This is a genomic window from Corallibacter vietnamensis, assembly GCF_039537875.1.
In the GTDB taxonomy this organism is placed as follows: domain Bacteria; phylum Bacteroidota; class Bacteroidia; order Flavobacteriales; family Flavobacteriaceae; genus Corallibacter; species Corallibacter vietnamensis.
Genome location: NZ_BAABBI010000002.1, coordinates 1 through 57,671, shown reverse-complemented (window position 1 = coordinate 57,671; position 57,671 = coordinate 1). Strand labels below are relative to the sequence as shown.

51 protein-coding genes and 1 tRNA gene (1 of these 52 running past the window's edge) are annotated in these 57,671 nt (G+C 32.6%); 20 read left to right on the top strand and 32 right to left on the bottom strand.

Going from position 1 to position 57,671, the window contains the following annotated elements:
• Together ABD690_RS08655 and ABD690_RS08650 are read right to left on the bottom strand one after the other, a co-directional pair.
• Positions 1 to 349 carry the beginning of a methyl-accepting chemotaxis protein gene (locus ABD690_RS08655; RefSeq protein WP_344729449.1) on the bottom strand. The gene continues 1,196 nt to the left of window position 1, outside the view, so 349 of the gene's 1,545 nt are visible here — the first part of the coding sequence; its start codon is at positions 347 to 349; the stop codon falls past the left edge of the window.
• A gap of 28 nt (positions 350 to 377) precedes the next feature.
• Positions 378 to 1,031: a uracil-DNA glycosylase family protein gene (locus tag ABD690_RS08650; protein WP_344729447.1), complete on the bottom strand. Its 654-nt coding sequence runs from the start codon at positions 1,029 to 1,031 to the stop codon at positions 378 to 380.
• A gap of 68 nt (positions 1,032 to 1,099) precedes the next feature.
• Here ABD690_RS08650 and ABD690_RS08645 point away from each other — a divergent pair, with 68 nt between their 5' ends.
• Entirely contained in the window at positions 1,100 to 1,234 is a 135-nt protein-coding gene (locus ABD690_RS08645; protein ID WP_344729445.1) for a 30S ribosomal protein THX, read from the top strand.
• 2 nt (positions 1,235 to 1,236) lie between these two features.
• Here ABD690_RS08645 and yaaA read toward each other — a convergent pair whose 3' ends face one another.
• The 3 genes from yaaA to ABD690_RS08630 all read right to left on the bottom strand — a co-directional run bounded on the left by yaaA (position 1,237) and on the right by ABD690_RS08630 (position 3,725).
• Positions 1,237 to 1,995: a peroxide stress protein YaaA gene (gene yaaA, locus ABD690_RS08640; protein WP_344729443.1), complete on the bottom strand. Its 759-nt coding sequence runs from the start codon at positions 1,993 to 1,995 to the stop codon at positions 1,237 to 1,239.
• Between the two features lie 126 nt (positions 1,996 to 2,121).
• On the bottom strand, positions 2,122 to 3,165 hold the full coding sequence (locus ABD690_RS08635; RefSeq protein ID WP_344729441.1) for an RluA family pseudouridine synthase: 1,044 nt from the start codon (positions 3,163 to 3,165) through the stop codon (positions 2,122 to 2,124).
• 2 nt (positions 3,166 to 3,167) lie between these two features.
• Positions 3,168 to 3,725, bottom strand: a complete 558-nt coding sequence (locus ABD690_RS08630) for a PASTA domain-containing protein (RefSeq protein WP_344729439.1) — start codon at positions 3,723 to 3,725, stop codon at positions 3,168 to 3,170.
• A 163-nt stretch (positions 3,726 to 3,888) separates the two neighbouring features.
• Here ABD690_RS08630 and ABD690_RS08625 point away from each other — a divergent pair, with 163 nt between their 5' ends.
• Positions 3,889 to 4,863 (top strand): D-alanine--D-alanine ligase, encoded by a 975-nt coding sequence (locus ABD690_RS08625; protein ID WP_344729437.1) that lies wholly within the window; start codon positions 3,889 to 3,891, stop codon positions 4,861 to 4,863.
• A gap of 18 nt (positions 4,864 to 4,881) precedes the next feature.
• Complete coding sequence (gene coaD / locus ABD690_RS08620) at positions 4,882 to 5,337, top strand: pantetheine-phosphate adenylyltransferase (protein ID WP_344729435.1); 456 nt, start codon at positions 4,882 to 4,884, stop codon at positions 5,335 to 5,337.
• A gap of 24 nt (positions 5,338 to 5,361) precedes the next feature.
• Here the strand turns inward: coaD and ABD690_RS08615 are convergent, their stop codons facing one another.
• The gene (locus tag ABD690_RS08615; RefSeq protein ID WP_344729433.1) at positions 5,362 to 7,023 is read right to left on the bottom strand and encodes a SulP family inorganic anion transporter; all 1,662 of its coding nucleotides are present in this window, start codon (positions 7,021 to 7,023) and stop codon (positions 5,362 to 5,364) included.
• A 98-nt stretch (positions 7,024 to 7,121) separates the two neighbouring features.
• Here ABD690_RS08615 and ABD690_RS08610 point away from each other — a divergent pair, with 98 nt between their 5' ends.
• Positions 7,122 to 8,855, top strand: a complete 1,734-nt coding sequence (locus tag ABD690_RS08610) for a M14 family metallopeptidase (protein WP_344729431.1) — start codon at positions 7,122 to 7,124, stop codon at positions 8,853 to 8,855.
• A 1-nt stretch (position 8,856) separates the two neighbouring features.
• Here the strand turns inward: ABD690_RS08610 and ABD690_RS08605 are convergent, their stop codons facing one another.
• A complete protein-coding gene (locus ABD690_RS08605) occupies positions 8,857 to 9,441 on the bottom strand; it encodes an NUDIX hydrolase (RefSeq protein WP_344729429.1) in 585 nt (194 codons plus the stop codon).
• A 130-nt stretch (positions 9,442 to 9,571) separates the two neighbouring features.
• Here ABD690_RS08605 and pyrE point away from each other — a divergent pair, with 130 nt between their 5' ends.
• Positions 9,572 to 10,216: an orotate phosphoribosyltransferase gene (gene pyrE / locus ABD690_RS08600; protein WP_344729427.1), complete on the top strand. Its 645-nt coding sequence runs from the start codon at positions 9,572 to 9,574 to the stop codon at positions 10,214 to 10,216.
• 30 nt (positions 10,217 to 10,246) lie between these two features.
• On the top strand, positions 10,247 to 10,642 hold the full coding sequence (locus ABD690_RS08595; RefSeq protein ID WP_344729425.1) for an SRPBCC family protein: 396 nt from the start codon (positions 10,247 to 10,249) through the stop codon (positions 10,640 to 10,642).
• Here ABD690_RS08595 and ABD690_RS08590 read toward each other — a convergent pair.
• A complete protein-coding gene (locus ABD690_RS08590) occupies positions 10,639 to 11,370 on the bottom strand; it encodes a biotin--[acetyl-CoA-carboxylase] ligase (RefSeq protein WP_344729423.1) in 732 nt (243 codons plus the stop codon). The two genes, ABD690_RS08595 and ABD690_RS08590, sit on opposite strands and share 4 nt — an antisense overlap.
• A 96-nt stretch (positions 11,371 to 11,466) precedes the next feature.
• Here ABD690_RS08590 and rsfS point away from each other — a divergent pair, with 96 nt between their 5' ends.
• The 6 genes from rsfS (at position 11,467) to ABD690_RS08560 (ending at position 16,261) form a co-directional block, all read left to right on the top strand.
• A complete protein-coding gene (rsfS, locus tag ABD690_RS08585) occupies positions 11,467 to 11,838 on the top strand; it encodes a ribosome silencing factor (protein ID WP_344729421.1) in 372 nt (123 codons plus the stop codon).
• Between the two features lie 8 nt (positions 11,839 to 11,846).
• On the top strand, positions 11,847 to 13,793 hold the full coding sequence (gene ftsH / locus ABD690_RS08580) for an ATP-dependent zinc metalloprotease FtsH (RefSeq protein WP_344729419.1): 1,947 nt from the start codon (positions 11,847 to 11,849) through the stop codon (positions 13,791 to 13,793).
• 118 nt (positions 13,794 to 13,911) lie between these two features.
• On the top strand, positions 13,912 to 14,532 hold the full coding sequence (locus tag ABD690_RS08575) for an LUD domain-containing protein (protein ID WP_344729417.1): 621 nt from the start codon (positions 13,912 to 13,914) through the stop codon (positions 14,530 to 14,532).
• A gap of 1 nt (position 14,533) precedes the next feature.
• Complete coding sequence (locus ABD690_RS08570) at positions 14,534 to 15,355, top strand: phosphatidate cytidylyltransferase (protein WP_344729415.1); 822 nt, start codon at positions 14,534 to 14,536, stop codon at positions 15,353 to 15,355.
• A complete protein-coding gene (locus ABD690_RS08565; protein ID WP_344729413.1) occupies positions 15,345 to 15,995 on the top strand; it encodes a phosphatidylserine decarboxylase family protein in 651 nt (216 codons plus the stop codon). The genes ABD690_RS08570 and ABD690_RS08565 overlap by 11 nt, the downstream gene beginning before the upstream one ends.
• Positions 15,995 to 16,261 (top strand): acyl-CoA-binding protein, encoded by a 267-nt coding sequence (locus tag ABD690_RS08560; protein ID WP_344729411.1) that lies wholly within the window; start codon positions 15,995 to 15,997, stop codon positions 16,259 to 16,261. The genes ABD690_RS08565 and ABD690_RS08560 overlap by 1 nt, the downstream gene beginning before the upstream one ends.
• Before the next feature lie 19 nt (positions 16,262 to 16,280).
• On the opposite strand, the gene pafA is transcribed toward ABD690_RS08560, so the two are convergent.
• Positions 16,281 to 17,927, bottom strand: a complete 1,647-nt coding sequence (pafA, locus tag ABD690_RS08555; RefSeq protein ID WP_344729409.1) for an alkaline phosphatase PafA — start codon at positions 17,925 to 17,927, stop codon at positions 16,281 to 16,283.
• Between the two features lie 111 nt (positions 17,928 to 18,038).
• On the opposite strand from pafA, the gene ABD690_RS08550 reads away from it, so the two are divergent.
• Positions 18,039 to 18,776: an MlaE family ABC transporter permease gene (locus ABD690_RS08550; protein WP_344729407.1), complete on the top strand. Its 738-nt coding sequence runs from the start codon at positions 18,039 to 18,041 to the stop codon at positions 18,774 to 18,776.
• Positions 18,776 to 19,543, top strand: coding sequence for an ABC transporter ATP-binding protein (locus ABD690_RS08545; RefSeq protein WP_344729405.1), 768 nt, complete (start codon positions 18,776 to 18,778; stop codon positions 19,541 to 19,543). Before ABD690_RS08550 ends, ABD690_RS08545 begins: the two co-directional genes overlap by 1 nt.
• A gap of 3 nt (positions 19,544 to 19,546) precedes the next feature.
• Here the strand turns inward: ABD690_RS08545 and ABD690_RS08540 are convergent, their stop codons facing one another.
• The 5 genes from ABD690_RS08540 to argS all read right to left on the bottom strand — a co-directional run bounded on the left by ABD690_RS08540 (position 19,547) and on the right by argS (position 25,486).
• A complete protein-coding gene (locus ABD690_RS08540; RefSeq protein ID WP_344729403.1) occupies positions 19,547 to 21,019 on the bottom strand; it encodes a DUF389 domain-containing protein in 1,473 nt (490 codons plus the stop codon).
• A 2-nt stretch (positions 21,020 to 21,021) separates the two neighbouring features.
• Positions 21,022 to 22,101: a mannose-1-phosphate guanylyltransferase gene (locus tag ABD690_RS08535; protein ID WP_344729401.1), complete on the bottom strand. Its 1,080-nt coding sequence runs from the start codon at positions 22,099 to 22,101 to the stop codon at positions 21,022 to 21,024.
• Positions 22,102 to 22,121: 20 nt separating this feature from the next.
• Positions 22,122 to 22,718 (bottom strand): SprT-like domain-containing protein, encoded by a 597-nt coding sequence (locus ABD690_RS08530; RefSeq protein ID WP_344729399.1) that lies wholly within the window; start codon positions 22,716 to 22,718, stop codon positions 22,122 to 22,124.
• Positions 22,719 to 22,849: 131 nt separating this feature from the next.
• Positions 22,850 to 23,620: a membrane metalloprotease gene (locus ABD690_RS08525; RefSeq protein ID WP_344729397.1), complete on the bottom strand. Its 771-nt coding sequence runs from the start codon at positions 23,618 to 23,620 to the stop codon at positions 22,850 to 22,852.
• Positions 23,621 to 23,707: 87 nt separating this feature from the next.
• The gene (argS, locus tag ABD690_RS08520) at positions 23,708 to 25,486 is read right to left on the bottom strand and encodes an arginine--tRNA ligase (protein ID WP_344729395.1); all 1,779 of its coding nucleotides are present in this window, start codon (positions 25,484 to 25,486) and stop codon (positions 23,708 to 23,710) included.
• 380 nt (positions 25,487 to 25,866) lie between these two features.
• On the opposite strand from argS, the gene ABD690_RS08515 reads away from it, so the two are divergent.
• The gene (locus tag ABD690_RS08515) at positions 25,867 to 27,936 is read left to right on the top strand and encodes a tetratricopeptide repeat-containing sensor histidine kinase (protein WP_344729393.1); all 2,070 of its coding nucleotides are present in this window, start codon (positions 25,867 to 25,869) and stop codon (positions 27,934 to 27,936) included.
• Positions 27,937 to 27,939: 3 nt separating this feature from the next.
• Here the strand turns inward: ABD690_RS08515 and ctlX are convergent, their stop codons facing one another.
• Complete coding sequence (ctlX, locus tag ABD690_RS08510; RefSeq protein ID WP_344729391.1) at positions 27,940 to 28,875, bottom strand: citrulline utilization hydrolase CtlX; 936 nt, start codon at positions 28,873 to 28,875, stop codon at positions 27,940 to 27,942.
• A 100-nt stretch (positions 28,876 to 28,975) separates the two neighbouring features.
• Here ctlX and ABD690_RS08505 point away from each other — a divergent pair, with 100 nt between their 5' ends.
• On the top strand, positions 28,976 to 29,482 hold the full coding sequence (locus ABD690_RS08505) for a DUF3124 domain-containing protein (RefSeq protein WP_344729389.1): 507 nt from the start codon (positions 28,976 to 28,978) through the stop codon (positions 29,480 to 29,482).
• A 6-nt stretch (positions 29,483 to 29,488) separates the two neighbouring features.
• A complete protein-coding gene (locus tag ABD690_RS08500) occupies positions 29,489 to 30,187 on the top strand; it encodes a class I SAM-dependent methyltransferase (RefSeq protein WP_344729387.1) in 699 nt (232 codons plus the stop codon).
• 49 nt (positions 30,188 to 30,236) lie between these two features.
• Here the strand turns inward: ABD690_RS08500 and ABD690_RS08495 are convergent, their stop codons facing one another.
• From ABD690_RS08495 to porU, 8 genes are all read right to left on the bottom strand, one after another.
• A complete protein-coding gene (locus tag ABD690_RS08495; protein WP_344729384.1) occupies positions 30,237 to 34,313 on the bottom strand; it encodes an FG-GAP-like repeat-containing protein in 4,077 nt (1,358 codons plus the stop codon).
• 149 nt (positions 34,314 to 34,462) lie between these two features.
• Entirely contained in the window at positions 34,463 to 35,146 is a 684-nt protein-coding gene (locus tag ABD690_RS08490; protein ID WP_344729382.1) for an SDR family oxidoreductase, read from the bottom strand.
• Positions 35,139 to 36,089, bottom strand: coding sequence for a M28 family peptidase (locus ABD690_RS08485; protein ID WP_344729380.1), 951 nt, complete (start codon positions 36,087 to 36,089; stop codon positions 35,139 to 35,141). Before ABD690_RS08485 ends, ABD690_RS08490 begins: the two co-directional genes overlap by 8 nt.
• 102 nt (positions 36,090 to 36,191) lie before the next feature.
• Positions 36,192 to 37,811, bottom strand: coding sequence for a pyruvate dehydrogenase complex dihydrolipoamide acetyltransferase (locus ABD690_RS08480; RefSeq protein ID WP_344729378.1), 1,620 nt, complete (start codon positions 37,809 to 37,811; stop codon positions 36,192 to 36,194).
• Positions 37,812 to 37,817: 6 nt separating this feature from the next.
• Positions 37,818 to 38,816, bottom strand: coding sequence for a pyruvate dehydrogenase (acetyl-transferring) E1 component subunit alpha (pdhA, locus tag ABD690_RS08475; protein WP_131508049.1), 999 nt, complete (start codon positions 38,814 to 38,816; stop codon positions 37,818 to 37,820).
• 123 nt (positions 38,817 to 38,939) lie between these two features.
• On the bottom strand, positions 38,940 to 39,422 hold the full coding sequence (gene cdd / locus ABD690_RS08470; protein ID WP_344729375.1) for a cytidine deaminase: 483 nt from the start codon (positions 39,420 to 39,422) through the stop codon (positions 38,940 to 38,942).
• Positions 39,423 to 39,531: 109 nt separating this feature from the next.
• Positions 39,532 to 40,773, bottom strand: a complete 1,242-nt coding sequence (porV, locus tag ABD690_RS08465) for a type IX secretion system outer membrane channel protein PorV (RefSeq protein ID WP_344729373.1) — start codon at positions 40,771 to 40,773, stop codon at positions 39,532 to 39,534.
• Between the two features lie 124 nt (positions 40,774 to 40,897).
• Positions 40,898 to 44,788 carry a type IX secretion system sortase PorU gene (porU, locus tag ABD690_RS08460; RefSeq protein WP_344729371.1) on the bottom strand — a complete coding sequence of 1,297 codons (3,891 nt, stop codon included), beginning with the start codon at positions 44,786 to 44,788 and terminating at the stop codon, positions 40,898 to 40,900.
• Positions 44,789 to 45,062: 274 nt separating this feature from the next.
• Here porU and gldJ point away from each other — a divergent pair, with 274 nt between their 5' ends.
• On the top strand, positions 45,063 to 46,751 hold the full coding sequence (gene gldJ, locus ABD690_RS08455) for a gliding motility lipoprotein GldJ (protein ID WP_344729369.1): 1,689 nt from the start codon (positions 45,063 to 45,065) through the stop codon (positions 46,749 to 46,751).
• Positions 46,752 to 46,815: 64 nt separating this feature from the next.
• Positions 46,816 to 48,084, top strand: a complete 1,269-nt coding sequence (locus ABD690_RS08450; RefSeq protein WP_344729367.1) for a UDP-N-acetylmuramoyl-tripeptide--D-alanyl-D-alanine ligase — start codon at positions 46,816 to 46,818, stop codon at positions 48,082 to 48,084.
• A 127-nt stretch (positions 48,085 to 48,211) separates the two neighbouring features.
• On the opposite strand, the gene ABD690_RS08445 is transcribed toward ABD690_RS08450, so the two are convergent.
• The 9 genes from ABD690_RS08445 to ABD690_RS08405 all read right to left on the bottom strand — a co-directional run bounded on the left by ABD690_RS08445 (position 48,212) and on the right by ABD690_RS08405 (position 56,256).
• Positions 48,212 to 48,982 carry a response regulator transcription factor gene (locus ABD690_RS08445; RefSeq protein ID WP_344729365.1) on the bottom strand — a complete coding sequence of 257 codons (771 nt, stop codon included), beginning with the start codon at positions 48,980 to 48,982 and terminating at the stop codon, positions 48,212 to 48,214.
• A gap of 73 nt (positions 48,983 to 49,055) precedes the next feature.
• Positions 49,056 to 49,130, bottom strand: a tRNA-Val gene (locus ABD690_RS08440).
• A gap of 64 nt (positions 49,131 to 49,194) precedes the next feature.
• Positions 49,195 to 50,415 (bottom strand): bifunctional folylpolyglutamate synthase/dihydrofolate synthase, encoded by a 1,221-nt coding sequence (locus ABD690_RS08435; protein WP_344729363.1) that lies wholly within the window; start codon positions 50,413 to 50,415, stop codon positions 49,195 to 49,197.
• Between the two features lie 2 nt (positions 50,416 to 50,417).
• Positions 50,418 to 51,308 carry an energy transducer TonB gene (locus ABD690_RS08430; RefSeq protein WP_344729361.1) on the bottom strand — a complete coding sequence of 297 codons (891 nt, stop codon included), beginning with the start codon at positions 51,306 to 51,308 and terminating at the stop codon, positions 50,418 to 50,420.
• A gap of 2 nt (positions 51,309 to 51,310) precedes the next feature.
• Positions 51,311 to 51,703 carry an ExbD/TolR family protein gene (locus ABD690_RS08425; RefSeq protein ID WP_344729359.1) on the bottom strand — a complete coding sequence of 131 codons (393 nt, stop codon included), beginning with the start codon at positions 51,701 to 51,703 and terminating at the stop codon, positions 51,311 to 51,313.
• Positions 51,703 to 52,395, bottom strand: a complete 693-nt coding sequence (locus ABD690_RS08420) for a MotA/TolQ/ExbB proton channel family protein (RefSeq protein ID WP_344729357.1) — start codon at positions 52,393 to 52,395, stop codon at positions 51,703 to 51,705. The genes ABD690_RS08425 and ABD690_RS08420 overlap by 1 nt, the downstream gene beginning before the upstream one ends.
• 57 nt (positions 52,396 to 52,452) lie before the next feature.
• Positions 52,453 to 53,850 carry a sodium:proton antiporter NhaD gene (nhaD, locus tag ABD690_RS08415; RefSeq protein ID WP_344729354.1) on the bottom strand — a complete coding sequence of 466 codons (1,398 nt, stop codon included), beginning with the start codon at positions 53,848 to 53,850 and terminating at the stop codon, positions 52,453 to 52,455.
• Between the two features lie 7 nt (positions 53,851 to 53,857).
• The gene (locus ABD690_RS08410; protein ID WP_344729352.1) at positions 53,858 to 55,084 is read right to left on the bottom strand and encodes a Glu/Leu/Phe/Val dehydrogenase dimerization domain-containing protein; all 1,227 of its coding nucleotides are present in this window, start codon (positions 55,082 to 55,084) and stop codon (positions 53,858 to 53,860) included.
• A 68-nt stretch (positions 55,085 to 55,152) separates the two neighbouring features.
• Complete coding sequence (locus ABD690_RS08405) at positions 55,153 to 56,256, bottom strand: anhydro-N-acetylmuramic acid kinase (protein WP_344729351.1); 1,104 nt, start codon at positions 56,254 to 56,256, stop codon at positions 55,153 to 55,155.
• Positions 56,257 to 56,306: 50 nt separating this feature from the next.
• On the opposite strand from ABD690_RS08405, the gene ABD690_RS08400 reads away from it, so the two are divergent.
• The gene (locus ABD690_RS08400; RefSeq protein WP_344729349.1) at positions 56,307 to 57,449 is read left to right on the top strand and encodes an acyl-CoA dehydrogenase; all 1,143 of its coding nucleotides are present in this window, start codon (positions 56,307 to 56,309) and stop codon (positions 57,447 to 57,449) included.
• The last annotated feature ends 222 nt before the right edge of the window (positions 57,450 to 57,671 follow it).

The following is a 57,671-nucleotide window of genomic DNA, read 5'->3' as shown; positions in this document are numbered from 1 at the left end:
TCTGATTGACTAGTACAAAGTTCTGATTAGGTGGTACAAAGTTCTGATTAACCACCACAAAGTTCTGATTAGGTGGTACAAAGTTCTGATTAACCACCACAAAGTTCTGATTGACCACCACAAAGTTCTGATTGACTGGTACAAAGTTCTGATTGACCACCACAAAGTTCTGATTGCTCACCACAAAGTTCTGATTGACCACCGCAAAGTTCTGATTGACCACCACAAAGTTCTGATTGACCACCGCAAAGTTCTGATTGACCACCGCAAAGTTCTGATTGACTACCGCAAAGTTCTGATTGACTACCACAAAGTTCTGATTAGCCATTCCAGTTCTGTAATTGGTCATTCCAGCTACACATTAGCTGCCATCACACCTAAAAAAACTCTTGGTATTGCATCACCCTAAAATCAAATGTATTAAAATCTGGGTTTTTAGCTTTAAGTTGCTTGTACAAAGGCAACCTACTTATTGAGATATTCGCAGCACCAGAACTTGAGGTTAAAGACACCGTTTTAATAAGTCTTCCATTCAAAAAAAACTTATGAATTCTAGGCACCTCATCATGAACCAGCTCTAGCTTTAAGCCATACGTCCTTAAGTGTTTTCTAAAAAAATACTCCGGGCCATTTTTACTATTACCACCAGTAAATAACAAGGTATCAATATTAGGATACTGCTTAAGATAGCCTATAATATCGCGCAACTGTATTTGTGTCATTCCCAAATCTGAAGCATCTATTTTCTCTCTTTTAGCACTTGCCACAATATCACAAACACCTATCTTGTTTTCAATAAGAAATTGTTTGCGTTGCGCTACCGCTTCTTCAGAATTATCATATCGCAAACCTAAATTATGAATACTATCAATAAACAACCATAAACTATTATAGTAGCTTCCGTAGCAAAAATCAACATCCTTTTCCAATAAATCGCCTGTTGAAAAACGCGGTGGTGGCAAAGTACCAACAATAAGTTTTTTAGTATCTGTTTGAATAAAAGGCTTATATGGGTGTTTATGAAAGAACATTGATAAGATTTTCTATAAGTGGTATTTTTTCATTATATTATTATTTCACTTAAAACTAAATAAAAACCATGGGAAAAGGCGACAAAAAAACAAAACGAGGTAAAATACATCGAGGTACATCTGGCGCTAGGCGAAAAAAAATAAAGAAAAAGACAAGACCAGAAGAAAAAATTAATATCGATAAAAAGGTAAAAACTAAATAGCCTTATCTAATAAATACTAATTCATTGTCTTTTGACAATGCTTCACTAAACCCGTAACCTTCATAATTAAACCCTTTTACATCGTCTATTGTTTGGGCATTGGTCTCTAGCACGTAGCGTGCCATATAGCCTCTAGCAAGTTTAGAAAAAATAGCTATGGTTTTGTAAGCACCGTTTTTTAACTCCTGAAATTTAACATGAGTTACAGGAACTTTCAGGGCTTTTTCGTCTACGGCCTTAAAGTATTCATTACTTGCTAGGTTTAGAAAAAGCTCATCATCTTTTAACTCGTCATTCAAGGCTTGAGTCACTTTCTTTTTCCAGAATTCATACAAGTTTTTGTTTTTTCCTACTGGAAATTTAGTACCCATTTCTAATCGGTAAGGCTGAATTAAATCTAGTGGCTTTAACACACCATACAAACCTGATAAAATTCTAACGGTGTGCTGTAACGCTTCTATTTTTTCAAGTGAAATGCTATAAGCATCTAACCCTCTATATACATCACCGCTAAACGCATAGACAGCTTGTCTAGAATTCTCTGGAGTAAATGGTAATTGCCAATCTTGATTACGCTCATAATTAAGTTGCCCTAAACTATCAGAAATGTGCATTAACTTTGATAAGCTTTTGGCAGATTTCTTTTTAAGAAGTTTATTTACACGTTCTGCCTCTTTTAAAAAAGATGCTTCAGTATATTGTGCTGTTGGTAATTTACTTTCGTAATCAAGTGATTTTGCAGGTGATAAAACGAGTTTCATTGAAAATTTATTTTTCATTTCCGAGCAATCGGAAAACTATTATTTGAATTAATCTCAAAATTACAATTACCTAATAATAAAATCAATTTTAGGTAATATTCTTTTCTATAAAACTATTGAATAAATTTATTCTAAATCCTGATGTTTTGAATAGTTACGCCATTTATCAATACACTGTTGCATATCTTCTGGAATTTCAGAATTAAATCTCATAAATTCGCCTGTAATTGGGTGTTCAAAACCTAACGTTTTAGCATGAAGTGCTTGCCTTGGCAAAACTTTAAAGCAATTGTCTACAAACTGTTTGTACTTACTAAACGTGGTTCCTTTTAAAATTTTCTCACCACCATAGCGTTCGTCATTAAACAACGTATGCCCTATATGTTTCATATGCACACGTATTTGATGCGTACGTCCTGTTTCTAATTTACAAGACACGAGAGTAACATAGCCTAAACGCTCTATAACCTTGTAATGTGTTACAGCCGGTTTTCCTTTATCTGCTTCATCGCCTTCAAAAACAGTGTTTTGTAATCTGTTTTTAGGATGACGACCTATGTTTCCTTCAACAGTTCCTGAATCTGCTTCTACATTGCCCCAAACAATGGCAACATACTCGCGCTCACTTGTTTTATCAAAAAACTGTTTAGATAAATGTGTCATAGCCTCTTCAGTTTTAGCTATAACCAGTAAACCACTAGTATCTTTATCTATTCTATGCACCAACCCAGGGCGATTGCTTGAGTTGTTCGGTAAGTTATCAAAGTGATATGTTAAGGCATTTATTAACGTTCCAGAATAATTACCATGACCAGGATGCACAACCATTCCAGCGGGTTTGTTTACTACTAGAAGCACGTCGTCTTCATAAACAATATCTAAAGGTATATTCTCTGGCGTTAATAAATACTCATACGGCGGATGCTCAAAAAGCACACGTATTTTATCAAAAGGCTTGACTTTGTAGTTTTGTTTTACAGGTATATCGTTTACATAAATACTACCGTTTTTTGCTGCCGTTTGAATTTTATTACGCGTAGCGTTTTCTATAAAATTCATTAAGTATTTATCTATTCTTAATGGTTGCTGACCTTTCTCTGCTGTAAATGCATAGTGCTCGTAAAGCTCATCGTCATTATTATCGTCTATCTCTAGAGGTGCTTGTGTCATAATTATTCAGGTCTATTTCCGTTTCCTAATACCAAATCTATTGTTGCTGTTTTTGACAACGCTTCATCTTTTTGAATTTCAGAACCTTTATGTGTAAGTTTTACAACCTCATCTTTACCTAAATAATCTACATAGGTAAGTGTTCCTATTTTAAAACCTAGTGCTTCTAAAGTTGGTTTTGCTTGTCTAAATGTTTTCCCTTTTAAGTTAGGTACTCTTACTTTTCTGTATCCCGAAGGGTTTAGTGTTAAATATATTTTTCTGCTTTCTTTTACCTTGGCTCCAGCAGCAGGATCTTGCTCTATCACAGAAAATTTAGGATAATCAGGATTATAATTAGAAGAATCTTGAATCTCCATGACCAGTTTATTTTCTTTTAGCTCAATTTCGGCTACCTCTATAGACTTACCTTTTAAATCTGGAACGGTTTCAAATTTTCCATGATTTGTAGAAATATTTAACCATTTCAACAAGATAAAACTCAATACAACAATAACGACAACCGCAATAATAATCTGCTTTAAAAAGATTCTACTTTTCAGAAATTTTATAAGACTCATGTATTTTTATTTGAAAACAAAGATATAAAAACAGAACTGTTTTTACTTTTGATTTATTAGTGATATTTTAGCTTAACAATAATTACTTACGTTTTATTGTACGTTTTTAGATTACATTAAAGAAGAAAATAATTTATCGTCTTGTTTTACAAGATTAACATCTATGAAAAAAAACATTGCCATAATAATGGGCGGATATTCTAGCGAATATGAAATATCCCTTAAAAGCGGAAACGTGGTTTATGAAACCCTTGATAAGCAAAAATATAACGCTTACCGCATTCACATTTTTGAAAACAAATGGATATATGTTAATGACGATAACATAGAATTCCCTGTAGATAAAAACGATTTTTCTATAATTATTCATGATAAAAAAATCACTTTTGACTGTGTTTTTAATGCCATACATGGTACGCCTGGAGAAGATGGTTTTATGCAAGCATACCTAGAGTTGCTTAATATACCTCATACCAGCTGCGGTATGTATCAAGCAGCCTTAACTTTTAATAAAAGAGACTGCCTAAGCGTATTAAAACCTTACGGAATAAAAACTGCGGAATCTTATTATTTAAATTTAGGTGATGCTATTGATGAAGATGCTATTATAAAAAAAGTTGGATTACCGTGTTTTGTAAAAGCCAATAAAGCAGGAAGCAGCTTCGGAATTTCTAAAGTTTATGAAAAAGAAAAGCTACAACAAGCTATTGATTTTGCCTTTAAAGAAGATGATGAAATTATCATAGAATCATTTCTAGATGGCACCGAAGTATCGGTTGGCGTTATCTCTTACCAAGGCGAAACCAAAGTACTACCTATTACCGAAATTGTAAGTAATAATGACTTTTTTAATTATGAAGCCAAATACCTAGGCGAATCTCAAGAAATTACTCCTGCAAGAATAAGTGACTCAGACGCTAATAAAGTACGAGAAATTGCAAAAAAGGTTTACGAAGTTTTAAAAATGAAAGGGTTTTCTAGAAGTGAATATATTTTTAAAAATGGAGAACCACACTTATTAGAAATAAACACCGTTCCTGGTCTTACACATGCAAGTATTTTACCTCAACAAGCAGCAGCAGCTGGAATTTCATTATCAGAGTTGTTTGAAAACGCCATTGAAGAGGCTTTGAAATAATTATTGTAATTTTACATTATGAAACGAGCTATTTTCCCAGGATCTTTTGATCCTATTACTTTAGGCCATTACGACATTATAAAACGAGGTGTAAAACTTTTTGATGAAGTGGTTGTTGCTATTGGTATCAATGCCGAAAAAAACTATATGTTTTCTCTAGAAGAACGAAAACAATTTATAGAAGCAGCTTTTAAAGACCAACCAAAAGTAAAAGTAGTAACATATCAAGGGCTTACTGTTGATTTTTGTAAAGAAATAAAAGCAAAGTTTATTTTAAGAGGTTTAAGAAACCCTGCCGACTTTGAATTTGAAAAAGCCATTGCGCACACCAATAGAAAGCTTTCTAAAATTGAAACAGTATTTTTACTTACAGCTGCAAAAACATCGTATATAAGCTCTAGCATTGTTCGTGACGTTATTAGAAACAACGGCGATTACAGTGTATTGGTTCCTGAAAGTGTTGTTGTAAAATAAAGCTTAATTACAACTCTATTTTTCTTACAACTTATATTCTGATAATGGATTAGGAAAGTCCTCTGGGTTTGCCGCAAGGTGATACCTAGGATCATCAATATCTTCAACGATAACTTCCTTAAATTTAGGACTTGCTTTATATAAAAGCGTTTTACAGTCTTTACTTAAATGTTTCAGTTTTATTGATTTTCCTTCGGCTTCATATTTATTAACCAGGTTAAATATGGCCTCTAAAGCAGAATGGTCACTTACTCTAGATTCTACAAAATCTATTTCAATCTTTTCTGGATCATTCTTTACATCAAATTTTTCGTTAAAAGCTGTTATACTTCCAAAAAATAATGGTCCCCAAATTTCATAAACTTTAGTACCATCAGCACGCATACGCTTTCTTGCTCTAATACGTTTTGCATTTTCCCATGCAAATGCTAAAGCAGATATTATAACACCTACAAAAACAGCAATAGCTAAATCAAAAATAACAGTAACCGCTGAAACCGTTATTAAAACAACCGCATCTGAAAGAGGTATTTTTTTTATAATTCTAAAACTAGACCAAGCAAATGTTTCTATTACCATCATAAACATAACACCTACTAAAGCTGCTATTGGCACTTGTTCTATCAACTTATCTGTAAATAATATAAATGTTAGAAGTGTGACAGCCATCATAACACCAGAAAGACGTCCACGTCCACCAGCATTTATATTTATTACGGTTTGTCCAATCATACCACAACCACCTGTTCCTCCAAAAAGTCCTGACATAATATTACCAGCTCCTTGTGCAATACATTCTCTGTTTCCGTCTCCTCTACTTTCTGTTAACTCATCTACCAAATTCATAGTCATTAAAGACTCTATCAATCCTACAGACGCCGCTAAAAATGCATATGGTAAAATAAATTTTAAGGTATCTAAATTTAGTGGTAAGTATTGCCATAACTCCATATTAGGCGTTGGCAATTCACCTTTTAAGCCTGTTCCGCCACCTTCTATAATGTATGAACCAACTGTAGAAACGTCTAAATTAAAGCCAACAACAACCAATGTTGTTATTAAAATAGCTGTTAAAGCTGCTGGAATTTTTTTTGTAATTCTTGGTAAAGCCCAAATAATTCCCATAGTTAAAAGCACCAAACCTATCATTGTATAAAGTTCGGTTCCTGACATAAATGTGCTTACGTACTCTTTAACGCCTTCACTTGAAATTTGTAGTGTTTTGTGTGAAAACATTTTTACTTGCGCCCAAAATATAACAATAGCTAATCCATTAACAAATCCTAGCATTACTGGATACGGAATTAGCCTAACAAATCTTCCTAATTTAAAAACACCTGCAAAAACCTGAATAACTCCCATTAAAATAACACAAGCCATCAAATAGAAAAACCCCATATTTTCAATAGGCTGATCAAAAAGCATTCCTTTGGTATGCCCTTCTGATATCATACTAACAAAAATAACAGCAACAGCACCAGCTGCTCCAGAAATTAAACCTGGTCTTCCTCCAAAAATTGCTGCAATAAGTCCAACTATAAATGCGCCTGAAAGCGCCATCAATGGGTCTATTTGAGCCACAAAAGCAAAAGCAACAACCTCTGGTATCATAGCTAGAGACACAGTAATACCACTTAAAATATCATTTTTAGGATTTGATGTGAAATTTCTAAATATTTGAGTCATTGTATTATTTTTTGAAGCTGCAAAAATACGTCGTTTATGCAGATGTACAAGTTTATATATCAATAAATGATTAATTTTAAGCTCTAAAACTTTTTTTGATGAAGCGTATTTTCATACTATGTATTTTACTTGTTGGTTGTAAACAACAAGAGACAGTTTCAACTATTGATTTTAAAACCGTTTTTGAAAAAACCAACGGACAAGAAACAGCTACTTATCAAGAGACCATTTCATATTTCACAAATTTAAAAAACACATATCCTGAAATCTCAATGCAAACCATTGGCATGACAGATTCTGGGAAACCACTACATATAGTTACTCTAAACCCTGACAAAGAATTTAATTTTGAAAACATCAGAAAAAATAAACGTATTTTACTTGTAAACAATGGCATACATCCCGGAGAAAGTGATGGCATAGATGCCACAATGATGTTATTCAGAGATATTGTTCAAGGCAACATAAAAGCTCCTAAAAACACGGTATTGGTAACCATACCTATCTATAACATTGGTGGTAGTTTAAACAGAAATTCTACTACCAGAACAAATCAAAATGGCCCTAAAGAATACGGCTTTAGAGGAAACTCAAGAAACTACGATCTTAATAGAGATTTTATAAAATGTGACACAGAAAACGCCAAAAGCTTTGCTTCTATATTTCACCTTGTACAACCTGATGTTTTTATTGATAATCATGTGAGTAATGGTGCCGATTACCAATATACACTTACACACCTTTTTACACAGCACAATAAATTAGGAGGTACTTTAGGCAACTATATCCATACCCAAATAATGCCTGAATTAGAGAGCAAACTAAAAGAAAAAAACTGGGACATAACACCTTATGTAAATGTATTTAACCAAGTCCCAGAAAAGGGTTTTAGCCAATTTATGGATTATCCTAGATACTCTACGGGCTATACAACTCTTTGGAACACATTAGGTTTAATGGTAGAAACTCACATGCTAAAACCTTATAAACAACGTGTTGAAGGTACTTACGAGCTTATGAAAAGCATGCTAGAAATCGTAGAATCTGAAGGAGAAACTATTACTAAAATGAGAAATAAGAATTTTGATTATTTCACAGCAGGAAACTCCTACCCGTTAGATTGGGACGTTGACACCACAAAAACATCTACACTTCAGTTTAAGGGATATGAAGGGACATTTATTAATAGTGATGTTACTGGCTTGAAGCGCTTAAAATACAACAGAAACAAACCATTTATAAAAGATGTCGCTTATAAAAATTACTTTAAACCAACTACCGAAGTAACAATACCTAAAGCTTACATTATCCCACAAGGGTGGAGAAACATCATTAATTTACTTGAAATAAATAATATAAAAACAGTACAATTTAAAAAAGACACAACTTTATTGGTAGAAGGCTATAAAATTGCAAATTTCAACACACGAAAAACACCTTACGAAGGACATTACCAACACTACAACACACAAGTGATCTCTTCTAGCAAATCAATTTCATTTTCAAAAGGCGATTATCTTATTACAACACAACAAAAAGGAATTCGTTACCTTTTAGAAACACTAGAACCACAAGCTCCTGATTCATTTTTTAATTGGAACTTTTTTGATACTATCTTACAACAAAAAGAAGGTTTTTCACCATATGTTTGGGAGGACATAGCTCATGCCTTGTTAGAAAATGATTCTGAATTAAAATCTCAATTTGAAAACAAGAAGCAAACAGACGCCTCTTTTTCTGAAAATTGGTACTTACAACTAGACTGGTTACATAAACATAGTGATTACTATGAGAAAGCTCATATGCAATACCCAATATATAGACTACAATAAACTATGAAATTAATGTACGAATATTAGCATAACTATTTTCTAAAGCCTTTTTGCTTTCTTCTTCGTTTAACCAAGCAACTTTAGTTATACCTTCATTTTCTTGAGGCTCTAATTGCCCATCATAAGAAGAAGTCATTTCAAACCAATAAGTAATTTTTATTTTATGGCGCCCATTACGTTTAAATATATGATAGGTAGTTTGTAATGGTTTGGTTATTTCAAGTCCTTTAATACCGGTTTCTTCTTCTACTTCACGAATAGCTGTTTCTTCTATACGTTCTTTTTTTTCGGCTTTACCTTTAGGTAAATCCCATTTATCATTTCTGTAAATAAATAAAATCTCACCTTGATTATTATACACTTTTCCACCACCCGCTACAACGTTAGGCAACTTCTTCAAAAACTTCTTTAGTAACTTTTCCTCTTTATCATGAATAAGTCGCACCTCTTTTACAGATGTTTTATTTAATTCTTTAATAACCTTACTTATCTTAACAGTATTTAATAGATAGTTTTTAAAATCTGTTTCCTTTTCTACTTTCGTTGTAAGAATTATTGGTTTGTCGTTTACAAAAATTTTATACATTTTGTTAAATCAAATAAATATGTGTTTATGTAAAAGTATCAATTTTAACAAAACAACCATAGGTTTCAAAATTAAATTTTAAATATGTTTTTAAAATAAAAATTAACTAAAAAAGTGTAATTTTGCTGCTATGATTTTCAACAAAAACACCGCAAGAAAAACAGCTGAAGTTTTATTGCAAATTAACGCGATTAAATTAAGTCCTAAAGAACCTTTTACATGGGCTTCAGGATGGAAGTCACCTATTTATTGTGACAACAGAATTGTACTATCTTACCCTACAATTCGTAACTACATAAGAGAAACAATGGCCAAGCAAATTGAAAAGCAGTACGGTAAACCTGATGTTATTGCAGGCGTTGCTACTGGTGCTATTGGCATAGGTATGTTGGTTGCTGAATATTTGGGTGTTCCTTTTATTTACGTAAGACCTGAAGCTAAAAGCCATGGTAGAAAAAACCAAATAGAAGGTCATGCTACAAGCGGGCAAAACGTTGTTGTTGTTGAAGACTTAATAAGCACAGGAAAAAGTAGTCTTAATGCTGTACGCGCGCTAAAAGAAGCAAACCTAAATGTAAAAGGTATGATTGCTATTTTTTCGTATGGTTTTGATGTTTCTAAAGAGAACTTTGAAAAAGAAAACATTCAGCTTCATACATTAAGTAATTATGAGTCGTTATTAGAACAGGCATACCATACAAACTACATATCTACTAAAGAACAAGACATTTTAGCATCATGGAATGCCAATCCTAGTGAATGGAACGCTAATTGATATACCTAAAATCTAATAAAACACAATTTTATGAATTTAGAATCTAAAAAAACAACTATCAATAAATCATCGCAAGAAGTATTTGATTTTTTATCAGAGGTAAAAAACTTTGAAAAACTAATGCCTGAAAACATTAGTAAGTTTGAAGTATTAGGTGATGATAAGTTCTTATTTGCTCTAAAAGGGATGCCTGAAATTATTTTAAAGAAAAAAGAAGTTGTACCTCCAAACAAAATTGTACTAGGAGCTGCAGGCGGAAAAATAGACTTTTCACTAGTAGGTGATATAACAGATATTGATGAGAACAGTAGTGATGTAAAATTAACCTTTAGTGGTGATTTTAACCCTATGATGGCCATGATGATAAAAGGCCCTATAAGTAAATTTATAGATACGCTTACAGTAAATATACCTAACGCTATTTAGTATAAAAGCTCAAGTTCTTTTAAGTCAAACTCTTTTACAACGTTATCCTCAAGTAGCACTTGTAATTTACCAGAATTTGAAACACCTTTTATAAATCCTAAAAACATAGAGCCTTCAGCATTTTTAAATGTTGAAGGCTTATTTTTTCTAAACAAATTAGCTTCATAAGCTGTCTTCAACACGTTATAACTCTTTTGCTTTAATAGCTCAAAATAATCCTTTAAATTTTTAATTATTTCTAGCATTAAAAGCTCCTTATCATAATGCAATCCTGTAATTTGTTTTAGAGATGATGCTCTAGGCAAATTATCAAAACTTGTTTGGTTTACATTAAGCCCAATACCAATTATTGTTTCTTTTATAGCACCTTGCTTAATGACATTTTCTATCAAAACGCCACAAATCTTCTTATTGTCTGACAAAATGTCGTTAGGCCATTTTATAAATGTCTTTGGTATACCAAAAGTATTTAACGCCTTATTTATAGCGAGAGACACCACAATACTTATATAAAAATGATCATCTATAGCCACAAACGAAACCTCTTTAAACACACTAAACATAAGGTTCTTACCTGGTATATTTTCCCAAACCGTTCCCATTTGTCCACGACCTTGAGTTTGAGAGTTTGTAACCACAACTGTGTAATCATCTAACTTATTTGTATGACTTAACTGCCTTAAAAAGGTGTTTGTAGAATTGGTGGCATCAAGTTTGATTATACGCACAATAAATTGGTTATATTAGTAGAGAAAAATCTTATGATTTTTTTACACCCTAAAGAACTAAAAAAATAATAACTTTGCACAAATTAAATAAATTTAATGGCTAAAAAACATACAAATGCAGACCAATTAATAGCAGCGATATTAAGCGGGATTGAAGATGTAAAAGGTAAAGAAATTAATATTTTAGATTTACGAGAAATTGAAAACACGGTTTGTGACTACTTTGTTGTATGTGAAGGAACTTCAAACACACAAGTGAATGCCATAGTCAATTCAATTCAAAAAAAAGTTAGTAAAGAATTAAAAGATAAGCCTTGGCATGTAGAAGGAACAGATAATGCTGAATGGGTTTTAATGGATTATGTGAATGTTGTTGTTCATGTTTTTCAAAAACACATTAGAGAGTATTATGACATAGAAAGCCTTTGGGGAGACGCAAAAATGACTGTAATTGAAACAAATTATTAAACAAATTAATGGCAAACAATAAAAAAAATCCGAAAAACAAAAAACCTAAATTTAGTCCATATTGGATTTATGGAGGAGTCATAGCTATATTTTTAGCCATGCAATTGTTTAATGGTAGTAGCTTTCAAGATGCAAAACCAACAACTCCATCTCAATTTATGGAATACCTAAAAAGTGGAGATGTTGAAAAAGTTGAAATAGTAAATAGACGCGAAGCAAAAGTATATCTTACCAAAGAAGCTCAAGAGAAAGAGATTCATAAAAAATCAAAGCCAACATCAATATTGCCATCTGCAACACGTTTACCAAATTATAAATTTGAATTTGGTGACCTTCAAAACTTTGAAGATGAAATTTCAGATGTTGTTAGTTCAGAAAACTTAAGCCCAAAACCAAAAATAGAATATAAAACTGAACAAAATCTTTGGGGAGATTTCCTTATTGGTTTATTACCTTTTATTCTATTAATTGGGGTTTGGATATTCATCATGCGCCGTATGTCATCTGGCGGCGGCGGCGGAGCTGGCGGTCAAATTTTTAACATTGGTAAATCTAGAGCCAAGCTATTTGACGAGAATACTGAAGTAAAAACAACGTTTAAAGATGTAGCTGGTCTTGAAGGCGCAAAAGAAGAAGTACAAGAAATTGTAGACTTCCTTAAAAACCCAGACAAATACACATCATTAGGAGGAAAAATCCCTAAAGGTGCACTACTTGTTGGTTCTCCAGGAACAGGAAAAACCTTATTAGCAAAAGCCGTTGCCGGAGAAGCAAAAGTTCCTTTCTTTTCTCTTTCAGGTTCTGATTTTGTTGAAATGTTTGTAGGAGTTGGAGCCTCTAGAGTTCGTGACTTATTTAAACAAGCTAAAGAAAAATCACCTTCAATAATATTTATTGATGAAATTGACGCCATAGGTCGAGCAAGAGGAAAAAGCAACTTTTCTGGATCTAATGACGAGCGTGAAAATACACTAAACCAATTACTAACCGAAATGGATGGTTTTGGTACAAACACAAACGTTATAGTATTAGCTGCAACAAACAGAGCTGATGTTTTAGATAAAGCCTTAATGAGAGCTGGACGTTTTGACAGACAAATATTTGTAGATCTACCTGATGTTCGTGAGCGTAAAGAAATTTTTGAAGTTCATTTAAGACCTCTTAAAAAATCTCAAGATCTAGATCTTGATTTCTTATCAAAACAAACACCTGGTTTCTCTGGAGCTGATATAGCAAATGTTTGTAATGAAGCAGCCTTAATTGCTGCGAGAAATGGTAAAAAAGAAGTTGACAAACAAGACTTCCTTGATGCTGTAGACAGAATTATTGGAGGTTTAGAGAAAAAGAATAAAATTGTTACTCCTGACGAGAAAAAAGCCATTGCTTATCACGAGGCAGGACACGCTACGGTAAGCTGGATGCTAGAGCATGCAGCACCACTTGTAAAAGTAACTATTGTACCTAGAGGTCGCTCATTAGGAGCTGCTTGGTACTTACCAGAAGAACGCCTTATTGTTAGACCAGAACAAATGCTTGATGAAATGTGTGCAGCTCTTGGTGGTCGTGCGGCTGAAAAAGTTATGTTCAATAAAATATCAACTGGAGCCTTAAGTGATTTAGAAAAAGTTACCAAGCAAGCTAGAGCTATGGTTACGGTTTATGGCCTTAGTGATAAAATAGGAAACCTAACTTACTATGATTCTTCTGGAGAAAGTGAGTATGGATTTACAAAACCTTATAGCGAGCAAACAGCTGAACTTATAGACAAGGAAATTTCTGATATCATTGAAAAACAATACGCAAGAGCTATAAAATTATTAGAAGACAATAAAGATAAGCTTATTGAACTTGCAGAAGTATTACTTGAGAAAGAAGTAATTTTTAAAGATAATTTAGAAAAAATATTTGGAGAACGCAGTTTTAACAAAGAAGAACGCGAATTATTAGACAAATAAAAATTCCTTAATTTTTTGTTAACGTTTACTAAAAGTCTTAAATTGGCCTAACGGTTAATTTAAGATTTTTTATATTTGGAAAAACCCTTAAAACACTAGGTTAATAGCAGCAATGTAAATGAGTCTTTTTAGAAAAATTTTTGGTTCCAAATCTGATAAAAAAGAAACCGAATTAAAATCGGAAGAGCGAGGCAAATACATGCCTGAAATAAAACTACCTATTGATGAGCGTTTTACAATAAAGTTCAAAGAAAATGGTGGTAAATTCCTGTATTGCGAAAACCTAAATGAAATTTTTGAAAGCTTAAACAATATTTTAGAAGAAAACCATTGGGAGAATGAAAAAGCTTTAATTATTGACGAAAATTTACAAAACAAATTTTCTAATTCTGGCTTAAATCCAACAAAATCATTTCAAGAGTCTTCATTTTTTTTAACTACCTGTGAAAACTTAATTGCAGATGATGGCTCTTTACTAATCTCATCAAATCAAATTGCTGAAAAAAAATTACGCGAGTTTCCTGATAGCTTTATTGTTTTTGCAACAACAAGTCAAATTACTGCAAATATAGGTGATGGTTTGCGTGGTATTAAATCTAAAAACATGCAAAAAATACCTACAAACATTACCACAATAAAACATTTCAAACTTCAAGAAGAAAAACAAGAAGAAAAAGACTTCCTTAGTTACGGTAGTAGTTCAAAAAACTTATATTTGCTATTATTAGAAGACCTTTAGAATGAAAGAAATTCTTACCAGATCTTTTGCTGGTTTAGTATATATTTTATTACTGCTAGCAGCTTTTTTAAATGAGCATGCTTTAATAATTTTGTTTTTTATTTTTGGCCTCATAGCATTAGCCGAGTTTAAAAAACTCATAGAATATAAGTCTTTTTTACCTTTTGTATTATTTTCGATACTTTACTTTGTTTTTGGCTATTGGCAACTAGTTTTAAACTCTGCCACCGGATTAAGCGAAGCTACTCAAATACTTCAAGTTATTACTATTTTTGTACAACTTCTACTTATAAAAGACCTGTTTACAAAAAAAAACATACCGCTATTTATTTCTAATAGATTTACACTTACTACATTTTATATATCTAGTAGTTTTGTATTCTTAACTCTTATAGCAAACTACCCTAATGGTTACAACCCTGAAATTTTATTAGGCTCTTTTATTTTAGTTTGGACCAATGACACCTTTGCATTTTTAGTAGGAAAAAATTTTGGCAAGCAAAAACTGTTCGAAAAAATATCTCCAAAGAAAACTGTAGAAGGTTTTTTAGGCGGTTTATTTTTTGCTTGTGTTGCTAGTTATTTTATTGCTAACTTTACAGATACTCTAAATTTCACAAACTGGTTAATTTTAAGTATTATAATTAGCGTATTTGGAACTTTAGGAGATTTGATTGAATCCAAATTTAAACGTCAGGCCAATGTTAAAGATAGCGGCTTCATTATGCCTGGTCATGGAGGATTATTAGATAGATTAGATAGTATTATTTTTGCCGCACCATTTATTTATTTGTTTTTACGAGTTATACAATATGTTTCATAAAGAAGGTCATAAAATCATATTACTAACACTTATAGTTGTTGTTGGTTTATTTTTAATTGCAGACGCTTATATTTCGGTATCATGGGTAAGCACTCTTGTTATGGTTGGCTTATTGATATTTTTAATATTAATACTCCAGTTTTTTAGAAACCCGAAACGCCATACCGTTAATAGTGACAACACCGTTGTATCTCCTGTTGATGGTAAAGTAGTTGTTATTGAAGAAGTATTTGAAAAAGAATATTTTAATGATAAGCGTATTCAAGTAAGCGTATTTATGTCACCTATAAATGTACATGTAACAAGATATCCCATAAATGGTCAAGTTGTTTTTAGCAAGTACCATCCAGGAAAATACCTTGTAGCATGGCACCCAAAAGCTAGCGAGGAAAATGAACGAACAACTGTTGTAGTTGAGAATAAAAACTACGGAAAAGTTCTTTATAGACAAATTGCTGGAGCACTTGCTAAGCGTATTGTAAATTACGCTGAAGTAAACCAAAGAGCCATTCAAGGTACCGATTCTGGATTTATAAAATTTGGATCTAGAGTTGATTTATTTTTACCTCTTGACGCCAATATAAAAGTAGAATTAAACCAAAAAGTACGTGGTGGCGAAAGTATTATAGCAGAGAAATAATGACTTCTGAAGAATTAGACATAGCCTTTGAAGATGCCGTAAATAGAATTAACGAGCACACAAAACCTTTTCCTGCTGATTTCTTATTACGCTTGTATGCTTATTATAAAAAAGCTACAAACAACTACGGAAGACCAAGCAGTAAAAAACCCATAATAAATGCATTTAAAACAAATGCTTTATTTCAAGTTAAAAACATTACTCAAGACGAAGCTAAACTAACTTACATTGAGTTAGTAAACAACTATTTTCTATATAGAAAATAGCTGCTTACTTTTTTATCTATTATTTCTTTATCACGAATTCTAAAGGAGTTCCTGTTGCTCCGCTAGGAAAACTTATATTTAATAAAGCAGACATTGTTGGCGCAATATCTGGAATTACGGTTCTTGTTACAGTACTACCTTGCTTAACTCCTTTTCCATAAAATAATAATGGCACATGAGTATCGTAGTTAAATCCAGATCCGTGAGTAGAGCCTGTATGGCTATATGATATATAAGCTGGATTATAAACAACTATAACATCTCCAGAACGCTTTTGATTAAACCCATTTTGAATCATGTGCTCAATACCATCAGGAAATGACGTAGAAATCATAGCATGAGCCGTGTATGCCTTATCGATATCATTATAAGTTATTAATTCATTAACTATTGTTTGTTGTACAGCACTTAAATCTAAACCTAATGCTTTAATTTTTTCTCTATTTAAAAACACTTGGTTATTACTTACATTCTCTACCAAGTCAGAAGTTCCGTAAGTTTTTGTCATGAATTCAGTAAATTTTGTTTTCATGTCAGAATTATCAACGTAACCTGCAGGCACATTCAAACTTTTTAAATAAGCAGGTACATCTACCGCACCGTGATCAGCAGTTAAAAAAACCGTGTATTCCATTTCGCCTATTTTATCATCTAAAAAATTTAAAAGTTTTTCTAATTCTAAATCTAAACGTAAATATGTGTCCTGTACCTCTTTAGAATTTACCCCAAATTTATGACCTATATAATCTGTACTTGAATAGCTAACCGTCAAAACATCTGTAATAGCATCAGTTCCTAACTGCTCTCCTTCTACAGCTGCAATAGCAAAATCAGTTACAATACTATTACCGTAAGCTGTGGATTTTAATATATCATAACCTCCATTTATCTTACTTAATTTTTTTAAATCATAAGGAAAGGTTGCCGTTTCTTTTCCATTAAAAACACCTTCAAATGTGTTTAAATCTTTACCACTTTCAGTATATGTCGCAATATCATATAATGTGTTCCATGGTTTTAAATAAGATGCCACTTTCCCAGATGCATTAAAATCTGACACCCATTTAGGTAATTCTGTCATATAATATGTGCTAGATATAAATTTACCTTCTGACTTTCCTCTAAACCAATAAGCAGCATTTGCAGTATGTCCGGCAGGCAGTATAGCGCCTCTATCTTTTATAGAAACTCCTATGGTTTTGCCTTGCTTTTGTGTAAACAATCTATTCTCATCTGCAAAGGTTGTTGTTTGCATACGGTGAGGCGACATTTTGCCATCAGCCTTTAAGGTTCCTACTGAATTTACAGATTCATCTCCCGCACAATACACTGTCTCTTTGCTTTCTTTATCATACCAATTATTTGATATAATTCCGTGGTATTTTGGTGTAGTTCCTGTATAAACCGATGCGTGTCCAGGACCTGTATACGTTGGTACATAATTAAAATGATTATTCTTACAGTTAAAGCCTTCATTCATTAGGCGCTTAAAGCCTCCTTCTCCATATTTGTTATAAAACCTTGTTAAATAATCATAACGCATTTGGTCTACAACAATACCAATCACTAATTTTGGATTTGACTTATCTGTAGTTTGAGAAATACTGCTTATTGGTGATAATAAAAAACAGAAAAGTATTATTGTAGAGAATAGTAGTTTTTTCATCTTAATTAATATAAATTTTAGGTCAAAAATACAGTTTTTATAACATCATAATTTAAAATTAAGGTTAAAAAAGCCGTAGATTTTCATACTTTAGCAACAACAATAATTTTTATGACATACCTACATAACATTGGTGCTTATTTTATAATGATTAAAGATATGTTTCGCAAGCCTACTAAATGGTCTGTGATGAAAACTTTAATATTTAAAGACATTGATGACTTAATCATAGGCTCATTAGGTATTGTAGCGTTTATTTCCTTTTTTGTTGGAGGCGTTGTTACCATACAAACAGCTTTAAACATTAGTAATCCTTTAATTCCTAAATATCTTGTAGGCTTTGCCACAAGACAATCTGTAATTCTTGAATTTGCTCCTACCTTTATTTCTATTATTATGGCAGGTAAAGTTGGATCTTTTATTACTTCCAGTATAGGAACAATGCGCGTTACTGAACAAATAGATGCTCTTGAGGTTATGGGAATTAATGCCATAAACTATCTTGTATTTCCAAAATTTGTAGCTCTTATGCTCTACCCTTTTGTAATTTCTATAGCTATGTTTTTAGGTATTATAGGAGGCCTTGCTGCATGTGTTTATGGCGGATTTAGCACGGTAGAAGATTATATAATAGGAATACAAACCGACTTTATTCCCTTTCATGTAACTTACGCCTTTATTAAAACTATCGTTTTTGCATTTGTTTTAGCAACAATACCATCTTTTCACGGCTACTTTATGAAAGGTGGCGCATTAGAAGTTGGTAAAGCTAGCACAACCTCTTTTGTTTGGACAAGTGTGGTTATCATCCTTTTAAATTACATATTAACACAAATGCTTTTAAGTTAATGATTGAGGTTAAAGACATACACAAATCGTTTGGGGATTCTCACATTTTAAAGGGTATTACAACTTCTTTTGAAAAAGGAAAAACAAATTTGATTATAGGCCAAAGTGGTTCTGGTAAAACAGTTTTTTTAAAATGCTTATTAGGGCTATTCGCTCCTGAAAAAGGTACAATAGCTTATAATGGTAAGATTTATTCTGATTTAACTGATGATCAAAAAAGAGATCTTCGCGCTGAAATGGGAATGGTTTTTCAAGGAAGTGCTTTGTTTGACTCAATGACAATTCTAGAAAATGTTATGTTTCCTTTACGCATGTTTACCAAACAAAGTAAAAGCGAAATGGCAGATAGAGCCAATTTTGTTTTAAAACGAGTTAACCTAGAAAACGCTCATAACAAAATGCCTAGCGAGGCTTCTGGTGGTATGCAAAAACGTGTTGCCATTGCTAGAGCTATAGTAAACAAGCCAAAATACTTATTTTGTGATGAACCTAATTCAGGGCTTGATCCTAGAACTTCTATTGTAATTGATAACTTAATTCAAGAAATTACTGAAGAGTATGATATTACTACAATTATAAACACTCACGACATGAACTCTGTTATGGAGATTGGTGAAAAAATTGTGTTTTTAAAAGACGGGCTAAAAGCTTGGGAAGGTTCTAGCGAAACAATTTTTAAAACCGATAATGAAGCCGTTACCAACTTTGTTTATTCTTCAGAATTATTCAAAAAAGTACGCCAAATGTATTTAGAAGAGAAAGGATAACTATTACTTACGCCTTGTAACTAACAATGTATCCAAGTCTAATTTAAACTTCAACCATTTTTCTAGCTTATCTTGCTCTTTATTTATAAATGTTTCGTCATTTATAGAGTCGCTCCATTTTGTTATAAACACATAAAGCGTATCAATCTTTTTGAAATTTGAAGTAATTACGCTAGAATAAGACAACTGATCTAAACCTTCGTAATTTATTTGTACCTCTTTTGTTATTTCCTCAAAAGGAATTGTATTTCGCTCTAACATGTTTAAGCGTTTCATTTTGTTCTCTAAAAACGCAATTTTTTGATTTTGAGAAAGTATGTCTAAAGAATCTCTATATCTAATTTCTTCCATATACTTTAAATTATCTACATACTTATTCCTATTTTGGTTTAGCAATAATTCTGTATTATTTAAAGATTTATATGTTTTCATTCTGCTTTCTAAAAGCGCCACAGTAGACTCTGGCAATTCATCAAGTCCAAATGTATTTATAACAATTTTTGATTTAACATTCTCTTCATCAGAATATTTATAATCAGCATTTTTTTGAATATAAGCCGCATGCGGTAATGACTTTAATTCATTATTCACAAACAATGCTGCATCTCTATTAAAGTTACTTTCCCTTAAAACAGTAATAAAGGTATAGCCTGCAGGAATCATAACTAAAATAGCTAGAAATGTAGCTATTTGAGAGATACGCTTTCGTTTTTTAGAATTTGCATACTTAAGCATAGGAAAGCGCAGCACTTTAAGGACTATAAATGTTGCTAGAGCAATAAATATGGTATTTATAGTAAATAAATACATGGCCTGAATAAAATAATCTGGCCTTCCTTTTGCCAAACCGTAACCCGCTGTACACAACGGCGGCATTAATGCTGTTGCAATTGCTACACCAAAAATCACAGAAGCTATAGTGCCTTTTTTTGTACGTGCAATTATTAATGCAGAACCGCCAAAAAAGGCTATTAAAACATCACGGATATCTGGTTTTACACGGCCTAAAAGTTCTGATGTATCCTCACTTAAAGGGAAAAATCTAAAAAATAGAAATGCCGTAAGTAAACTTAAAACAATCATTACTGCCAAGTTTACCAACGATTTTTTTAATGTATCAATGTCATTTATTGCAACAGATAAACCAACACCTAAAATTGGCCCCATTAATGGTGATATTAACATAGCTCCAATAACTACTGCTGTAGAGTTGGCATTTAGCCCTATTGATGCAACAAAAATTGAACAAACCAAAATCCAGGCGGTAGCGCCTTTAAAAGGAATATCGTTTTTTATTGCTTCAACAGTTGCATCTCTATCTGTATCGTCTCTAAAATCTAATAGTTCACTAAAAAACGTTTTTATACTATGTAATAAACCCTTGGCATCTTTTTTTAGAGCCTCTTTAGATTGCTCAACTGCTTGGGCTTTTTGTTGTGTTTCTTCTTCAGAAAAATTAAATTTATTTTCTTCCATAATTATCCATAATGCTCGCCAAATTTATCTTTGACTTGTTGAAGCACTTTTTTAATATCTTGTTCTTTTGCTTTAGGAAATATAAGTAAAACTTCGTTATCATCTACAACTATATAATCATTTAAACCGTCAATCACGACCACCTTCTCCTTTGAAGTTCTAATCATATTTCCTGACGCATCATCTGTTAATGTCTTTGCATTAACTACAGCATTATTGTTGCTATCCTTCTCTAATTTATCGTATAAACTGCCCCATGTACCTAAATCACTCCAATCAAAATTAGCAGGAATCACATAAACGTTTTTTGATGATTCCATTATAGCATAATCTACAGAGATGTTTTCGGCTAGTTTATAGTTTTCATCTATAAATTTTTGTTCTTGGCTTGTGTTGTATACTTCTGTACCTTTTTCAAAAAGCTTAAATAATTCGGGCTGGTTATTTTGAAATGCTTTAATAACACTTTTTGCACTCCACATAAAAATCCCGGCGTTCCAAAGAAAGTTACCTTGCTCTATAAACTGTTTGGCTGTTTGATAATCTGGCTTTTCTCTAAACTGATTAACAACCTTTATTGCTTTATTAGGCGCCTTATCAAACTCTATATAACCATATCCAGTATTGGGAAATGTTGGTTGAATTCCTAATGTCATTAATGCATCATTTTTTGTACAAAAATCAAAAGCTTGTTGCACATTTTCAGTAAAGGCTTCCTCATCTTCAATCCAGTGATCACTAGGTGCTACAATCATCATAGCATCCGGGTTTTCTTTTTGAACTTTTAAAGACGCATATAAAATACACGGCGCTGTATTCCTCATGGCCGGCTCTAAAACCACCTGTCTTTCAGAAACTTCAGGTAATTGCTCAAGCACCAAATCATTATAACGCTCGTTTGTGAGTATAAAAATATTTTCTTTTGGAATTACTTTTCCTAGTCTATTAAAAGTTCTTTGAAAGAGTGTTTCTCCTGTTCCTAGCATATCGTGAAACTGCTTTGGAAAAGCTTCTTTACTTACAGGCCAAAAACGTGATCCTACACCTCCTGCCATTAAAATGGCATAATAATTTTTGTTCATTGATAATGATTTATCTTACTTCAATTGATAACTTCTACTTCTGCATTCGGGCTGAAAAGATACAATTTTCCTGTTGCAATCTCAACACACTCATAACGTTTAGTACGTTTATTTCCTTTTTTAAACACTCTGTTATTATATAACTTAAATGTACTCCCTAATGGGACTTCAAAAATATACGTTTTATTATTAGGTTCGTCAAATTGTTTTAAAGCTAACGCTAAATTAACATCTGTATCGCTACTAGCTTTAGGGCTCTTAAAATGTTGTGCTATTAATGGCAGTAATTGATTTGGAAAAATATCTGGGTTTATAAACGGTAACATTAATCTTTGAAATGTATATTTCCATTCTTTACCATGAGGTTTGACTTTAAACCCATAGTTTTTGTAAGTTTCAAAATGCGCTACTTCATGTATTAAAGTTATTAAAAAACGATATTGATTTAAATTAGCATTTACAGTTATTTGATGCCTGCCATCTGGAAAACGCCTGTAATCGCCATGGCGAGTTTTTCTTTCTTGTTTAATTTTTACAATTAAATCTTCATTTTCTAAAAGTTTAAAAACTTTTGACACTGCTGCTTCTGGTATAAACTGCTGAATCGCTTTTTGCATGCTACAAATCTACGGTTTTATCGCTAGAATTTAATTATCATCTACTAGGTGATGACTAATATTGTGTAAAAAAAAACTGCTATGATTTAACATCAAGCAGTTTCAATATTTTAAGATTATTTTTATTGTTATTATCGCCCGCCGTTTGCCTGTAAGTCGGCAATACATTGCGCATCTAAAGTTGGAATATTCCCACCAGAAACCATATCTATAATACCACTTCCAGTTTCTGCTGTCCAATACATCAAGCAGTCTTCAACATTACAATGTTTTGGATGTGCACCATCTTCATGATTAGATTGTAAAGGAGCTCCCAGATTAGTTAATCCTAGTATGTGACCAAATTCATGCTCTATAACTACAGATTCTAGTACATTTCTACTTGGCTCTAAAGGTTCGTCACTAAAGCTAGAAATCGTTTCTTCAAAAATAACAAACGATGTATTTCTGTATGCTGTACCTAAAACCACTCCTGACCCTGAATTGCTAGCAGATTCAGCATCTGCAAAAAATGCCCATACGGCAATTTGGTTCTCCGTATTAAATCTGGTTCTATTTGCATCTTCTATTGCAATTATATCATTAATGGTATAAGATGCTAATCCTGGTGATGCAATAGCTCTTTTTTCTACTGTAATACCATCAGGTTTAAATGTTCTATCTTCTAGAAATGATGTAAAATGGTTTATTGCTGCTTGTGTTGGTTCAAAACCTTCTACATAAACAACCTCAACAACCATGCTTGTAAACCTATTTGCAGAAAGCAAATCGTTTGAAGATTGTCCTGCTGATAATTGGTTTGCTAATCTACCTGTAAGTATATTTGAATTAGAAGCATCGTCATCTGAACAAGACAATACTAAAAGGGATAAAAACAAATAAAAAATATAGTTAAGCTTCATAATTATTTTTTTAGTTACTATTAATTATACGTAAATTTCACGAATTTGGTTTATAAAAAATAAAACTTATTTTTTATAAAAGCACAATTACATACGCTCTGGCACTTGTATACCTAATAATGAAAAAGCGTTTCTTATAGTATTTGCAACTGATTGAGATAGCTGAACTCTAAAAATCTTTTCGGTTTCAATATCAGCTCCTAAAATTGATACATTTTGATAAAAAGAGTTGAATTCTTTTACCAAATCATATGTATAATTAGCTATTAAAGCTGGGCTATAATTGCTTGCTGCTTGCTGGATAATATCCGGGAACAACTCTAATTGTTTAATAAGTTCCTTTTCTTTTTCATGAAGTTTTATGTTTGTTATATTAACAGACATATCAAAATTAGCTTTTCTTAAAATAGCTTGAATTCTAGCATAGGTATACTGAATAAAAGGTCCTGTATTTCCTTGAAAATCTACAGAGTCTTTAGGGTCAAAAAGAATACGCTTTTTTGGATCTACTTTTAGTATGAAATATTTTAATGCGCCTAAGCCTATTGTTTTATATACATCTTTTTTTTCTTGTTCTGTATAACCATCAAGTTTCCCTAGTTCTTCAGAAATCTCTTCAGCGGTATTACTCATTTCAACAATTAAGTCGTCAGCATCTACAACTGTACCTTCTCTACTCTTCATTTTTCCAGAAGGTAAGTCTACCATACCATAGCTTAAGTGAAAAAGATTTTTAGCCCAATCAAAGCCAAGTTTTTTAAGAATTAAAAACAATACCTTAAAATGATAGTCTTGTTCATTACCTACAGTATAAACCATCCCTCCAACATCTGGATAATCTTTAATACGCTGTATTGCAGTTCCAATATCTTGTGTCATATAAACTGCTGTTCCGTCGGAACGAAGTACAATTTTTTCATCCAATCCATCCTCTGTAAGGTCACACCAAACTGAACCGTCTTCTTTTTTATAAAACACTCCTGATTCTAAACCTGCAGTGACAAACTCTTTTCCTAAAAGATATGTTTGACTTTCGTAGTACAAAGCATCAAAATTTACTCCTAAATTCTTGTAGGTAACGTCAAAACCATCATAAACCCAACCATTCATAGTTTTCCAAAGCGCAACAACTTCATCATTACCTGCCTCCCATTTTTGCAACATTTCTTGAGCTTCAATCAAAATAGGCGCTTGCTTTTTTGCTTCTTCTTCAGATTTGCCTTCTTTTATTAATGCTTCTATTTCTTTTTTGTACTCTTGGTCAAATTTCACATAGTAATTACCTACTAATTTGTCTCCTTTCAGCCCGGTTGTTTCTGGCGTTTCTCCATTTCCAAATCGTTTCCATGCTAACATACTTTTACAAATATGTATCCCTCTGTCGTTTATAATCTGTGTTTTATATACCTTCTTACCAGATGCTTTTATTATTTCAGCTACACTGTAACCTAATAAGTTGTTTCTAATATGTCCTAAATGAAGAGGTTTATTGGTATTTGGTGATGAATACTCAACCATAACAGCTTTTTCATCAGCTTTTGGAGTTACAAAGCCGTAACTTGGATCATTACTTATACTATTGAAAAAGTTTACATAATAAGCATCTGCGATTTCAATATTTAAAAATCCCTTTACAACATTAAAAGCTTTTACAAAATCTACATGCTCTACCAAATAATTCCCTATAGATTCTCCTATCTGCACTGGGTTACCTTTTACAACACGCAACACAGGAAACACGACTACAGTAATATCTCCAGCAAACTCTCTTCGTGTTGCTTGAAATTCTACGGTTTCTAATTGGGCTTTGTAAATTGTTTTTACAGCCTCTTTCACTTGATTAGATAAGGTGTTTTGTAGATTCATTGAGATTTATTTTTAAGGTTGCAAAGATAAGATTTTTATTAACGTTACGTGTTATATATAATTGATTATAAAAAAACGTGCCTTTTAAGGACAAAATCTAAAGTGCATTTCATCGACAAAAGTGTTTTTTTTCTATGATTTTTACTGTTAGTCGATTACGTTTTTTTTTGATAAAAATTTAGCTATCACTTAAACTAATTTTTTGGTAGTAAATCCTAAAAATTAGCTTTTTAGGTCTCTTTTTTCAATTTTTGTTTGGTAATGCTATTAACACCCCAAATTAATGGGTTTTTTTAAACTAACTAACATTCGCTAGACTTCCTAGAGGTTTCCTTTTATGGATATAAGTTAAGCTTGGTTTACTACTGCCCTATGACTAAATGAGAAAGTTATTTACGTTGTTTGTTTTTATTTTTGTTTGCGTTGGTTATTCTCAAACCAATGTACAAGATAGTCTTGCTATTCAATTAGCATTTCAAAAAACAGATACATCAAAAATAAAAACATCTTTAAGGCTTGTTGAAGCCCTTTATCAAACAAAAGATTATGATAAAGCTTTAAAATATGCTTCTCAAAGCGAGAAACTATCTGCTAATTTAAATTACGAAAAAGGGATAGCCAAAATAGCTTACTACAAAGCTTTAATTTATACAAAAAAAGATGACTACATCAATGCGATGGATAGTTACTCAAAATCTAAAAGCTTATTTCTTCTACTCAAAGACACGCTTCATGTTGCAAGAGTAAACAACAATATAGGATTATTAGAAATAGAAAGAGGTAATTACGAGAAAGGTCTTAAGTATTCTTTATCTGCAATTAAAGAACTTGAAAAAAGGCATCTTACAAAAGAATTATGCTTAGCTTACCAGAGTTTGGCAATAGCATACTCTAATATGCAAATTACTGATAAAGCGATTGATTATTACCTTAACGCTTTAGAATTACAAGTACTACAACAAGATAAGCCTGCTGTAATAGAAACCAACAGAGCATTAGCTGTATTATACTCTCAAGAAAAAGAACATAGAAAAGCTATTCAATACTATGAAAAAACTTTAGACCTAATTGATGAGGAAAACGATTCTTTAAGAGGGGAAATTTTACCTAAACTTGGTGGTGAACACTTACAGTTTAAGGATTATGAATTAGCCTCTGAATACCTGATAGAAAGCTTAAAGCTAAATAGAAAGCTTGGAAACAAATCAGGTTTATTAATTTCATTAAACAACATAGGTAACTTAAACATACAACAACGCCGTTTAAAATATGCCGAAAATCAACTTCTTGAGGCGAATGCAATTGCTAAATCTTTAGATAACAACGAAGAGCTTTTAAAGAACTTTAAACTCTTAAAATCTTTAGACTCTACAAACAAAAACTTTGACAGAGCTTTTATTTGGCAACGTGAGTATTATTCACTTAAAACAAAACTTGAAAAAGCAAAAATTCAAAAACCTACTATTAAAGAAAGTACAGACACTCTCATTGAAAACACCTCTTTAAATATTAATAACTCTAACACATCATATCTTGTTACAGAGCAGAAAAAAGAAAATTCTGAAAATGAGAAAAAGCTTAATGACCTCAAGCTAATTTTTTATGCTTTATTAGCTGCTTTTGCAGTAGTTTTAACCTTTTTTATACTCATATACCTCAAAAGAAATAACAGTATTAAATACACACATGAGCTAGAAGAGAAAAACAAAAAAATAGAACTTCAAAACAAAGCCATTCTAGAACAAACAAAGCATTTAGAGGATATAAATAAAGTAAAAGACAGGTTGTTTTCTATTGTATCTCACGATTTAAAAGATTCGCTAACTTCCATAAAAGGGTTTATTGATTTACTAAAAGAAGGGTCTTTATCACAAACCGAATTTGATAATTTAATTCCTGAATTAAGCGAAAATGCTAATAATGCTTCTTTACTGCTCTTTAACTTATTAAACTGGTCAAAATCTCAAATGCAAGCACTAGAACCTAGTCCTAGCTTATTTGATATTCAAGAAGTTTTTGAAGACAAAGTTCATTTGCTTGAACAAAAAATAGAAAACAAAGGTATAATTCTTAGAGATCATACGCTAAAAGATTTTATTTATGCAGACAGGAGTATGATTGAAATAATCATTCAAAATTTACTCACAAACGCTGTTAAGTTTAGCAAATCTGGAGATACAATAACTATTTCAAACCACATCAGCAACGGAAATTCTGTTATTAGCATTTCTGACACTGGAGTTGGGATATCACCAGAGAATAAAGAAAAAATTTTTAAAAACAACTCGTTTACTACAAATGGCACTAAAAATGAAAAAGGCACAGGTTTAGGGCTTACTATTTGCAAAGAATTGGTAGAACTTAACAAAGGTAAAATTTGGGTTGAAAGCACCTTAAATGTAGGAAGCACTTTTTATGTAGAGCTTCCTAAATCTAATCCAGAAAATTAATTCTTAAGCTTTAGGCAAAAATACTTCTGCCATCATACATCGCGCGCTTCCACCACCACATGCTTCTATAGTATCTAATGAACTTGATAGTATTTTACAATGCTTTTCTATTGTTTTTATTTGACTCTGACTTAAAGAATCATAAGCAGCCTGACTCATTATTAAAAAACGTTCGTCATTTTGACCTTTTACTTGCAACATATTACCAGCAAAGTTATTTACTTGGTCTTCAGTAATTGTAATAATTTCTTTTCCTGTGTCTTTCAAATGTTTTACAACATTTTTTCTTTCTTTTTTATCATCAATACAGTCTAAACATATCACAGCAAAAGTCTCTGCTAGACACATCATAACATTTGTATGATAAATTGCTTTTCGAGTATTATTTACTGTTTGAAAAGCTGTAAATACAACAGGCGTAAACTCAAAATCTTCACAAAACTCTATAAACAAATCTTCATCTGCTCTTGGTGATAAGGCACAATATGCAATACGATTTTCTCTATCTAACAACAAGCTTCCTGTTCCTTCAAGAAATACTTGCTCTTCTTCTGCACTTGTGTAATCTACTATTTGGTTTATCTCGAAACCTTGATTTTCTAATTCAACAAGTACATCTTCTCTACGTTCAAGCCTTCTATTTTCAGCAAACATAGGATACAAGCCTACATTTCCATTCTCATGAAATGATATCCAGTTATTTGGAAAAATAGAATCTGGTGTATCAAAATCTTCTGAGTCACTAACAACCACAACGTTAACACCAATAGCTCGAAGTTTGCTTACGTAAGCGTCAAACTCTTGTTGTGCCTTTGCATTTACGGTATCTGGCAATAAATTATCTAGCACCTTTTGGTAGTAATTATTTACAGCTGTTTGCTCATTCATCCTGAAATTTATAGGACGGATCATTAAAATTGTATTTGTTGTTTGTTGCATAATAATTATCTTATTTCTGCAAAATTACTTTTTTAAAATGAAATCCAATTGTTGATCGATACAAAATCGTTATTTTAGGAGTCAATAATCAAGCCTAATTATGAAGCACCTTTTTATATACCTACTCTCCTGCGTTATTTTATTATCATGTAATGACACAAAGGAGTTAAGTTCTATAAACCCAATAAACTGGCAAGAACGTTTTATTGACTTATCTACAAAAGAGAGTTTAGCAAGCGGCAGCAGTTACTTATCTGTATATTCTGAAATTTATAGTATGACAGAACACAGAACAATAAGTCTTACTGCTACAGTAAGTTTAAGAAATATCAGTGTAAAAGATTCTGTTTTTATATTGAATGCAGATTATTACAATACGCACGGTGATTTAATTAGAAATTACTTTAAAAAGCCCATTTATATAAAGCCGTTAGAAACCCTAGAAATCATCATAGATGAAAAAGATTCTCATGGTGGTTCTGGAGCCAATTTTATTTTTGATTGGAAAACAAACGCAAATAATAGTGAGCCTTACTTTGAAGCTGTAATGATTTCTACATCAGGGCAACAAGGTATCTCATTTACAACACAAGGTATAAAACTTTAAAACAATATGAATCAAGATACCATAAATGATATTATTGGCTGGGATATTATTAATTGGTCTAAAGCTTTTTCCTTTTGGGATAAACATATTGATATAAAAAACAAGCAGCTTTCTTGTTTAGAAATTGGAGCTAGACAAGGCGGCTTATCTTTATGGCTTGCGTTGCACGGCAATAACGTTATATGCTCTGATATAAGTTATAAAAATCAACAACACGAACTAGACAAAACTATAACTCTTCATAAAAAACACAACTGCGAAAACCTAATTTCTTATGAAGCCATAGACGCATCAAATATTCCTTATGAAAACAAATTTGATTTAGTTGTTTTTAAATCTGTTTTAGGAGGCGTAAGCATAGGTTCAAATACTCGTTTAGAACAACAAACTATTAATTCAATATACAAAAGCTTAAAACCTGGAGGTAAAATTCTTTTTATAGAAAATCTTGAAGCATCATTTTTACACATGTATGCAAGAAAAAAATTTGTAAAATGGGGCAATAAATGGCATTACCTTAAACTTAACGAAATGGTATCTTTATTTAAATCTTTTCAGAAAGTAAATTATAGAACAGTTGGTTTTTTTGGAGCTTTTGGTAAAAACGAAAAACAACGCCAATTATATGGCAAGGTTGATACTTTTTTTGATAAACTTGTACCCAAAAGCTGTCGTTATATTATGATAGGTATTGTAGAAAAATGAAAAAGGAGCAAATTAAAATTGCTCCTTTTTTTATTACAACACTTTATGATTATTTCGTTACAATAATTTTTTCAGTGCCTCCATTATCATTTGTTAAAACATAAACACCTGTTTCAGTAGAAGATGGAATTGTTATTTTCGCTATTCCTGTTTGAGGGTTAAAGCTTGTTTGGTTTAATGCGATGTATCTACCTCTGATGTCAATTAGCTTATAAGTAGTTTGTTGAGAAGCATTAGACACATTAATCACACCACCAGAAACAACTGGGTTTGGATATGTATTTGAAATTGAGAAATCAGAAACCCCTAAAGTATTGCTCGTAAAATAAGGAACAGCAAAATCAAAAGCCCCTATTCCTATCGCTTCTCCCATAATACGACCAGGGATATCATCTACCGTTGGATGAATTCCACCCCATATTCTTGATAAACTACACTGGTCAGAAGCATCACGGTAAGTTGCCCATTGTAATGTAACGTCTACTGAAGGACCTTCCTCAAAGACTAAAAACTCATTTTTTCTAGCCTCAAATTCTCCCATACCACCAGGAAAATATTCATCACCTGTAATAAGTGTCATAACTTCAGCTGCTGCTCTTGAGTACGTAGAATGCCCCGAAACATAACCAGCAAATGGTGGTGTTACAAATGAAGGTCGTTGATAAGGCCACCAATCTTCTGATAATATCCAGCCAACTCCAGCTGTATCTGTATCTGTATTATTCACAAAGTCATGACCTTTCCAAGAATATAATTTAATTTTACCTACATGCTGGTTTGAAGCTCCAGCAAGCGGGTCTCCTACTTCAACAACTTCAATATAACCTGGTTGAAGCGGTATTCCTTGTGGGTGATAATTTGCTAGGCCTGGATCTGTACTTTGCCCTAAATCTGCCATATACCTAATTGCTGAAATAGGTCTTAAATAATCATACCATCCTTTTACACTCCAAGCAGAAATCGCTGCATCGTGCATAGCACCACCTAATACAAAGTAGGCTTTTACATCCCATTCTAAAACAACATTATCTGGAATAGAATACATATCTAATCCTGCTGAAGATTTATCAAAATCAGGGTGATCTGTAACATGATTCAATAATGTAAACCAATGTCCAGGAGGTGTTTCTGAATCTGGCCCATCAGCCCAAAATTCAGCCAGTACTCTAGCATAATCGCCCCTTGGAACAATTTGAGGATCATAGGGCTGTCCTGTTGCTGGGTTTACACTACGCCCAACGCCTATATCTCCTCCATTAAATAAGTCATAAAAGCTAGGGTGTTGTAAGTAATCTGTTGGTAATGATGAAAAAGGTATATTTCCTATAGCATTAGGAGAGATGTCCCACATAACACCATCATTAGGATCTAAATGGGAGCCCCAAATAGAAACTAAAGAAAACGTCCATTTATAAGATTCACTTTGTAAACTACTATTAGTATTATCAATATAAGGAGGACTTGATGGGTCATGATAAACTTGGTAGTCTTGGCCGTCTCTTTGATAAGTTGATTTGTCTCCATCTGTCATTGCAAACGGATTTACTTCTCCCCATTCTGGGCTTAAAAAAGGAATCGTCGCTCCATCTATTAAATTACCACTTTGATCAATATATGTGTCTAAACTTAATGACTGCCAGCGATTAGGATCTAGCAATGTATTACTTTCATATGCAGGAGCCAAAGGTGGATTTGCTGGTTGATAAAAACCGTTATCATAGCCTGTACTTTCTCTAGAGCCATCTGTTAAGCCATAGCTAATCATTAGCTGCGCTACATAATTACCTAAGTCAGCAGCGTTTCCTGACTGATAATTACTAGATGTATAATTTATATCATAACCTAGTTCATCCATCAAGTAATCAAATCGCTGTTGAGTTTCAAAGGCTCCTGGAGAGTTTTGAAATCTATGACTTAAAAGTGTATACATAGCATAACTAATGGCTTTGTTATTAGAGTTAATAAAATTTTCTTGAGGAGTAAACGGAAGTAGTGAGCTGTTAAACCCGTGTACTTCATTCCCTACAAAGTAAGGTCTTGCATGCGATTGTGGACTTGGATGAGCTAAAATTCCATCATAAATTGCCCAAATATCATACATAACTACACTAGAGTGAAATAAGTTTCTAGCATGTACTGTTGGTCTTGCAAAATCTTTTCTTATCGCTTCTAATAAAGCTTCATTCCATAATCTAGCAATAGATATATGATCTTGAGTTTGCTGCAATATAATGTCAACATCTAGCTCTACTACAGGGCTTGAGCAATTACCATCACTTTCAGAGACTGTAATCTTGCCTGTTTCATTCAATCCCCATTTTACAACAATATTAGGTGTTCCTTGACCAGATACGAGTTCTCCGCCTCTAACTGACCAAAAAATACTTGTTCCTGTTGCCGGATAACTATATGTTTCTTGTCGTAAAAACCCAGATGTTACTGCCCCAGAGATTGTACCTTCTGGCAAATATGTACATGAATTATCATTTACTGTTGCGTTTGGGTTGTAATTACAAGATGTTGGATCTGTACATCCGTATATTTTTACACTAGGCGATATAGATAAATCTACAATACCTGCACCTTCAGTAGCTTTTACATGAGTATCAGCATTTAGGTTGTTATGAGTCTCTATAAGTCCCGAAGGCCATTTTATAGTTAAGCTAGTTATTTGTGTATCGCCATTAAGACCAAAATGTACCGGTTTTATACTCTGCCCTAAAAAACCTACTCCATTAAAATATCGCTTAAATGTCCCACTATTTGTAACTATAGTCACTTCTGTTCCTATGGCACTTCTGTTTGATGTAGTTCCCTCTAGTGATACTTTAAACCAATGTTGTGTTACTGGCGCATCAAAATTTAGAAGTTTATTTTCATAAAGATAAGAATGTGTATCACTATTTGTTAGGAACAAATCTAAATCTCCATCATTATCATAGTCAAAATCTACTGCTTCTATACTCATTGTAGAATCATGAAGATTTACCGCAGTTGTATTGTTTACAAAGTTGTTTAATCCTTCAACGTAATTGTTTTTAAAATAAACGTTGTATTCCGCTCCTCTACCTTCAAATGTGTAACCGTTTGCTACAAATAAGTCTTCATCTCCATCTAAATCAAAATCTGCAAATTTGGTTCCCCAAGCCCAGCCTGTTCCTGTTATGCCATTAGCTACAGATTGTTCTGAAAATGTATTACTTCCATTATTTAAAAACAAAGCAGTTTCGTCTATTCCTGTTATAAAGAAATCAAAATTCCCATCTACATTAAAATCTCCCATAGCAATACCCATATCGTCAAAATCATTATCTAGTCCAACTGCTGAAGCTTGCTCTATAAAACCTGTTCCGCTTTGATTTATATACAAGTAGTTTTCATCGTTAAAATCATTACTTACATATAAATCCATATAACCGTCTTGATTAAAGTCAAAAGGCATTGCTGTAAAACTTTGTCGTGAAGGTATGCCCTCTGCAATTCCCATAGTACCTGTTACATCTGTAAAAGTACCATCACCATTGTTATGATATAATAAGTTACTAGCACATCCGCCCCAATCATTGATATAGATATCTAAATAACTATCATTGTCATAATCAAACCAAGTTGCTCCCATGTATTGACAACCTGTTGCTACATTAAACCCTGCTGATGTTGTAACGTTGGTAAATGTCCCATCTCCATTGTTTTGATACAACAAGACATTAAATGTATTTGTAAAAAACACATCTGGAAAGCCGTCATTATTAAAGTCTCCCCAAAACGCTCCTTGTTTATAGCCGTCAAAACTATAAAAAATGCCATCTTGACTGTAATCGTGTATTAATAAGTTGGTAAGTCCTGATGCATTGGTTACATCTGTAAAAGAGCCATCATTATTGTTTCTAAAAAGGCGACTATGCGTCCTTTCTACTCCATTAACATCTATTCCTTCTCCTACTACAAAAATATCCATAACATTATCTCCATTGTAATCTACAACAGAAACACCGCTATTTTGTTCTAAAATACCTAGACCTGATACAACATCAGCTCTTTCAAAGGTTTGCCCATAAATTTGATTAAAGAAACTTAAAAAAGCCAGGCTACTTAATAAGTTTAAGTGACGTAAAGTTTTTTTCATGATGATAAATTAAATTTTATATAAATAAAGATATATTTCACCCCTTTATAAAATTTATTCTACCAAGTGTATATTTTTACTTTTAAGTGCTTAATTTCATGTTAATTAACGTCAAAACATCATCGTAATCCACTGATTACAAAGACGTTTCACGGCGTAGAATTTGAAACCTGTAAAAGTTTACCATTGTAGTATTTATGGGCATTTAAAGCGAATTCAGAAATATATTCTGCCATTTTTAATGCTGAAATATTAGCCACATAACCAGGAAAAGCTTCTTCTAACATTTCTGTTTGAACAGCACCCAAAGCAAGCACATTAAAACTAGGACCGGACTCTTTATATTCTTCAGCCAACAACTCGGTTAATGTAATAACAGCTCCTTTGCTTGAACTATATGCAGCTAGTCCTGCAAATTTCATACTCCCTTGAACACCTCCCATAGAACTTATTGTTACTACGTGACTGTCTTTTTTCATGAAAGGCAATACAGTTCGTATCATTTCAGAAACTCCAAAAACATTTGTTTCATAAACTTTCTGAAAGTCAGTAAATGTTGTTTCACTGAAAGGCTTGTTAAGTAGTAAACCTGCATTATTTATAAGTATATCAACATGATTCCATTCTTTTTCAATAAACGCTGTCACTTTTTTATAATCTGATTCATTACATAAATCGAAGGCAAAAGATGAAATGTTATCATATTGAAGATTAGAAACTGGTTGTGCATTTCTAGAAAGTGCCAAAACATGATGACCTTGACTTGCTAAAAGATGCACCATTTCAAACCCAATACCTCTACTTGTTCCTGTTATAATAATATTCTTACTCATTAATTACAATCTCTTTTGTTGCTGTGTTACTCATAGCCTCTATGGCAGGTATTATTGTATTTATAAGGTTCGTCATATGTGTGTAGTCTAACTTATCAGCTTCGTCATCTACATGGTGATAATAATCGTAATTAGATAAATCACAAGACGAAATTGTATGACAAGGCAGATTGAAAGCCTTATAGAAAGCATAATTATCAGACTGTCTAAATAAATTATACTTTTTAGCTACATCTGAAGCTCCTACAATATGAGCACCAGCATATTCATTTATTTTTTCAGCCATATTTGATACATCATACCCTGTTAAAAAAGCTATATAATCACGATCTTTAAAAGGTACACCTATCATTTCCATATTAACCATAGTATATAGGTTGAAATTTTCTGCTTTTAGTTTTTTAGCTAAATGATCAGAACCCAGTAACCCTTTTTCTTCCGCTGAAAACAGCACGAAAAGTAAGCTTCTCTTATTGTTTTTCTTTGCAGCAAAATACTTTGCCATAGCAAGTACAGAACTTGTTCCTGCTGCATTATCATTTGCTCCGTTAGCTATTGAATCGTTATCTACAATACGCTTTGAGATCCCTATATGATCATAATGTGCGCCTATAACAACAAACTCATCTTTAAGTTTAGGGTCAACACCTTCTATATATCCTACTACATTATAGGCATTCATGCCTTTTACCTTAAAACTATCTCTATATGTTTCAAAATAAGGTTTAACGTTGTAAGATTCCAACTCTTTTTCAATAAACAAGGCCGCTTTCTCTATTCCTGAAGTTCCGGTATCTCTACCATTTAATTCATCTGAAGCTAAATAAGAGACCATATTTTTAACCTCTTCACTAGTGATTGTAATTGTTTTTGAAGCATTTTTTTCAGCAGATTTACACCCAACAAATAATAATGGAAGTAAAATAAATATAAAGTATCTCATTTTTTAACTAGTGTTTTTTTACAAGGTTTAAATATAAAAAAATCCCAACTCAATATACTTGAATTGGGATTTTAAGTTATATCAAACTATATAAAACTCCTATTACACTAACATTGTAACTGGGTTTTCTATATATCCTTTTAATGTTTGAAGGAATTGTGCTCCAGTTGCTCCATCTACAGTTCTGTGGTCACAAGCTAAACATAACTTCATGGTATGTCCTACTACTATTTGACCATTTTTAACTACAGGTTTTTCAACAATATTTCCTACAGAAAGAATTGCAGAGTTAGGTTGGTTGATGATAGATGTAAAACTATCTATACCAAACATTCCTAAATTAGATACAGTAAACGTACTACCTTCCATTTCTTGAGGCGTTAGTTTCTTGTTTCTAGCTTTACCTGCAAGTTCTTTAACCTCAGCACCTATTTGCGGTAATGATTGCTCATTAGCAAAACGCACTACAGGAACTACCAATCCGTCAGGAACTGCAACTGCTACACCAATATGCACATGATGATTTAAACGCATTTTATCTGCAAACCACTGTGAATTTACTTGCGGATGCTGTTTTAACGCTAAAGCACATGCTTTAACAATCATATCATTGTATGATATTTTAGTATCAGGAATAGAGTTAAACTGCGTACGGAAAGTTATAGCATTTTCCATATCAAACTCTACATTTAAGTAATAATGAGGTGCTGTAAATTTAGATTCTGCTAAACGCTTTGCAATCACTTTACGCATTTGCGAATTGTTTACTTCTTCAAAATCTTCTTGACCTGTTGGTACAAATTTACCTACAGTAGCTACAGATGTTCCTGGTGTGAAGTTTTCTATATCGCGTTTTATAATACGACCATTCTCACCTGAACCTGTTACTTGAGATAAATTGATACCTTTTTCATCTGCCATTTTTTTAGCTAATGGCGATACAAATACTCTATCTGAAGACGATGTTGATGCTGGTGCAGAAACTTTAGGTGTTTCCTTTTTAGGAGCTTCAGCTTTTGGCTCTGGTTTAGAGGCTGCTTTTGGTGCTTCTTCTTTTGGAGCTTCTGCTTTTTCTCCTGATGATGCTTTGAAATTCTTTGCAATATTTTCAACATCAGTTCCTTTAGGACCTAAAATAGCTAAAAGTGCATCTACTTTTGCAGACTCTCCTTCTTGCAGTCCTACATGTAATAATGTACCTGATTGAAAAGACTCAAACTCCATAGTCGCTTTGTCTGTTTCAATTTCAGCTAAAATATCACCTTCTTCAACGGCATCGCCAACTTTTTTCAACCATGTTGCAACAGTTCCTTCTTCCATAGTATCACTTAAACGTGGCATTGTTACCACTGTAACACCTTCAGGAATATCTACAGTTTCTGTTGTTGGCTCGCTAGTTGCTTCTTCTTTTTCTTCTTTTGGTGCCTCATCTTCTTTTGAATCTTGAGTAGCACTTCCATTTAATAAACCAGAAATATCTTCTCCTTCTTCTCCTATAATAGCTAAAAGTTCATCTACTTTTGTAGTTTCACCTTCTTGAACACCTATATGTAATAGTGTACCTTCATAGAAAGACTCAAACTCCATAGTTGCTTTGTCTGTTTCTATTTCGGCTAGGATATCTCCCTCTTCTACTTTATCACCAACTTTTTTCAACCAAGTTGCGACAGTACCTTCTTCCATAGTGTCGCTCAAACGAGGCATGTTTATTACTTCTGCCATAACTTATTATAGTTTGTGTTGTATAAATGGATAATCTTGTTGCTCGTAAACCGCATCGTACATAACATTCTTTTCTGGGAATGGAGATTCTTCAGCAAATTTTTCGCATTCGCTTACTAAATCTTTTACGCGCTTGTCAATAACTTTTATATCAGCTTCAGTTGCATATTTGTTTTCCAAGATAATGTCTTTTACTTGTGTAATAGGATCTATTTTCTTGTACTCTTCAACTTCTTCTTTTGTCCTGTAGTGTTGTGCATCAGACATTGAGTGTCCTCTGTAACGGTATGTTTTTAATTCTAAAAATGTTGGTCCATCACCACGTCTAGCTCTTTCAATAGCTTCATCAAAGGCTTCAGCAACTTTTACAGGATTCATACCATCTACAGGTCCGCAAGGCATTTCGTATCCTAAACCTAGTTTCCAGATATCTGTATGGTTTGCAGTACGCTCTACAGATGTTCCCATAGCATAACCATTGTTTTCACAAACAAATACTACTGGCAACTTCCATAACATTGCCAAGTTGAACGTTTCGTGAAGTGAACCTTGTCTTGCAGCACCATCACCAAAGCAGCAAAGTGTTACAGCATCGCTACCATGATATTTATCACCAAATGCAATACCAGCACCTAGAGGAATTTGACCACCTACAATACCATGACCACCATAAAAACGGTGTTCTTTAGAAAAAATATGCATTGAACCACCAAGACCCTGAGAGGTACCTGTTGCTTTACCATATAATTCTGCCATAACACGTTTTGGATCTACACCCATACCAATTGGTTGTACGTGATTACGATATGCGGTTATCATTTTATCTTTAGTCAAGTCCATAGCGTGTAGCGCTCCTGCTAACACAGCTTCTTGACCATTGTACAAGTGAAGAAATCCTCTTACTTTTTGTTGGATATAAACTGCAGCTAGTTTGTCTTCAAACTTTCTCCAGAATAACATGTCTTCATACCACTTAAGGTAAACTTCTTTTGTTACTTTTTGCATTTAACCTAATTTATAAAAGAAAATAATGCGTGTCATATAAAAAAACTGACACAAGCGAATAACAAAAGTAACACTTTACACATTAATGGAAAAACAGTAATTCGTAATTTTTTACCGAAAACGTTATAGAAACGATTTATCAAAAACTAATGGCAAAATATTTGCTAGAGAATTAGACTTTACAACCTTTCCTATTTCACCCATAAAATAGATTTCAATAGGTGTTTCTTGTTTAATTTCATATTCTGCAATTGCTTGTCTGCATGCACCACAAGGCGGAATTGGAGACATTGTTTGTTTTATTGTAGACCCTGCTATTATGGCCATTTTTACAATTTTAGCTTCTGGATATTTTGCACCTGCATAATAAATAGCTGTTCGCTCTGCGCAAAGTCCTGAAGGATATGATGCATTTTCTTGGTTACTACCTGTAATAATTTCACCATTATCTAACAATAAAGCAGCTCCTACGCTAAACTTTGAATACGGTGAATATGATTTTTGCCTAGCTTCTATAGCATGCTGCATTAATGAAGCTACTGATTTTGGTAGCTCATCAAAATTATCATAAACCGTTAATGTGGATTCTATTTTTACTTCTTTCATGTATTGTAAAATCTCATTTAGTAGATACTAAAGTTACTGATAGTATTTTAGACAAAAAAACTATTGCAAAAAGCAATAGTTTTAATGTATTTGAATAGTGTATTATTTATTAATATTCTGTGTAAGTGCCAGAACCTATATTAAAGGTTAAAGAGAAACGAAGTGTATTCTCTAATGGGTTTTGAACTTTTGATGCAGAAAACAAATATGATAAATCTATACCAACAACATTGTATTTAAAACCTGCACCTATAGCAAAATATTTTCTTGCCCCTTTTTCTTCTGCTTCATTAAAATAACCTGCTCTAAATGCAAAAGATTCTTGATACCTATACTCTGCTCCTAATGCCCAAGTAAACTCTTTAATCTCTTCGCTGAAACCACCTGGCGCATCACCAAAAGATTGAAACATCCCTTTAAAAAACCCTACATCACGAGACTTCCCATCAATTATATAATCAGGAACCTTACTTACAAAGGTATCTTCTCCTTCTTGATAACCTTCTTCTCCATTTACTTCTTCATACTCTATCAGTTCTCCTGTAACAGGCGGTGTTGGCACCAATAACTTTGTTACTTCGGCAGTTACTGCTACAGTATTATAATCGTCTAGGATAAAGTCAAAACCACCTCCTAAACGTAAGGTTGTAGGTTGAAAATTAGGAATTCCTCCATCTTCATACTCGAACTTTGGTCCTATATTTTGAATGGCAAACCCTAAACGTGTACGTCCGTTAAAACTGTTATAAGCTTCTTCTTCACTTTGGTAATATCCAGAGATATCAACACCAAAGGTGCTTGCTGCAGACGCATCAGGATTAATTGCATCAATTTTTAAATCAGACCGTAAAAATCGCATCGCTACAGACATTGCAAACTGCTCACTTAACTTTAGGGCATAAGACACGTCTACTGTTAACTCGTTAGGCTTTGCTATTCTTGGAATATCTTGTTCACTATAAAGCAACTCTATTTCTCCTAGAGAAAAATATTTAAAACTTGCTGCAAATGCACTTTTTTCACTTAATCTGTTATAGTACGTAACATATCCTAAAGAAATATCATTTACCAATTTAGTAAGATAAGGTGTATAGTTTACACTAAAGCCTTGCTTGGTTTCAGAAAACGCATATTTTGAAGAGTTCCATTGTTGTGAGTAAGCATCAACAGAAGTCGCTACACCCATATCTCCCATTGCAGCTGCTCTTGCATCGGTTGCGATAAGCATAAAAGGTACTCCTGTTGTAATAACTCTAGAGTCATTAATATCAGGCTTTATAGTAGTGAGTGTTTGTGCTTGTGTTTGAATGGCAAAAAAGCTTGCTAGTAAAATTAAAATCTGATTTTTCATGTGTGATTTTCATTATTTTAAAACAGTTGCATGGAACATCCAAATAATCATTCATTAGTATGCCTATTTTGTTAGACATGGATGTTTCATCTATTCTGTTTATTTTGACAAATATAAATTATTATTATAGTATAACAAGTTTCTCTATTTTTTCGGCACGTTTATTCGTTGTACTGGAAACTACAGTAAGTTTATAGATATAAACACCTTTTCCTATGCGGTCTCCAAAATCATCGCGTCCATCCCAAATGATATCTCTTGAAAGTGTTGAACCTCCTTGATTACAGCATTGGGCTGTATTGGTTTGTCCTGTAAGTGTTTTTACCAATTTACCTGATACTGTAAATATTTGTACCGTAACGTTTAATGGTTCAGGACTATTGTGATTAAACCAAAATTCTGTATAATTTACAAACGGATTAGGGTAATTAAGCACGTGATCTATAACGAGACCTTGATCTTTATCGTATACTACAAATTGTATTTCTGATGTTGATGAGTTATTATATACATCCCAAGCTTTTACAGTTAATGTATGAAGTCCTGGAGACAAGTCTCTAAATGGGTATGTGAGACTTCCTTTTTGATAAACATCAAGATCTGTTTGGTAATAATCGTTAAGGACGTATTGGTTTGTCTCATCTCCATCTATAATAGCTACAATATCATGACCAATACCACTAGCGGTATTTATACCGTTTTCATCTTCAAGTTTAACAAGTAAGCTTGGTGATTCATTTGTGATACCTCCAGAAACAAAACTTTCATCATTCATAAAAAGGTTTATTAATGGGCCTTGATTATCTTCTGGCGCATTTTCATTTAAACCACCTATTCTTAATTCAGTAACATTTGCGCCTGTATGATCTTGAAAAGTTTCTCCATTTTTTGCATAAAAACTTGCTTTGCCTAGTCCTACAGGAATACCAATATCTCTAGGCACTATAAAATCGAATTCAAACTGTCCGTTTGTTACGGTTGCTTGTCCTCTAAATATAATTGAACCTAGTGTTTCAAAATCCATAATTATAAGCTGATTCCCTTCTCTAACTCTATCATTGGCTAATGTTTGTCGTTCTACATTTTTATCATAAATTGTTGCAGAAAGCTCTCCATTATAATTTGAAAGCACATTTCCTGACAAATCTGTAACTTCCCCTGCTAGCTTTGCATGACTTAATGCTTGTAACACATCAGAATTACTTCCGATAGGGTTATCATTAATGTGTGTTAATCGTATTTGGGGTTCTGGAAACGCTAATTTCATTGCTGGATCTCCAATAAAAAACACTAATCGTCTTTGGCTTATACCTGAAATTTGAGGATCAACTTTTGTTAACCTTAAAGCTTCTGCCATTGTTGGATATTCGTAATCGTCATAATCATCATTATCACTAAAAGAAAACAAGTATTCATCTAATGTGGTATTAAATGAAATACCAACATTAACGAAAATCTGTCTCGTCGTTGTAATTAGTCCGATTGCTCCGCCATTTTTATTCCAATAAATAAATTCTCCTGCTGTTGGCCTGAACGGATTATCAAACCTGGTATACTCACAGGTAACTGTTATAAAACAGGTCTGCTTACAAACATTATTAAGATTTTCTCCTTCAGACTTATCAAAAATACGTTCTTGAGCTAGACCATCTTCACCACCATGCCCAAAGTAATTTACGACCAATGCGCCATTTTCAATAGCGTTTATAACAGCTGTATTTACTGTAGGATATCTTTGTCCTCCTGCAGTTGACTCTTGTTGAAAAGCATCTGCGTGAATTTTAATTGCATTAATAAAAGGTTTTTCTGTTGATACTTCATCTGCAATATGATCTGTAGTTTCCTGTAAAACGCGCTCCCATTCTTCATCAATATCATCAGATATTACAACAAAATTATTTCGCCAATTACCGTAAGAAGCCTGACTGTAGTAGTTTTCTATTTTTGCTAACAACTCATTTGCTTGTTGTGGAGAAGCTGCAAGAATTCTACCTACAGCAATATCTAATTTATCTGCCGTATGCATACTTCCTTCATTACTATCCATCATACCAAAAAAATCGTCTGAAATAAATGAACTTGTTAAATTAAAACTCTCATAGGCATGCCATGACGGGACTATATTGGTATTATTTTGGATTCTATCTTTATAATCAAATGAAGCATCTCCAAACATACACAAATACTTCAACTTGTTTTCTGGTGAGCTTGCATTATCATATACATATTTCACAAAGTTTCTAATAGCTCCAACATCTTGATTACCCGAACTGAATTCTAGGTAAATTTGATCTAGTGTAACAACCTTTACAGTTAATCCATTATTCACTCTATTTATTTGTGCTAAACGTTCTGCTTGATTATATAATAATGCAGGTGTAATTATTAAGTAATCTATATCTTGAAACTGTCCTTGTTCATTTTGAAAAATGGTCCCTTTAAGATTTTGATTAAACACAAAAGGATTTGGAGCTAATAATGGTTGGTAATAATTTAAAGGTGTTACGGCTACATACTTTTTTAACGAACCAAGTGTTGATTTAAAACTAATATTAGCGCTAGCATTTGAATTAACATATGTTGTAACATTGTATATATCTGTAATATTCCATACTTCTGAAACTTGTGATGCATTAGTCATATTATACTCACCTATTCCAGATGTTTGTGCTACTGATTTATTATAAAACTTAAATTGTGTTCCAGGAAAATTCAAAGCTCTTGTTGCTTCTAAAGCAATATAGTCTATATAACCTGAAGCAGATGGATTACTGGAATTATCAAAATTATAATTTACTGATACCATTCCTGAATTTACTGTTACATTATCTGTAAAACTAGCTTCCGTAGCAAAGTTACTATCTGATACTTCTGGAATAACTAAATTTGCTACATCTGTACCATTTATTTTTACCTGCATACTTGTAGGAGCTTCAGAGGCTGATGCAACTATTGTTTTGAATTTCACTGGTTCTGAAGTCACTAAATCAGGAAAAACAAAATCAAATGTTTTATTTGTTTCTACATCAAAACGATCACCAAACCACCTACGACCTACGTTAACCAAATTATACTCATCTAATTCATGGTATTGATAGTCATGAAATGTATTGATGGTTATATCAGGGTTTCCAGATGGCTGTAAAAAAGGTTGTATTCGCTTTCCATTTCCGGGGCTTATATTAATGTAATAATATGATGTATCAGTGTAAGGATTTATATGAGTGTTTATAGTTGTATCATCAATATCTCCTTCTGGTCCTTGTGCATAAAATAGAATATAATCAAACTCATGAAAAAAGCCGTCTTCTTCACCAACAACACGAATAGCGTTTTCTTGTAAATCTATTGGGTATGGTTCTGAATTAGCATACGGTATCATTTTACCACCATTTCCATAAAGCTTTATTGTTCTCGGATCAATGGTATTAATATTAATACCCATTTGCTGTAAAAATGCTTTTGAAATTTGGTGAACTCCTGATTTGTTTACATAAAACCTAAACCATTGACCAGTTTCAAGAACAGAATTTATTATAGCATTACTAGAAAAAGAATTATTTCTTGATGCAACATTTCCATTAGCATAATTTATAGTAAATGCTGTTATTTTTTTAAAAACGCCGTTTTGTTTTACAATAGGTGAAATTGAAAAAAAAGCAGAACGCTTATTCCTAGCAACAGCATTTTTTAATTCATATGTTAACGTATTAGGAATGTTATTGATGTTAAGCCCTTTTAGTTCATTTCTAGAAATGTTCTGATAAGAAACATTAGTAACGCTAACTGATTGTTCATTTAAAGCTTGTGCTACATCCCACTGTTCTATAAATTGTAAACCCTTATCTAGACTATAATTAAAGTTTTTATCATTAAAAGCAGGAACCTCTAAAGAAAAGGTTTCATTAGAGAGAGTTTTGGTGCCAGTCCATTGTATTTCAAAACGTTTTTGTTGAGAAAAACAAAACATAGTGAGGAAAAGCAAAAATGCAAATAGTAAAGATTTCTTTTTCATTGTTTACAATAACGCTAATTTTTGTAGGTTATTACTATAAAATATTTTTTTTTAAAAAAACGTTTCAAATTTACAATAATAAAATAAAAAACCGCACGTTATTAAGCTACAATAAGGGAGTTGAAAATTTAAAAAAACATCGATGTAACGCACAATAAATAGGATGAAATACATTTTTTTCTTGTTTAAAATTTAAAAAATTGCTTGTATTATAACCGATAATTCTTATATTGCGGCTCCAAAATATAAATGGCTTACCTAATTAAGTATAGATATGAAAAAAACAACAGCATTTAAGGTATTGTTAGTGTTAGCAATATCAATAACTATCACTAGTTGTAAAAGATCTTCTAGCTCAAACAGTTCTAGAGCAACAGGTTGGGATATAAACTCTAAAGATGGAGGTTTTCAGTACAATACAAAATTTCAAGAGCAAGAAACAGCTCCTGGATTAGTTTTTGTAGAAGGTGGTACTTTTACAATGGGACAAGTTCAAGACGATGTAATGCATGATTGGAACAACACACCAAACCAACAACACGTTATGTCTTTTTATATGGATGAGACAGAAGTTACCAATAAAATGTATACTGAATATTTAGATTGGATTAAACGCATTTATCCTCCAACAGACGAAAACTTTAAAGCTATTTATGACGGTGCATTACCAGATACTTTAGTTTGGAGAAATAGATTAGGTTATAACGAAGTAATGACTGAAAACTATTTACGCCACCCTGCTTATGGAGAATATCCAGTTGTAGGTGTTAGTTGGATTCAAGCGGTTGAATTTGCAAACTGGAGATCTGATCGTGTAAACGAAATGTATTTAGAAAATGCTGGGTACATTGCAAGAGATGCAAAAATTACTAGTGTAGAAGCTGGGCAAACATTCAATACAGACACTTACATCAACGCTCCTAAAGAAGTTTATGGAGGGAATGACAGTTTAACAAACCCACAAAACACTAGAAGAAGACCACAAACAACAGCTTCTGGAGACACTATTAATGTATATGCAGGAAGAGAAACTGGTATTATCTCTCCAAAATATAGACTACCAACAGAAGCAGAATGGGAATATGCAGCTTTAGGGTTAACAGAAGTTAGAAGTTATAACATATATAGAGGAAGAAAAAAATATCCATGGGATGGTCAATATACACGATCTGGAAGACGTAAAATAAAAGGTGATCAATTGGCTAATTTCAAGCAAGGTAAAGGTGATTATGGAGGTATCGCAGGATGGTCTGATGACAATGCCGATATTACAAACAAAGTAAAATCATATCAACCAAACGATTTTGGCTTATACGATATGGCTGGAAACGTTGCTGAATGGGTTGCTGATGTATACCGACCAATTGTTGATGATGAATTTAATGATTTTAACTACTACCGTGGGAACGTATATACTAAAAATGCAATCAATGAAGATGGCACTGTAAAATTAGTAACAACAGATGATATTGTTTATGATACATTACCAAACGGAAAAGTAGTTGCAAGAAACCTTCCAGGAGAAATCTTACAAGTAGCAGTAGACGAAAACGAAACGTACTTAAGATCTAACTTCGATAAAAGTGACAATAGAAACTTTAGAGATGGCGATAAGCGTTCTTCTCGTTACTACAGAGATAGTTTTAACGAAGATGAATTTGGGGAAGACGGTGATAAAAATTCAATGACAAGTAAAATGTACAACTCTCCAAAGCACCATGTAGAATCTGATTCTTCAGGACAATTGATTAGAGAATATGACAAGTCTGACAAAAGAACATCTTTAATCAACGATGAAGTTCGTGTTTACAAAGGAGGCTCTTGGAAAGATAGAGAGTACTGGTTAGACCCTGCTCAACGTCGTTACTTCCCTCAAGATATGGCTACAGACTACATTGGGTTTAGATGCGCAATGTCTAGAGTTGGATCAAAATCTAAAGGAAGAAATAAGAGTAAAAACTAATTTCACTTAACAATATTTAAAAAAGTCCTGATAATTATCAGGACTTTTTTTTTACATTTATTTTATGAAAATTGAAGAAATATATCAGCTATATTTAAATAGCAACAACGTATCTACTGATACTAGAACCATTGAACCTAATGATATCTATTTTGCATTAAAAGGAGATAATTTTGACGGAAATAAATTTTGTAAACAAGCTTTAGAAAAAGGAGCTAAATACTGTATTGTAGATAACAAAGAAGGTTTACTAAACGATCATTGCATATTAGTAAGTAATACATTAGATACATTACAAAAACTGGCTACTCACCATAGGATAACACTAAATATTCCTATAGTAGCTCTAACAGGAAGCAATGGTAAAACTACCACTAAAGAGCTAATAAACGAAGTCTTGTCACAAGAATATCAAACCAGTGCAACAAAAGGCAACCTTAATAATCACATAGGAGTACCTTTAACGCTATTAAAGATGACAAGCGCAACAGAAATAGGTATCGTTGAAATGGGTGCAAACCATGCTAATGAAATTGCTTTTTTATGCAATATAGCTTTACCAGATTATGGTGTTATCACAAATTTTGGAAAAGCCCATCTAGAAGGTTTTGGTAGTATTGAAGGTGTTATAAAAGCTAAATCTGAACTATACAATCACCTAAAAGAAAACAATAAAACAATTTTTATAAATACTGATGATTTAGTTCAAATAACTCAAACAAAAGGCTATAATAACATTGTTTCTTTTAACAATGAAACCATTTCTTTTTTAGAATGCCAACCTTATGTATCTGTCTCATATCAAAATACTAAAATAGACTCTAAACTTACCGGAAAATATAATTATACAAACATTGCCATTGCTATTGCTATAGGTAATCATTTCAAAGTATCTCTAAACAATATAAAACACGCAATAGAAAATTATACACCAAGTAACAACAGATCTCAACTTATTAAAAAAGGAGATAATACCATTTTATTAGATGCTTATAATGCAAATCCAACAAGCATGAAAGCAGCTCTTGAAAATTTTCATCAGATAAAACATGAAAACAAAATTCTTTTTTTAGGAGATATGTTTGAACTAGGAAAAGACTCTGATTTTGAACACCAAGCAATCATAAGTTATTTAGATAACAATTCATTTGCCGAAGTATTTTTAACAGGTAAAAATTTTCACAAAACATCTCATACAGATAAGAGTATAAACACATTTGATAGTTTTGAATCATTAAAAGTGTTTTTGGAAACTAAAAAGTTTAACAACGCTTATATTTTAATAAAAGGCTCTCGAGGCATGGCACTTGAGCGTATTATAGACTTGATATAATTAAAAAAGCCTAAAGTAAATAAATACTTTAGGCTATGGCCTTTTTATAATTCCCTACAAATTAATTAATAGCAGTGTAAAATTCTGAATCTTTTTAAGTATACGCAATACTCAAATTGAGTATTTTTTATATTAAATGTCTATTCAGTTTTAACATACCTACTAACTCCCCTGTTGAGTTTAAATTTAATTTCTTTAAAATATTTCGTCTGTGGGTATCAACAGTATTAGGGCTAATGTTTAATTTATCTCCTATTTCTTTACTAGAATAGCTTAACACCAAAAGTCTAATTATGTCCCTTTCTCTATTACTAACAGTATTTGCTAGTAGTTTTTGTGAAAAATTATTAAAGTATAATGTTTCATACTCATTATTATCATTTAAGAATTTTGCTGTTGCAGTAACCTGAAGTTTAATTTTAGGATCTAATACTGTATAGTGCGCCAGCCCAATAATGGGTTTCATTGCACTATCAAACTCTAAAGGAGTAGTATTTTGTATAATATTTACATACTCATCATTTCCATTTTTAAACCTATAATTCCAAGTATAGCTCATCTTCTTTCTAACGGTTTCAGGAATCTCTCTCAAAGTAAACTCCATTAACGCGTTTAAAGCCGCTAACCACTGTTCTACATCTTCTGGATGTATTCTACTCCAAAAGTATCTCATAGCGTCTTGTTTTAGCTTTTCTATATCGAGACCTACACAAGGGTACATATTCTTACTTATATATTCAAAAGTTAGGTCTTGAGTATTGGTAATACAAAAAAACGTTGAGCTATGAGGAAGGTATGTATCTAGTTCAATAATCTTCTCTATATGTTTTTCTAAAGATGGATTATCATAAGACTTAAAAATGTCTTTATAAAGGCTCCTAATTTTATTTGCAATCATAAACTAAAGATAGTTCTTACAAATTTAGCACAAAAAAAAACTCTAAAGAAAATCTTTAGAGTTTTAATTTCTGTGGGCGCGAAGGGATTCGAACCCCTGACCCCTTGGGTGTAAACCAAGTGCTCTGAACCAACTGAGCTACGCGCCCTTGTTATTTGGACTGCAAATATAGAGCACTTTTTGATATCTCAAAACTTTTTTTGAAAAAAAATTCAAAAAATTTCTGCTACTACAAAAGTACTGCCTCCAATGAATATTAAGTCATCATCATTTGCTGTTTCTTTTGCCGTTTTTACAGCCTCATTTACACTACTATAGCTTTTTCCTATATAGCCTTCTGACAAAAATATGCTTTGTAATTTTTTTTCATCAAATCCTCTTGGAACATTAGGCTTACAAAAATAATATGTCGCTTTTTTTGGAAAAAGTGACAAAATTGAAGTGACATCTTTATCATTTACTACGCCAAATACTATATGTAAACTTTTATGAGGTTCTTTTTTTATTTGAGAAAACACATACGTTAAGCCTTCTTTATTATGAGCTGTGTCACAAATTACTTTTGGAGTGTTTTGAATAACTTGCCATCTTCCTTGCAATCCTGTGTTTTTTACTACATTATTTAGTCCTTTTATGATAGAGGATTTTGAAATGCTGTAATGTTCAACACCATTTAGAATTTTTAGTGTTTGTAATACAGTTTTAATATTATTCTGTTGGTAGCTTCCTTTTAAATCGCTTTCATAAGTTTTTTTTATTAATTGGTCTGCAAAATAAATAGAACTATCATTCTGTTTTGCAATACCTTTAAAAACAGGAGTCGTTTCTTCTTGTGTCTCACCAATAACAACTGGAACTTGAGGTTTTATAATACCTGCCTTTTCTCTAGCAATTTCTTTTAACGTGTTCCCTAAAAACAGCGTGTGATCTAAACCAATATTAGTAATCACTGAAACTTTAGGTGTTATTATGTTTGTAGAATCCAATCTGCCACCTAAACCAACTTCTATAACAGCTATATCAACGTTTTGTTTTTTAAAAAACTCAAAAGCCATCCCAGAAGTCATTTCAAAAAAAGATAGTTTATTAGCTTCTAAAAACGTTTTATTTCGTTTGATAAAACCTATAACAAATGCTTTACTAACTAAACGACCATTAACTTTGATACGTTCACGAAAGTCTTTTAAATGTGGTGATGTAAATAATCCTACTTTGAAGCCTGTTTCTTGTAAAACAGAAGCCAACATATGACTTGTAGAGCCTTTTCCGTTAGTTCCTGCTACATGAATTGCATGTAGAGATTTTTCAGGATTCTTTAAATGTTTTGCAAGGCGAATAGTGTTTTCTAAATCTGCTTTATAAGCTATTTTACCTTGTCTTTGATACATTGGTAGCCTAGAAAACATCCAATCAATAGTATCTTGATATGTCATGACTACTGCCCTAAATTGAAGTTTACTTTTACAAAACCTACCTGTTTTGTTGGTGCATTACTATCAGCTCTCCACTTATGAGATAGTGCGATTTTTTTTGCTGGTTCTAAAAGGCATTGTGCTGTGTTTGTTGTTCCTTTTACACCTGGAATTGCCTCTATTACATTACCGTTTCTATTTACTATAATTTTTACAATTACCAATCCAGACTCATTACAATCTTGTTTCAACTTATTGTAAGTAGCTTTTCCTCTGCCATTAAGTCCATAACCTACGCCTCCACTACCACTACCTGGGCCACCAAAATAGCTAGGAGCATAAGGGTCTCCGTTAAGTTGTCCTTTATCTCCTGCTTGGTTATCATCGCCCTCGCTTCCAGATTCAGTACCATTAGACTTGCTTACTCCGCCTATTAAAGCATCCAGTTTTTTCTTTTTGGCTTCTTGTTCGGCTTTTTCTTTTGCAATTCTTTCTGCTTCAGCTTTTGCCTTGGCGTCTGCCTCTGCTTTAGCTTTTGCTTCTGCTTCGGCCTTTGCTTTTGCTTGAGCTTCTTTTTGTTTTTTTATGGCAATGGCTTCTTCGTTTGTTTGAGTTAAAACATCTTCAGCTTTAGTTTTTTCTGCTGAAGCAGCTTCTGGTTGACTCTCTTGAGGTTGAGGCACTGCCTCTTGAGGAGGCTTTGGAATTTCTCTTGGCTCTGATTTTACAGGTTTTGTTGGCTGTATATTACCAGAACCCACACTTGAGTTTCCAAAGTTGACAGCAACACCATATTCCTCCGGAGGATCCATATAAGGCGGACCTACCACAAACAATAACAGTAGAATAATCAACACTAAAAGTGCTGTTATTTTTGCTGAATTACGTTCGTGTTTGGTCTTTAAATACCTCATGTTTATTGGGGTTTTACAGCAAGAATTACTTTAAATTTATTTCTATTTGCAATATCCATTACTTTTACCACATTGTCTACAGGAACAGATTTTTCTGCTCTTAAAACTATAGTTGGTTTATCTTGACTTGATAAAGCCGTAAGTAATTCATTTTCTAAAACACTTTCTCCTACAAGTTTTTGATCTATATAATACCTTAAATCTTTAGTTATACTAACAGCTACAGATTTTTTGTTTTCGGTTTTTCCGCTAGCTTTTGGTAATAAAATGTCTATTGCGCTTGTTGTTACCAAGGTTGATGCTAGCATAAAAAATATTAATAACAAAAAAACAATATCTGTCATTGATGACATATTGAATTCTGGTGTTACTTTATTTCTTCCTCTAATATTCATTAAATAGGCTCGTTTAAATGATCTAAAAATTCTAAAGAATTTGCTTCCATTTGATAAACCACTTTGTCTGTTTTTACTACGAGATGATTATAAGCAATATAGCCTACAATACCAACTATAAGTCCTGCTACTGTTGTTGTCATGGCTGTATACAAACCATCTGCTAGAAGTTTAATATCTATTTGACCTCCAGAATTTGCAATTTCAAAAATAGATAAAATCATACCTATAACTGTACCTAAAAAACCAATCATAGGAGCTGCTCCTGATATTGTTGCTAATACACTAACATTTTTTTCTAAACCATAAACTTCTAATCTTCCTGCATTTTCTATTGCAGTATTTATATCTTCTAATGGTTTTCCTATTCTAGTAATACCTTTATTTATCAATCTAGATACAGGCGTATTTACTTGAGCGCATAGCATTTGAGCTGAATCAATTTTTCCATTACTTACATGGTCTTTTATTTGATTCATAAAATTGGCATCTATTTTAGAAGCTGCTTTAATTGCAAACAGTCTTTCAAAATAAATATAACTAGCTACAACTAGTAATATAAATAATATACCTATAATGATTTGACCTGCTACTCCGCCACTACTAATTAATTCTATAATAGATAGGGTTTTTTCTACAGGCTCTTCTTCATTAAGCAATTCTGCGCCATCTTGTATTAAAGTATTTATCATTTACTATCTTTTATTTTATTGAATAACGTTATTTTTTGCTACAAATTACATTCCTTATTAAGGAATTAAGGTTCTTGTTACCATAAATGCAGCTGCACCTACTAGGAAACCTAACAAGGCTAACCAAGAGATTTTTTTAAGGTACCAGAAAAAGTTGATTTTCTCCATTCCCATTGCTACCACTCCTGCAGCAGAACCAATGATTAACATACTTCCACCTGTTCCTGCTGAATATGCTATAAAATGCCATAACTCATTATCAATTGGTTGAGAAAACATTCCTAAACTAGCTGCTACTAACGGTACATTATCTATGACTGCAGAACCTACTCCTAATAATAATACAACAACGTCAGAAACACCTTCATGATGTAACTCTGTACCTAGCATAGGCATATTATCTTGTAAGGATTGAGCAAAACCAAATAAAATTCCTAATGACTCTAATGCAGCAACAGCCATTAATATACCTAAAAAGAATAAAATACTTGGCATTTCTATTTTAGATAGTGAATGATGTACCGGACTATGATGTCCTTCAGAATCTCCTCCTTGGTGCTCAGCATGAGTCAGTGTAAATTTAGAACTACTATAAATTTCAGCAAATACAGCTACAACTCCTAATGCCAACATCATACCAACGTATGGAGGTAAGTGAGTAACTGTTTTAAATATTGGTACAGAAACAATACCTCCTAATCCTAAATAAAGCATAGTTGCACTAAATCTACTTTTAGGTTTTTCATCTTGTTCCTCATTGTTTTTTAATTGCCCCTTGAATGCCGGTAAAAATGATGCTATAAATGTTGGTACAAGCATACATAATAATGACGGTATAAATAAGTAAACAAATAGATGTCCTGTAGTTACTTTTTTACCTATCCATAACATTGTTGTTGTAACATCTCCGATAGGAGACCAAGCACCTCCTGCATTTGCGGCAATGATAATAAGACCTGCATACCAAATACGTACATCTTTATCATGGATTAGTTTTTGTAATATAGAAATAAGGACTATAGTTGCTGTTAAGTTATCAATTATAGCTGACAAGAAAAATGCTAGAAAAGCAAATATCCACAGAATACGTTTTTTACTTTTTGTTTTTACAAAGCTTTTTATAGTTGAGAATCCATCAAAATAATCAATGATTTCAACGATGGTCATTGCTCCTAATAAAAACACTAAAATTTCAGCAGTTTTACCTAAATGATGAAGTAAAGTTTCCTCCATAAGATGTAACTTCTCTTCATGACCTAACAATCCGAAATTGTCTAATAAAGCATGTTCAGCTGAATTAAACCATTGTGTAAAACTGTCCAGACCTAAAGCTATTAACGCCCAACATATGGCCATCATAACCAATGCCGGTATAAGTTTATCAATTTTTAAATTATGCTCTAGAGTAATGGCTAAATAACCTATTACGAATACTAAAATAATTGCTGTTTCCATAAGGTCTCTATATAAGTTGGCTTAATGCGATTTCAAATGCTGTCTCACTAATACCTGTTTGTGAATTATTTTGATTATATACGTTTTGTATGGCTTGCTTTATAATATTTGAAGTATCATTAAATATAGCTTCGTCTGTCATTTGTACACGACCTTCCATAAAATAAGCAAATACGCGAGCCATACCACAATTTGAAATAAAATCTGGAATTAAACTTACGCGTTTATCTGTATGTTCCATTATTGGCCCAAAAAATATTTCTTTGTCTGCAAAAGGAACATTTGCTCCACAAGATATAACTTCTAAACCACTATCAATCATTTGATCTATTTGACCTCTTGTTATTAATCTTGAGGCTGCACACGGCATAAAAATTTCAGTTTGTAAGCTCCATATTTTTTTATTCATTTCTTCAAAAGGAATGAGATTATCATGAACTAACGTGTTTCCTGTTTTGGCTAAAAACAGCTCTGTAATTTCATCAAAAGTAAACCCTTCTTCTTTAATCAATCCTCCAGCTATATCAATAATACCTACAATTTTCGCCCCCATTTGAGACAAATAAAAAGCTGCTGCAGCACCAACATTACCAAACCCTTGAACTATGGCTGTTTTCCCTTTTACAGAGCCTCCATATATGGTATAATACTGCTTTACGGCTTCAGCAACTCCAAAACCAGTAATCATATCTGCTATGGTATATTTCTTTTTTACATCTGGTGAGAAGTTTGGGTTTTCAATTACCTTGATAACACCTTGACGCAATTGGCCTATTCGGTTTATTTTATCAGCTTGTGTAGGTTTAAAATGTCCTTCAAAAACACCTTCTTGTGGGTGCCAAACACCACTTTCTTCTGTAATAGGAATAACCTCATGTATTTCATCTACATTTAGATCGCCTCCTGTTCCGTAATAACTTTTTAACAGAGGTGAAACCGCTTTATACCAACGTTCTAAAACACCTTTTTTTCTTGGGTCTTTAGGGTCAAAATTAATTCCTGATTTAGCACCTCCTATGGCTGGTCCTGATACGGTAAATTTTACTTCCATTGTTTTTGCAAGTGATAAAACCTCGTTCATGTCTAAACCTTTTCGCATTCTAGTTCCTCCTCCAGCTGCACCGCCTCTTAATGAGTTTATTACCGTCCAGCCTTCTGCTTCGGTTTCAGGATCTTTCCAATTAAATATAATTTCAGGCTCTTTAGCCTCATATTTGTGAAGTAATTCTTTCATTAGTTAGTGTTATTATATTGACAAATATAAAAAACTAAACACCCTTAAATATTAAATTTATAATAATTTTATATCCTATAAACAACACCTGAACTATGATTGAATTTAGCTCCAGTCACACTGGCTAGACTGTTAACTTCATTACGAAGTTTTAAAACACCTAAAAAACCAAAAATTATGGCTTCCTTAAATTCAATTATTGTGCTATTAGGAATACTAATTTTGTGTTTAGTTTTCTCTCTTATTTTACTTATTAAAAATGTGTTATAAGCACCTCCTCCTGTAATTAGAACAGAGGATTTTTTTGTTTTATTTATCTCTTTTGAAATTTGATCAGTAATATGTTCTATAAAAGTTCTTAAAATATCCTTCGTATCTATATTGTATTTATTAATGAGTGAAAATACATTTTCTTTAACCCATTCTAAACCTAGCGATTTAGGGTGACTCTTTTCATAAAACTTTAAACTATTAAGCTTACTTAATAATTCTTGATGTACATTTCCAGATTTAGCAATAGCTCCTTTATCATCAAAAAGCTCCCCTAATTGACTTACGTAATAATTTAAAACTATATTAACTGGGCAAATATCATATGCTATACGATTACCCGAAAACTCTGAAGATATATTAGCAAATCCTCCTAAATTTATACAATAATCATAATTAGAAAACAGTAATTTATCACCAACAGGAACTAATGGTGCTCCTTGACCTCCTAGCGTTACATCTTGGGTTCTAAAATCACATACTACTATTTTATTTAAGATTTTAGAAATTTCAGGTAAATTTCCTATTTGATAAGTTAAACCTAAATCTGGTTGATGCAAAGCTGTATGACCATGAGACGCAATAAAATCAACATCGACTAGATTATTATCTCTAATAAAAGTATTTATTTTATCAGCTAAAAAAACTGTGTAACTTTTATCAAGCACTTTAAGGTCTTTAATTGACATATCTGTCAAATTACTTAATTGTAGCTTCCATTTATCAGGATACACATAGGTTTCAGAATAACCTGTTGTAAACTCCCATATATCATTTAAAGTAAAAGTCACATAAACCAAATCAATACCATCTAATGAAGTACCAGACATCACTCCTATAACATTATAATGCTTCTTGATCATGTCTGTAAAAATAACAATAGTTGATTGAAAAAATACCATTAAACACCTATATTTGTAATCATTTTTTATCAATTCAATAATCATTATTTATGGATTTTACTCTTACAGAAGAACACCTTATGATTCGTGATGCCGCACGAGATTTTGCACAAACCGAATTACTTCCTGGTGTTATAGAACGCGATAATACACAAACTTTCCCAGACGAATTAGTTAGAAAAATGGGAGAACTTGGTTTCATGGGAATCATGGTAGACCCAAAACACGGAGGAAGTGGTATGGATGCCATCTCTTATGTACTTATTATGGAAGAACTTTCAAAAATAGATGCATCTGCTTCTGTAATGGTTTCAGTGAATAATTCTCTAGTTTGTTATGGCCTTGAGGCTTATGGAACTGAAGAACAAAAACAAAAATATTTAACCAAACTTGCTACTGGCGAATGCATTGGTGCTTTTTGTTTAAGTGAACCTGAAGCAGGTAGTGATGCCACTTCTCAAAAAACAACAGCTATAGATATGGGTGATCATTATGTAATTAATGGTACAAAAAACTGGATTACAAATGGCGGTAGAGCTGAAGTATATCTAGTAATTGCCCAAACTGATAGAGAAAAAGGCCATAGAGGCATTAATGCCTTTATTGTTGAAAAAGGAACTCCTGGTTTTGATATAGGCCCAAAAGAAGATAAGTTAGGAATTAGAGGCAGTGACACACATACACTTCAATTTAACGACGTTAAAGTTCCTAAAGAAAATAGAATTGGAGAAGACGGTTTTGGTTTTAAATTTGCAATGAAAACACTTTCTGGTGGTCGTATAGGCATTGCTGCTCAAGCACTTGGAATTGCATCTGGAGCTTATGAATTAGCATTAAAATATAGTAAAGAACGTAAAGCATTTGGTACTGAAATATCAAACCATCAAGCCATAGCTTTCAAACTTGCAGATATGGCTACAGAAGTAGAAGCAGCACGTATGTTAGTAATGAAAGCTGCTTGGGACAAAGACCAAGGTAATAATTATGACATGTCTAGTGCTATGGCAAAACTTTATGCCAGCAAGGTAGCTATGGAACAAAGTGTTGAAGCCGTTCAAATACACGGTGGAAACGGGTTTGTTAAAGAATATCATGTAGAGCGCCTTATGAGAGACGCAAAAATTACTCAAATTTATGAAGGAACTTCTGAAATTCAAAAAATTGTTATTTCAAGAGGTGTTTTAAAAGCATAAAACAAATAATTTAAAATAAAAAAGCCTGCCTTTTACGGTAGGCTTTTTTATTTTATTAAAGTTTATAACTTATTTGCTATGATAAATTATACCAGTATCATCTTCAGCGCAAGAATTTCTAGATTTAATAGTAAGGTCAACGCTATAGTTTTCATTATAATCTAAAATAGCGTTATAAAAGTCAAAGATATGTCTAAAGTGTTTACCTAAATTAGAATAAAA

Coding starts and splice junctions, on each gene's coding strand:
- porU (WP_344729371.1), bottom strand. CDS start 44,788: ATGAAAAAGAAATCTTTACTATTTGCATTTTTGCTTTTCCTCACTATG.
- ABD690_RS08625 (WP_344729437.1), top strand. CDS start 3,889: ATGAAAAAAAACATTGCCATAATAATGGGCGGATATTCTAGCGAATAT.
- ABD690_RS08610 (WP_344729431.1), top strand. CDS start 7,122: ATGAAGCGTATTTTCATACTATGTATTTTACTTGTTGGTTGTAAACAA.
- ABD690_RS08595 (WP_344729425.1), top strand. CDS start 10,247: ATGAATTTAGAATCTAAAAAAACAACTATCAATAAATCATCGCAAGAA.
- ABD690_RS08525 (WP_344729397.1), bottom strand. CDS start 23,620: ATGAAGCTTAACTATATTTTTTATTTGTTTTTATCCCTTTTAGTATTG.
- ABD690_RS08450 (WP_344729367.1), top strand. CDS start 46,816: ATGAAAATTGAAGAAATATATCAGCTATATTTAAATAGCAACAACGTA.
- ABD690_RS08540 (WP_344729403.1), bottom strand. CDS start 21,019: ATGGAAGAAAATAAATTTAATTTTTCTGAAGAAGAAACACAACAAAAA.
- ABD690_RS08500 (WP_344729387.1), top strand. CDS start 29,489: ATGAATCAAGATACCATAAATGATATTATTGGCTGGGATATTATTAAT.
- coaD (WP_344729435.1), top strand. CDS start 4,882: ATGAAACGAGCTATTTTCCCAGGATCTTTTGATCCTATTACTTTAGGC.
- ABD690_RS08565 (WP_344729413.1), top strand. CDS start 15,345: ATGTTTCATAAAGAAGGTCATAAAATCATATTACTAACACTTATAGTT.
- pdhA (WP_131508049.1), bottom strand. CDS start 38,816: ATGCAAAAAGTAACAAAAGAAGTTTACCTTAAGTGGTATGAAGACATG.
- ctlX (WP_344729391.1), bottom strand. CDS start 28,875: ATGCAACAAACAACAAATACAATTTTAATGATCCGTCCTATAAATTTC.
- ABD690_RS08425 (WP_344729359.1), bottom strand. CDS start 51,703: ATGAATATTAGAGGAAGAAATAAAGTAACACCAGAATTCAATATGTCA.
- ABD690_RS08430 (WP_344729361.1), bottom strand. CDS start 51,308: ATGAGGTATTTAAAGACCAAACACGAACGTAATTCAGCAAAAATAACA.
- ABD690_RS08420 (WP_344729357.1), bottom strand. CDS start 52,395: ATGATAAATACTTTAATACAAGATGGCGCAGAATTGCTTAATGAAGAA.
- ABD690_RS08645 (WP_344729445.1), top strand. CDS start 1,100: ATGGGAAAAGGCGACAAAAAAACAAAACGAGGTAAAATACATCGAGGT.
- ABD690_RS08490 (WP_344729382.1), bottom strand. CDS start 35,146: ATGAGTAAGAATATTATTATAACAGGAACAAGTAGAGGTATTGGGTTT.
- ABD690_RS08570 (WP_344729415.1), top strand. CDS start 14,534: ATGAAAGAAATTCTTACCAGATCTTTTGCTGGTTTAGTATATATTTTA.
- ABD690_RS08445 (WP_344729365.1), bottom strand. CDS start 48,982: ATGATTGCAAATAAAATTAGGAGCCTTTATAAAGACATTTTTAAGTCT.
- ABD690_RS08505 (WP_344729389.1), top strand. CDS start 28,976: ATGAAGCACCTTTTTATATACCTACTCTCCTGCGTTATTTTATTATCA.
- cdd (WP_344729375.1), bottom strand. CDS start 39,422: ATGAAAGAAGTAAAAATAGAATCCACATTAACGGTTTATGATAATTTT.
- gldJ (WP_344729369.1), top strand. CDS start 45,063: ATGAAAAAAACAACAGCATTTAAGGTATTGTTAGTGTTAGCAATATCA.
- ABD690_RS08545 (WP_344729405.1), top strand. CDS start 18,776: ATGATTGAGGTTAAAGACATACACAAATCGTTTGGGGATTCTCACATT.
- pafA (WP_344729409.1), bottom strand. CDS start 17,927: ATGAAAAAACTACTATTCTCTACAATAATACTTTTCTGTTTTTTATTA.
- yaaA (WP_344729443.1), bottom strand. CDS start 1,995: ATGAAACTCGTTTTATCACCTGCAAAATCACTTGATTACGAAAGTAAA.
- ABD690_RS08615 (WP_344729433.1), bottom strand. CDS start 7,023: ATGACTCAAATATTTAGAAATTTCACATCAAATCCTAAAAATGATATT.
- ABD690_RS08435 (WP_344729363.1), bottom strand. CDS start 50,415: ATGACATATCAAGATACTATTGATTGGATGTTTTCTAGGCTACCAATG.
- ABD690_RS08650 (WP_344729447.1), bottom strand. CDS start 1,031: ATGTTCTTTCATAAACACCCATATAAGCCTTTTATTCAAACAGATACT.
- ABD690_RS08560 (WP_344729411.1), top strand. CDS start 15,995: ATGACTTCTGAAGAATTAGACATAGCCTTTGAAGATGCCGTAAATAGA.
- ABD690_RS08530 (WP_344729399.1), bottom strand. CDS start 22,718: ATGCAAAAAGCGATTCAGCAGTTTATACCAGAAGCAGCAGTGTCAAAA.
- ABD690_RS08405 (WP_344729351.1), bottom strand. CDS start 56,256: ATGGTATTTTTTCAATCAACTATTGTTATTTTTACAGACATGATCAAG.
- ABD690_RS08635 (WP_344729441.1), bottom strand. CDS start 3,165: ATGACACAAGCACCTCTAGAGATAGACGATAATAATGACGATGAGCTT.
- ftsH (WP_344729419.1), top strand. CDS start 11,847: ATGGCAAACAATAAAAAAAATCCGAAAAACAAAAAACCTAAATTTAGT.
- ABD690_RS08485 (WP_344729380.1), bottom strand. CDS start 36,089: ATGAGATACTTTATATTTATTTTACTTCCATTATTATTTGTTGGGTGT.
- rsfS (WP_344729421.1), top strand. CDS start 11,467: ATGGCTAAAAAACATACAAATGCAGACCAATTAATAGCAGCGATATTA.
- ABD690_RS08575 (WP_344729417.1), top strand. CDS start 13,912: ATGAGTCTTTTTAGAAAAATTTTTGGTTCCAAATCTGATAAAAAAGAA.
- ABD690_RS08410 (WP_344729352.1), bottom strand. CDS start 55,084: ATGAAAGAATTACTTCACAAATATGAGGCTAAAGAGCCTGAAATTATA.
- ABD690_RS08605 (WP_344729429.1), bottom strand. CDS start 9,441: ATGTATAAAATTTTTGTAAACGACAAACCAATAATTCTTACAACGAAA.
- ABD690_RS08515 (WP_344729393.1), top strand. CDS start 25,867: ATGAGAAAGTTATTTACGTTGTTTGTTTTTATTTTTGTTTGCGTTGGT.
- porV (WP_344729373.1), bottom strand. CDS start 40,773: ATGAAAAATCAGATTTTAATTTTACTAGCAAGCTTTTTTGCCATTCAA.
- ABD690_RS08400 (WP_344729349.1), top strand. CDS start 56,307: ATGGATTTTACTCTTACAGAAGAACACCTTATGATTCGTGATGCCGCA.
- ABD690_RS08480 (WP_344729378.1), bottom strand. CDS start 37,811: ATGGCAGAAGTAATAAACATGCCTCGTTTGAGCGACACTATGGAAGAA.
- nhaD (WP_344729354.1), bottom strand. CDS start 53,850: ATGGAAACAGCAATTATTTTAGTATTCGTAATAGGTTATTTAGCCATT.
- ABD690_RS08630 (WP_344729439.1), bottom strand. CDS start 3,725: ATGAGTCTTATAAAATTTCTGAAAAGTAGAATCTTTTTAAAGCAGATT.
- ABD690_RS08550 (WP_344729407.1), top strand. CDS start 18,039: ATGACATACCTACATAACATTGGTGCTTATTTTATAATGATTAAAGAT.
- ABD690_RS08495 (WP_344729384.1), bottom strand. CDS start 34,313: ATGAAAAAAACTTTACGTCACTTAAACTTATTAAGTAGCCTGGCTTTT.
- argS (WP_344729395.1), bottom strand. CDS start 25,486: ATGAATCTACAAAACACCTTATCTAATCAAGTGAAAGAGGCTGTAAAA.
- ABD690_RS08535 (WP_344729401.1), bottom strand. CDS start 22,101: ATGAACAAAAATTATTATGCCATTTTAATGGCAGGAGGTGTAGGATCA.
- pyrE (WP_344729427.1), top strand. CDS start 9,572: ATGATTTTCAACAAAAACACCGCAAGAAAAACAGCTGAAGTTTTATTG.